Origin of the sequence: Microbispora triticiradicis, from assembly GCF_005864065.1 — a bacterium.
Taxonomy (GTDB): Bacteria; Actinomycetota; Actinomycetes; order Streptosporangiales; family Streptosporangiaceae; genus Microbispora; species Microbispora triticiradicis.
This window is the reverse complement of record NZ_VANP01000014.1, coordinates 57672-115342: the sequence shown is the minus strand read 5'-3', so window position 1 is coordinate 115342 and position 57671 is coordinate 57672. Positions and strand designations below refer to the sequence as shown.

The window sequence follows — 57671 nt, the reverse complement described above, 5'->3', positions numbered from 1 at the left end:
CTGGCCGGGCTCGCCTACATCTACCTCGGCCGCAACGCCGACGCCCAGCGGCAGGTGCGGCGCGGCGTCGACGTCGCCCGCCGGCGCCAGCGGCCGTTCCTGCTGCCGACGCTCCTGGTCATGCTCAGCGAGGCCGAGCGCCACCTCGGCCGGCTCAGGCAGGCCCGCGACGCGGCGGACGCGGCGATCGTCGAGTCGGGCCCGGGCAACCCGCTGCGGCACGCGCAGGCGGTCGCCCTCAAGTCCGCCGCCGAGGTGTGGATGCAGCCGGTGGCCAGCGGGCGGGCCAAGTCCCTGGCCCAGCAGGCGCTCGCGCGGCAGGCGCTGACCGGGACCCACGTGAACGGCAGCGCCTCGATCGCCGCGCTGACGCTCGCCAAGTGCGCCTGGCTGGACGGCGACCCGACGCACTGCGTCACCCTCCTGCTCAACGAGGGCCGGGGGCCGGACCTGCGGGTCATCCCGAGCGGCACCCGCCCCACGATGTGGGAGACGCTGTGCGCCGCCGGCCTGGACGCCGGAATGCCCCTCGACGAGTGGGCGCGCCGCGCCCAGGAGCACGCCCGGGCGGTGCCCATGCCGCACAACCTCGCCTACGCCGCCATGACCGGCGGCCATCTGCTGCGCACGCGGGCGGCGCCCGGTGAGGCCGCCCGGCGCTACCGCGAGGCGGCCGAACTGTTCGCCACGGCCGGCATGCCGATCGAGCAGAGCTACGCCCTCGGGCAGGCGGCGCGGGCGCTCGCCGAGCAGGGCCGCGCCGACCAGGCGGCCCACACCGTGCGGCTCGCCGCGGAGATCGCCCGGCGGTCGGAGGCGGTGACGCTGCTCCACTGGCTGGACAGGCAGACCGGCGGGCGCCCTGCGTCGCGCCCGGCTCCGCAGCCCTCCTCCCGTCAGGAGATGTTCGGGCGGCTGGAGGTATTCGGCCGGCTGACCCACCGCGAGCGCGAGATCGCGTTGCTGATCTGCTCGGGAATGAAAAGACGTGACATCGCCGACCGGCTCACGATCAGCACGCGGACGGTGGACGTTCACCTCACCCGCATTTACCGGAAAACCGGCGTGAGCTCCCGGATGGAGCTGGCGCTGGCCATTCAGCGGAAGGCGGCCGGACAGGAATACGCGATCGGCTTTTAGGGGCGACCGGCTTTTAGGGGCGCTTGAGCGCCGCCGCCTAGGGTCGGAAACGTAACTTTCCGTCTCGGGAGGCGAATATGGATCTACGCGCGTTGTCCGACCGGATCGCGCCGGTGCGCCACGCGGTGAGCTCCTTCCTGCTGCCGTTCCTGGCCGCGCCGCCGGAGACCGTGTCGGACCGGGTCGGGGCGCTCGCCCGGCCCGGCCGCTCGCTCATCCTGCGCGACCTCACCGAGAAGGTCGTGGAGTACCGCTCCAACAACGCCGACCCCACCGGCACGACGCCCACCGAGAAGGACTTCGCCACCGTCCGGCTGGAGATCTTCGGTCCGGACGGCGAACCGCTCGGCGAGACGTCCGGCGCGGGCCGGATGCTCTTCAAGCAGGAGCACGACGGCCACTTCGTCGCGTACTTCGGCGAGGAGATCCGGCTGCGCGACGGCAACGTCATCCGCGCCGGGGGCCTGGTCGACGACGCCAGGCTGACGGCCGGCGAGGCCGCGACGTTCCCCGCCGTCGTCGTCGCCGGGCCGCTGCGCGGAGCCATCGGCTTCCGCTGGTTCCGGCCCGTGGCGAAGGAGACCCACGACACGTACGAGTCCGCGATCGTCGTCTACCGGTAGCGAGGGGACGCCATGACCCTGACCCGGCTCCCCACCCGCCGGATCGGCCCCCTGACCGTCGGCGCCCAGGGGCTCGGCTGCCTCGGCATGTCCGAGTTCTACGGCGCGACCAGCGAGGGCGAGGCGATCTCGACCATCCGGCGCGCCCTCGACATCGGCGTCACGCTGCTCGACACCGCCGACGTGTACGGCCACGGCGCCAACGAGGAGCTGGTCGGCCGCGCCGTCGCCGGGCGCCGCGAGTCGGCCGTGCTCGCGACCAAGTTCGGCGTGGTGCGGCCCGGCCCCGGTGTCGGCGCCGGGGTGCGCGGCGACGCCCTCTATGTGCGGCGGGCGTGCGAGGACTCCCTGCGGCGGCTCGGCGTGGACCACGTCGACCTGCTCTACCTGACCCGCGTGGACACCGAGGTCGGCGTCGAGGAGACGGTCGGCGCGATGGCCGAACTGGTGGCCGCCGGGAAGATCCGCGCCATCGGGCTGTGCGAGGCCGCGCCGGAGACGATCCGCCGGGCCCACGCCGTCGCCCCCGTCTCCGCCCTGCAGACGGAGTGGTCGCTGTGGTCGCGGGACATCGAGCGGCGGATCCTGCCGGTCTGCCGGGAGCTCGGCATCACCGTGGTGCCGTACGCGCCGCTCGGGCGGGGCTTCCTCGCCGGCGCGGTCCGCTCCCGCGACCAGCTCGAGGAGGGTGACTTCCGGCGTTTCGGCCTGCCCCGGTTCTCGCCGGAGAACCTGCCGCGCAACCTGCCCCTCGCCGACCGGCTCGGCGAGCTCGCCGGGGAGCTGGGGATCACACCGGCCCAGCTCGCTCTCGCGTGGCTGCACCACCAGGGCCCGGACGTCGTCCCGATCCCCGGCGCGAAGCGGCGGGACCACCTGGAGGAGAACGCGGACGCGGTGTTCCTGAGCCTGACCCGGGCCGACCTGGCGGCGGCCGCGGCCGCCGTCCCGGCCGGCGAGGTGCACGGCGAGCGCTGGAACGAACAGAGCATGCGCTTCGTCGACCGCTGAGGCGGCCGGGGGCGACCCATGGGTCGCCCCCGGCCGCCTCAGCGGCCAGCCGTCCGTCCGGTCAGCCCGCGGGCGGGGCGCCCTGTGCCGGGGCCGCGGCCGAGGCGTCCAGGAGGGCGATGGCCCGGGACGGGCACAGGTTCTCCGCCACCTCCACGGCCCGCCGCTGGTCCTCCCCCGGCTCCGCGTCGAGCACCACCACCAGGCCGTCCTCGCCGTGGTCGAAGACGGCCGGCGCGCTGATCGCGCAGTGCCCGGCGGCCATGCAGCGGCTCCGGTCGGCGGTCACCTTCATCGCGACTCCTCTCTCTCCCCTGCCGGGGTTCACCACTCGACCGGCAAGGTGTGGACGCCCTGCATCGTGCCGCCGCTGCGCGTGGGCAGCGCCTCCAGCGGAGTGCCCAGCCGCAGGCCCGGGATCTCCTCGAACAGGACGGAGAAGGCGACCTCCAGCTCCATCCGGGCGAGGTTCTGCCCCAGGCACTGGTGGATGCCGAAACCGAACGTCAGGTGCTGACGGCCCGACGCCGCGTTGTCTCCCACGGTGCGGTGGACGTCGAACTCGTACGGCCGGGGGAAGACGGCGGGGTCGCGGTTGGTCATCGAGGAGGACACCAGGACGCCCTCTCCGGCCCTGATGACCTCCCCGTCGATCTCGATGTCCTCGGTCGCCACCCGGACGCCGGAGACGTCGGTGATCGAGACCAGCCGCAGCAGCTCGTCGATCGCGGCGGGAAGCGCCCCGGGGTCGGCCCGCAGCGCGGCGAGCTGGTCAGGGTGCTCCAGCAGCGTGACGACGCCGAGCGCGATCATCTGGGAGGTCGTGTCGTGCCCGCCGATGAGCAGGGCGAGCGCGATGCGCAGCAGGTCCTCGCGGGTGAGGTCGCCGTCCTCGGTGACCTGCCCGGCGAGCCTGCTCAGCACGCCGCTTCCGCCGGGCTCGCGCTCCTTGCGCGTGATCAGGCCGTCGAGGTAGTCCCACAGCTCGCGGCCCGCCCTCTCGGCGTCCTCGGCCGACTTCGCCTGCAGCAGGCCCACCGTCTTGGCCTCGAAGAACTCGTGGTCCTCGTACGGCACGCCGAGCAGCTCGGAGATCACCATCGAGGGGATGGGCAGTGCGTAGGCCTGCACGAGGTCCACCGGCGGGCCCGCCCGGAGCATGTCCGCCGCGAGCCGCCGGGCGAGCTCCTCCACCTGGGGGCGTACGGCGCGCACGTGCTTGAGGCTGAAGTCGGGGGCGAGCAGGCGCCGGTGCACGTCGTGGACCGGCGGGTCGAACCCGATGATGGCGATGGGCTTGAAGATGGGCGCGTCCAGCCGGGGCAGGACGGCGGGGAAGTCGTCGCGGGACCGGTCGGCCGACATGCGCGGGTCGGCGAGCAGCCGCCGGGCCTGTGCGTGGCCGGTGACCATCCAGATGGTGCGGCCGTCCCACAGCCGGACCCGGTGGAGCGGCCCCCGCCGCCCCAGGTCCTGGTATCCGGGGGACGGCTGCCAGGGACAGGCCCGGTCCTGCGGGTAGGCGAACAGTTCCTCGTTCGCGGTGGTCGGTGGAGCGTTCACGATGTGGCTCCTTCGTCCTTCCGTCTCGGTGGGTGAGCGGCCTCGGTGGGTGAGCCGGGCCCGGTGGGTGAGCTGGGCCCGGTGGGTGAGCCGGCCTCGGGGGGTGGGTGCGGGGTCAGGTGGTCGGTTCGGGCGAGCGGGCCTCCGGCAGCGGCGCGGGCCCGGGCCGGACGGCCCGGGCGCCGGCCCAGGCGCGCATGGCGGGCTCCTCGACGAACCGGGTGAGGAGCCAGGCCAGCAGCGTGGTGACCCCGAACAGGGCCGTGACGAGGAACAGCGCGGACGGCGTGTCCCAGGTCCGGTCGGCGCCCAACGCGGTGTGGGAGTAGCTCAGGACGAGGAAGTGGACCAGGTAGGAGGCGTACGAGATCGTCCCCAGCCAGATCAGGGGGCGGGAGCGGAACGGGCTGAACCGGCCCTTGAGGTCGGCGACGGCGACCGCGGCGATGAGCAGCGCGAGCGGCAGCGCGACCGGCGCGGTGAGTCCGTAGACCGTCGGCCACAGGTACATCTGCAGGCCGAAGGCGGCGACCAGGATCAGCAGCGCCGGGGCCCAGCCCAGCCGGATCCACCGGCCGGTGACGACGATCCTGGCCATCAGGATGCCGAGGACGAAGTCGAGCGCCCGGGTCGGCGGGAACGACACCAGGAACCAGTTCTGGGTGAGCGACATCTCCTGCCCGGGCAGCGCCGGCGTGCCCGGCAGGACCGCGAGGGCGACGGCGGGAAGCACGGCGATCACCGCGACGACGGCGGCCACGGCCGTCCAGAGGCGCTGGGCCGGGATCCGCCGGACGAGCCCGTAGAGGAACGGGAAGGCCAGGTAGAACAGCAGGTCGCAGGCGAGCGACCAGGTGACCACGTTGATGGAGAGGATCAGATCCGCGCGCGGGAGCCAGGTGTGCACGAGCAGCAGGCTGGGCAGCGCCTTGACCAGGTCGACGGACTGGCCGGCCCAGATCGCCAGCGCGAGGGCGGCGAACCAGGTGACCACGTGGTTGGGGTAGACCTTGACGAGCCGCCGCCGCCACATGCGGGTGCGCGACTCGCCCTCGAAGAACGACCAGGTCAGGACGAACCCGCTCAGCACGAAGAAGAACTCCACGCCGAGCCACCCGGACGTGAAGGCGTAGGTCTGGAGCGAGGACGCGACGTCCGGGTGGAAGTAGCCCAGCACGCACGCGTGGCAGACGAACACGAGGAACGCCGCGACGAATCTCATTCCGGTCAGTGAGGGGAGGGGGGAGGCTTCCTGAGCCGCCGCTGTGGTCATACGTGTTCCGCCTGTTTCCTAGTGCGTGAGCCGTGGGCCCGGCCGGGCCCGGGGCGGACGGATTCAGCCCCCGGCGGGGCCGTCGCCGATCCGGATGGCCCGCGACGGGCAGAGGTAGGCCGCCTTGCGGACCCGTTCCTCCTGCTCCGGTGCGGGGTTCGAGGTGAGGACCACGACGATGCCGTCCTCGTCCTGGTCGAACACCTCCGAGGTCGCGGCCATGCAGCGGCCGCCACTGATGCAGCGCTCCCGGTCCGCCGACACCCACATCGCGGTCACCACTCGACCGGGAGCTCGAGGACCCGCTGCACGGTCCCGGCCCCGAGGATGGGCAGCTCGGCGACGGGGGCGGCCAGCCGGATCCCGGGGAGCCGGCCGAACAGCTCCTTGAACGCGACCTCGAGCTCCAGCCGGGCGAGGTTCTGGCCGAGGCACTGATGGATGCCGAAGCCGAACGTCAGGTGGTGGCTGTCCTCGCGCAGGAGGTCGAGTTCGTCGGCACGCCGGTGCACCGCCGCGTCGCGGTTGGCCAGCGTGCCCGAAACCAGCACCCCCTCCCCCTCGCGGATGAGGTGCCCGGCGATCTCGATGTCGCCCTTGGCGACGCGGGTGGCGACGAGGTCGGTGGTGGCGATGTAGCGCAGCAGTTCCTCGACCGCGCCCGGCAGCCGGTCGGGGTCCTCGTGCAGCAGGGCGAGCTGCTCCGGGTGCTCCAGCAGGGTGATGACACCCAGTGCCAGGGAGGAGGAGGTGGTCTCGTGCGCGGCGATGAGCAGCACCAGGGCGATGGACACCAGCTCGTCGTGGCCGATGTCCCCGGTGACGACCCGCTCCCGGACGAGCGTGCCGAGCAGCCCGTCGGAGGGGTTCTTGATCTGCTCGGCGACCAGCCGGTCGATGTAGTCGAACAGCTCCTGCGCCGCCGTCGCCGACTCCTCCTCGGTGCCCAGCATCACCTTGCCGCTGGCGTCCTGGAAGAAGTCGTGGTCGTCGTACGGCACGCCGAGGTGGCGGCAGATGACCAGCGACGGCAGCGGCACCGCGAGCAGCGGCACCAGGTCGGCGGGCGGGCCGTGCTCGACGATGCGGTCGACGAACCCGGCGACGATCCGCTCGATCTCCGGGCGCATCCGGCGGACCGCCTTGAGGCTGAAGTGGGGGTTGAGATACCGGCGGTAGACGTCGTGGACCGGCGGGTCCATGGCGATCAGCGCCAGCGTGCGGGCGATCTGGGAGCGGAACCGGGGCGCCACGATGGGGAACCCGGGGTGGGTGCGCTGGGAGGACAGGTTCGGGTGGGTGAGGATCTCCCGGGACTCCCGGTAGCCGGTCACCATCCACGCCTCGCGCCCGTCGAAGAGGGTCACCTTGAGCACCGGCCCCCGCTCCCCGATCTCGCGGTAGCCCGCGGGCGGCTCGTAGGGGCAGGTGCGCTTCTGCGGGTACGGCGGAGCTTCCGTCATTTCCCTTTTTCCCTTCGGCGAGAGTTTGGGGAACCGGGCGTCACAAATTACCGCGAACAGGACGCCGCAATGGTAGGCAGGCTGCCATTCGCGGAACAAGTCGCCTTGAGCCCGGCCTTAGAACGGCTTATGCGCCGGTCGCGCCCACTTCCTTGAATTCCGCCGCCGATCGCGGCCGGAAATGCGGAACCGCGTCGAGAAGCGCTTTCGTGTACGGATGCTCGGGATGGTCGAATACCTTTTCCATTTCACCGCTCTCCACCACCCGGCCGTCCTTCATCACCACCACCCGGTGGCTCAGCCGGCGGATGACGCCGAGATCGTGGGAGATGAACACGTACGCCACCCCGAGCCGCTCCTGGACGTCGGCGAGCACGTCGAGGACCTGGGACTGGATGGACGCGTCGAGCGCGGAGACCGGCTCGTCGCAGACGATGACCCGCGGCCCGGGGGCGAGGGCCCGGGCGATGGCGAGGCGCTGGCGCTGCCCGCCGGACAGCTCCCGCGCGCGCCGGTCGAGCACGCCGGGCGCGAGCCCGACGTGTTCCAGCAGCCGCGCCACGTGCCGGTCGCGTTCCTCGCGGGGTGTCCGGCCCGCGCGCAGCGGCTCCTCCAGGATCTGCCGGGCGGTGTAGCGGGGGTCGAAGGACGACAGCGGATGCTGGTAGATCATCTGGACGGCGCGGCGGGCCGTGCGCCGCGCCTGGCCGTGCAGCCCGCTCCACGGTGCGCCGTCGAGCAGCACCCGCCCGGTGTCCGGCTCCAGCAGGCCCATCAGCAGCCGGCCGAGGGTGGTCTTGCCCGAGCCTGACTCGCCGACGACGCCCAGCGTCTGCCCGGCCTCGACCGTGACGGACACGTCGTCCACCGCGGTGAGCGTGCCCCGCCCCGGGAGGGTGTAGCGCTTGGCCAGGCCCTCGGCCCGGAGCACCTCGTCCGTCCCCCGGCCCGGCCGCCCGGCCGGCCGCGGCGCGCGGCGGCCGTGCCCGAGCGCCGCGCCCACCAGCGTCCCGGTGTAGGGATGCGACGGCGACTCCAGAACCGCCGCGGCCGGGCCCTCCTCGACGAACAGCCCGTCCTTCATCACGTACACGTAGTCGGCGATCTCCACGACCACGCCCAGGTCGTGGCTGATGAGCAGCACCGCGGTGCCGTCGCTCACCCGCTCGCGCACCAGCGCGAGCACCTGCCGCTGCACGGTCGCGTCCAGGGCCGTCGTCGGCTCGTCGGCGATCAGCAGGTCGGGCCGCGCGGCCAGCGCCGAGGCGATGAGCGCGCGCTGGCGCAGCCCGCCCGACAGCTGGTGGGGATACTGCCGGGCGCGGCTGCGCGGGGCCGGGATCTCCACTTCGCCGAGCAGCCGCTCGACCTCGGCGTCCACCTGCTTCGGGGGCACGACGCGGTGCGTGCGCAGCGGCTCGGCCACCTCCGCGCCGACCCGGCGCAGCGGGTCGAGCGACCCCAGCGCGTCCTGCAGGACGAACCCCAGGCGGCGCCCGCGCAGCGACCGCCAGGCCCGGCCCCGCACCTGGCGCAGGTCGATCCCGTCGAACGTCAGCTCGGCCGCGGCGACCCGGGCGCCCTCCCCCGCCAGGCCGGCGAGGCTGCGCGCCGTGACGCTCTTGCCCGAGCCGGACTCGCCGACGATCGCGACGACCTGGCCGCGGTCGATCCGGAACGACACGCCGCGCACCGCCTCCACCGTCCCGTGCCGGGTGGGGAAGCCCACCGCGAGGTCCCGTACGGCGACGAGGGGGCTGCCCCCTCCCTCGGTGGTCACGACCGCCTCCCCTCTGCGCGGGCGTTGAGATGGCGGCCGACGAGCGTGACGGCCAGGACCGCGAGGGTGATGGCCACCCCAGGGAACACGGCGGGCCACCAGGCGAGGGCCAGGAGTTCGCGGCTGTCGGAGAGCATGGCGCCCCACTCGGCCGTCGGCGGCCGGGGGCCGAGGCCCACGAAGCTCAGCGAGGAGCTGGCGACGATCATGGCGCCGAGGCTCACCGTCGCGAGCGCCAGCACGGGGGCGGCGGCGTTGGGCAGCACGTGGCGGACGACGACCTGCGCGCGGGACCAGCCGAACCCGTGGGCGGCCTCGACGTACTGCGCCGCGCGGAGGCGGATCACCTCGGCCCGGGCCACCCGGGCGAAGCCGGGCGTGGAGATCACCGCCAGGCCGACGGCGGCGGTGCCGCTCCCGGGGCCGAGCACGGCGACGACGAGGAAGACCAGCAGCAGGCCGGGGACGGACAGGACCACGTCGAGCGACCGGCTGAGGACCTGGTCGGCGACCCGGCCGAGCTGGGCGGCGGCGACCCCGATCACGACGCCGGCCAGGAGGGCCAGCAGGACCGCGCCGGCCCCGATCAGCAGGGACGGCCGGGCTCCGTACACGATCCGGGCGTACAGGTCGCGGCCGTTCTGGTCGGTGCCGAGCCAGTGCCCGGCGCCGGGCGGCCGCAGCGTCGCGTCCAGGTCGGCGGCGTCCGGGTCGATCCCCGTGAACAGCGACGGGACCGCCGCCATGGCGGCCAGCAGCACCAGCACGGCCGCCCAGGGCCAGAGACTTCTGGGCACCCCTACCTCCCCGAGTCCCGCGTCCTGGGATCGATCACCCAGGTGAGGATGTCGACCGCGATGGTGACCAGCACGAACGCGATCGCCGTCACCAGGACGACCGCGACGACCACGGGCATGTCCTTGTTCGCCACGGCGGACAGCGCCAGCCGCCCGATGCCCTGCCGGGAGAAGACGATCTCGATGATGACCGCGCCGCCGATCAGAGAGCCGGCGATCCAGCCGAGCAGCGTGGTGACGGGGATCAGGGCGTGGCGCAGCACGTGCCGCAGGCGCAGGGCCGTCTCGCCGAGGCCCCGGGCACGGGCGGTGACCACGAACGGCTCGTCCGCCGCGCGCAGCAGCCCCTCCCGCAGCACTCCGGCGACGACGGCCGCGGGCCCGGCGGCCAGGGCGGCGGTCGGCAGGACCAGCCCGGCCGGCGAGGAGGACCCGATGGCCGGGAACCAGTGCAGGGTGAAGGAGAAGACGGTCAGCAGCAGCAGCCCCAGCCAGAACGGCGGCAGGGCCACGACCAGCGACTCGGCCGACGCGAACAGCGAGCGCACCCAGGCCCGGCGGTTGGCGCTCACCACCCCGAGCGCGACCGACGCGACGATCGTCGCCAGCAGGGTCGTGGCCACCAGCAGAAGCGTGGAGGGGAGCTGTGCGGCGATCTCGCCCCACACCGGCCTGCGCAGCACGTACGACTCGCCGAACTCGCCCCGCACGATCCGCCCGAGGTAGGTGAGGTACTGCACCGGGATCGGGTCGTCGAGCCCGTACTCCGCCACGATCCGCTCGCGGACCTCGGGGCTCACCGAGGTCCGGGCGAGCAGGACGTCGGCCGTGCTCCCCGGCATGACCTGCAGCAGCACGAACGTCACCGTCACCGCTCCCCACAGCACACCGGCCGATGCGGCCAGGCGGACGAGGACCAGCCGTACGAGCGACCCGTGGCCCCGGCCGGAGCGGCGGTCCTCGGTCCGCGCCGCCGCCGCTCCCGCCGGGGACATCTTCAGGACGCCAGCCATATGCTGGACAGGTCGGGCGTGCCGTCGACGTTGAACCGCACGTCCCGGACACCCTCGCGGGCCGCGACGGTGGACAGCGGCGAGTAGATCGGCAGCACCGCCGCGTCGTCGGTGACCCGCCGCTGCACCTCGGCGTAGACGCCGAACTGCTCGGACTGGTCCCGGGCGTCGAGTGCCCGCTTGAAGTAGGCCTCCACCTGCGGGTTGTCGTACCTCGCCATGTTGTTGCTGATCCCGCGCTTGGGCGTCGGGATGTTGTCGGCGCCGAACAGCACCCGCAGCACGTCCGGCCCGGGTGAGGAGAAGCTCGTGTCGATCAGCTCGTAGTCGCCGTCCAGCAGGCGGTTGACGAAGGTGCCGCCGTCGAGGTTCTCCTCGACCAGCTCGACGCCGAGCTGCTTGGCCGAGGCCTGGATCTGCACGGCGAGGGTGCTCACCGACGGGTCGGACCACATGTGGCGCAGGGTGAGCCGCCTGCCGTCCTTGGTCCGGTAGCCCTGCGCGTCCCGTTGCGTCCATCCGGCCTGGTCGAGCAGCCGGTTCGCCTCGGCCGGGTCGTAGCCGTACGCGGAGGAGAGCGAGCCGTCGAAACCGGGCGTGCTGGCCGACAACGGCCCCTGCGCGCCGTCGTACACCCCGAAGTAGACGTTCTTCACGATCTGCCGCCAGTTGACGCCCGCCCGCAGGGCCTTGCGCACGTTGACGTCGCTCAGCGGGCCCTTCGCGGTGTTGGGCCAGTAGCTGTAGTTGGCGCCGGGGAACGGCGTGGTGTGCAGGGCGAAGCCCGGGGTGCCCTTCAACGTGCCGACGGAGGACGGCGCGAGGCCGGTGATCACGTCGACCTGGCCGCTCGTGAGCGCGCCGAGCCGGGCCGAGTTGTCCGGCACGACCGTGACCTCGATGCGGTCGAGCGGCGCGGGGCCTGTGCGTGGCGCCCCCTCCGGAGCCCAGCCGTACGCCGGGTTCCTGACGTAGTCGATGCCCTTCTGCGGGGTGAGCCCGCCGTCGCTCTTGAACGGCCCGGTGCCGACGACGGTGGCGCACAGCTTCGAGGCCGGGCCCTTCAGCGTGGCCGGGGACTCGATCCCGAGGTTGGGCTGGGCGAGCGCGGCGAGGAAGCCGGAGTCGGGCCGCTTCAGCCGCACCTCCACGGTCAGCGGGTCGACGGCCTTCGCCGAGTCGTAGGCCGCGACCAGGCTGCCGGCGAGCAGCGACTTGGTCTCGGGGGCGACCACGTGGTCGAGGTTGGCGACGACCGCCGCCGCGTCGAACTTCGCGCCGTCGGTGAAGGTCACGCCCTCCCGCAGCCGGAACGTGTACGTCCGCCGGTCGCCGGAGACCGTCCACTCGCGGGCGAGCCAGGGATGGAGGCCGCCTCGCGGGTCCTGGTAGACCAGGGAGTCGACCAACGGCCGGGTCAGCAGCCGAGCCGACTCCGTCGGGCTCTGGTGGGGGTCCAGGCACTCCGGTTCCTTCTCGACCGCCAGGCGCAGCGTGCCCCCGGTGCGGGGGGACACCGCTCCCGCGGCCTCCGCCTTCCCCTGGGCGGCGGGGGCCGGGTCGTCCGCTCCGGAGGAGCAGGCGGTGAGAGCCAGCATCAGCGTGGCGGCCCCCGCCATGACGGCGGAGGCGGTGGTTCCGGGCCTCGGGGCAGCACCCATCCTCGTCCCAATCGTTGCGACGTCCAGGCCGGAAGGGATCTCCGGCCACAGACACAGTGCTCGCCGGTTCTAAAGCCGTGCTGAATCGGCGGCGCCGTCGCGTGAGGGGACTACAGCGACGAGACGATCTTGGCGATCAGCTCGTAGGAGCGGATCCTGGCCTGGTGGTCGGGCACCTGGGTGAGCACGAACAGCTCGTCCGCGCGGGTGGCGCGCAGCAGGTCGCCGAGCCGGGGGGCGATCCGCTCGGGGCTGCCGACGAACTGGGGGCCGATCTTGTCCCGCAGGAACCGCTCCTCCTCCGGGGTGAACCGGTGCGCGGCCGTCTCCTCCTCCGTCGGCAGTACGGTCGCGGGGTCGACCGTGCGCATGAGGATCTGGCCGTACACGAAGGACGTGGCGAGCCGGTGCGCGCGCTCGTCGCTGTCGGCCGCGACCGCGATCACGGCCACGCAGGCGTGCGGCTCGGCGAGGGCCGCCGAGGGCCGGAACGCCCGGCGGTAGGCCTCCAGGGCCTCCGGCGCGCCCGCGCCGACGATCGCGTGCGCGTACACGTACGGCAGGCCGAGGCGGCCCGCGGCGGCGGCGCTGGACGCGCTCGACCCCACCAGCCAGATCTCGGGCGGCGTGGCCGGCTCGGGGATCGCCCGGACGCCGCCGCTGCCGCCGGCGAAGTACTCGCCCAGCTCGCGCAGCGCGCTCGGGAAGTCGAGCCCGCGCGGGTCGCCCATGCGGGCGGCGGCCTCGCCGGACCCTCCGGCGGCGCGGCCGAGCCCGAGGTCCACCCGGTCCGGGTAGAGCCCGGCCAGGACGCCGAACTGCTCGGCCACCACGTACGGCGAGTGGTTGGGCAGCAGCACCGCGCCGGAGCCGACGCGGATGGTGGAGGTCGCCGCGAGGATTGACCCGGCGAGCACGGCCGGGCTGGAGGTCGCGAGCGCCGGGGTGTTGTGGTGCTCGGCGACCCAGTAACGCCGGTAGCCCAGCGCCTCCACGGCCTGAGCCAGATCGACGGAGCGGCGCAGCGCGTCGCCCGCGGTGTCGCCACGCCAGACGGGTGCGGTGTCGTGCACGGAGACGGCGATTCCCTCGGCCAACGTCCTCTCCTTCAGGGGAGTCAAAGGGGCATATGCGGAGGATTCCTCATGTTACGTCGCCGGACAGTCAACCTGAGGTTGCCTCAGATTGTCAACGGCTCAGGGACGGCTCCGGGACCACCAGCCCCTCGGTGTGCAACGTGAGGTGGGCGGGAACGCCGGTGAGGGCCTCCAGGCCGTGGACGAACCACGCCTCCCCCGGCGACTCTCCCGGCGTCTCCCCGTCGGCGGCGAAGCCGTAGTGCGGATAGAGGTCGCGTACCTTGCCGTTCTTGGCCGTCGGCAGAAAGCGGCCGCGCACGGCGGGGAAACCGGCGTCCCTGGCGGCGTGGAGCACCGCCGACAGCACGGCCTGTTCGATCCCCCGCGCGAAGACCCGGCAGCTCAACAGGAAGTTCTCGATCAGCAGGCCGTCGGGCCGGGCCCTCAAAAAGACCGCGCCGACCAGGCCGTTGCCGCCGAAGCGGTCGGCCGAGGAGACGGTGAGCACCCGGGAGTCCGGACGCCCGGCGCGCTCCCGCACCTCCTCGGGCGACAGGCGCTCGGTGGTGAGGTTGAACTGGTTGGTCCGCAGCGTGATCTGGGAGAGGCGGGCGACCTCCTCCGGCCGCGCCGGGGCCAGCCGCACGGACACGCCCAGACCGGCCAGGAACCTCTCGGCCGAGCCCGCGGCCGCCAGGAAGTCCGACCGCGCCGCCTCCTCGTGGTAGCGGCGGGTCCGCACCCGGTCCTCCGCGGTGACCTCGGTCGTGGTGAACCACCCGTCGGCCAGCAGCGTGTCCGCGTGCGTCGCCGGGTCGCCGTCCAGGTGGACCACGACGGTCTCCGGCAGCTCCGCCGCGACCGCGGCGCACTCGTACGGGCTGTCGTCGGCGAAGACGACGCTGTCGCCGCCGAGATTGAGCTCCTCCACGAGCGTGCGCAGGTTCCCCGGCTTGGGACTCCAGTTGGCGAGGACGCGGACGAAGTCGTCCTCGCGCAGCACCATGCCGGGGTGGTCACGCAGGGCGGCGAGCACCGGCTCCCGGTCGTTCTTGCTCACCGCGGCGAGCAGCACGCCCTGGGAGCCCAGCTGTTTGACCACGTCCTGGAACCGGCGGAACGCCTCGCCGCGCGGGCCGCGGCCGACCTCGATGCCCTCCACGCCGTCGTCACCGAGGACGCCGCCCCACAACGTGCCGTCCAGGTCGAGGGCCAGCACCTTCTTCGCCCGGCCGGTCCGCGCCCTGACGAGGTGGGCGAGCTCCCGCGCGTACGCGCCGAGCAGCCCGTCGGACAGGTTCGCTCCGGCATACGTCGCGAAGCGGGAGTCGGCGAGCTCGGTCGCGGACGTCAGGAGCGGGTCGAGGTCCGTCACGACCACCCGGCCGGAGGACGCGCCCAGCTCCAGCAGCTCCGCGTTGGCCCGCCGCCAGGCGGCGCCCAGCCGGGCCCGCGAGCCGTGGTCGAGCAGCCGCGCCTGCCACAGGCGGGGCAGCGGCACCGTGTTGAGCACGAGCGTCCCCGAGCCGCCGCTCGCGGCGTACCGCGCGGCGAGTCCCCGCCACAGCGCGAGCTTCTCGCCGAGCACCCGCTCGACGTCCTCCGCCGTGAACGGCACGCCCACCTCGTCGAACACCGTGGCGTGGTCGAGCACGCAGACCACCAGGTCGGGCCGCTCGGCGTACAGCTCGCTGCCCGGGTCGCCCAGCTCGAAGACGTACGACCCGAACGCGGCCGGCCGCACGGACGGCACGTACCCGTGGCGGGCCAGCTCGCCGACGAGCGCGACGCGCAGCGCCTCCAGCGTGCCGTGCCCGGTGACGGTCACCCGCACCCGCGGCAGATCCGGATGGCGCTCCCGTACGGCGTCCAGGTCGGCCTGGGCGAGCAGCCGCGCCGCCCGGGCGGCGTCCTCGGCGGACATCGCGGCGAGGAGCGGGGCAACCTCGTCGAAGCGCTCGGCGAGCGCCCCTTCGCGGTGCAGCAGGCGCAGCCGCGCCAGCGCCGCGGCGGTGTCAGTGGTCATCGGGACTCCAGGTCGTCCGCACCGTGGGTGCCGGTGCCGCCATGTGTCGGGACCACGCCGGACGGCACGGCGACCCCCGCCGCGCTCCCGGTGACCTCGGCTCCGTTGGCCGTGGTCCCGGTGGTCGTGGTTGGTTCGGCCTCAGGTCTCGTGGCCGTGGGGGCGAGCAGTTCGTCCAGGCGGGCCGCCAGCTCGTGAGCCGTGCGGTGGTCGAGCACCAGGCCCGGGGGGACCTCCAGGCCCGTCTCGCGGGCGACGCGGCCCGCGATCTCCAGGGCGCCGAACGACGTGATGCCGGCCTGGGTGAGGTCGTCGTGCGGGCCGACCGCTCCGCCCGCGTGGCCGAGGGCGCCGTCCACCGCCGCCAGGACGATCGCCAGCAGCACGCCGTGCCGCTCCTCGGCCGGCACGCCGTCGAGCGCCACCGACGGCGTCCCGGCGTTTCCGGCTGTTCCGGCTGTTCCGTCGGGCGGTGTCCCGGCCTCCTCGGACCGCCACCGCCGCAGCGCCGTCACGACCTCACGCAGAGCGCCCGGCGGCGCGTCGACGCCGCCGACGAGGGCGGCGAACCTCTCGGGGTCGAGGTCGTCCACCGCGCTCCACAGCTCGCGTTCTCGCGGCGAGCCGCCCCGCGCGCGGGGGGAGGCGGTGATCCAGTGCCGCTCGTGCCGGAAGGGATAGGTCGGGACGGCGGCGGGGTCGGCCGCGGGCCCCTCGCCGACGACCCTGCCCCAGGCGACCGGCACGCCCCGCGCGTACGCCTGGGCGAGCCCCCGCAGGACCGAGCGGGCCTCGGCGGACGGGTCGCGCAGGAGCGGCACGGCGGCCACGTCGTCGCCCTCCTGGGCGAGGCAGTCGGCGACCATGCCGGTCGTCGTCGTGTCCGGGCCGATCTCCACGAAGGTGTCCACGCCGAGCTCGCGCAGCGCGCGGACGCCGTCGTGGAAGCGGACCGGTTCACGCACCTGGGCGGCCCAGTGCTCCGGCGCGGCCAGGTCCTCGCGCGTGACGGGCCGTCCCGTACGGGTGGAGACGAGGGCCGTCGCGGGTTCCCGCACGGTGAGCCCGCGAGCGGCCTCCACCAGGCCGGGCAGCACGGATTCCATGTGCGGCGAGTGGAACGCCTGGCTCACCGCGAGAGCCTTGGTGCGCACGCCTTTCGCCCGCCACTCGGCCGCCAGCCTGCGTACCGCGGCGGCGTCCCCGGAGATCACCGTCGAGCGAGGCCCGTTCACGGCGGCGACCGAGACGAGGCCGGTCATCCCGTCCAGCGAGGCCGCGACCTCCGGCTCCGGCGCCCGCAGCGACACCATGCCGCCGCCCTCCGGCGCCGCCTGCATGGCCAGCGCCCGCGCCACCACGAGGGACGCCGCGTCGTCGAGCGACAGCGCCCCCGCTGCGTGCGCCGCCGTGAGCTCCCCGATGGAATGGCCGAGCAGCGCGTGCGCGACCAGGCCCAGGTCCTCGGCCAGCCGGACGAGCCCGATCTGTACGGCGAACAGCGCGGGCTGGGCGTACTCGGTCCGCCGCAGCGACGCCGACTCCGGCGATCCCGCGGGGGCGAACACGACCTCCGCCACCCGCGGCCCCCGCGCGTCCCGCAGCGCACGCGCGCGGTCCAGGGCGGCGCAGGCGGCGTCGAACGCCTCCGCGTAGGCGGGGAACCGCCGGTGCAGCTCCTGGCCCATGCCAGGACGCTGGGTTCCCTGCCCGGAGAACACGAACGCCACCGTGGGGGCGGGCCGGACGGCGGTGACCGGCGAGCCGGGCGCGGCGAGCGCGTCCAGCTCACGCGCCAGTTCGGCGGCGTCCTCACCGAGCGCGACCGCCCGGTGGCGGAACGACGACCGCGCGCCGACGAGCGTCCGCGCCACCGCCGCGAGGCCGGCCGCCTCCCCACTCCACGCCGCCACCCCGCTCCGCGCCGCTTCCGGGCGCTCGCCGGGCCGGTCCTGCGCACGCAGGAGGTCGCGCAGGCGGGCGGCCTGCGCCCGCACGGCCTCGGGAGACCGGCCCGACAGCACCCAGGGGACGGCCGGGGGCGCCCCGGCGTGATCAACCGGCTCCCGCGACGGCTCCGGCTGCGGACCGGAGACCGGCGACGGCTCCGGGGCCTCCTCCACGATGAGGTGGGCGTTGGTGCCGCTGATGCCGAACGAGGAGACTCCCGCGCGGCGGGGCCGTTCGCCGCGGGGCCAGGGCCGGGGCCGGGTCAGCGGCGCCACCCCGCCCTCGGCCCAGTCGACCAGCTCGGACGGCTCCTCCGCGTGCAGCGTCGCCGGCAGCACGCCGTGCCGCAGCGCCTCGATCATCTTGATCACTCCGGCCGCTCCGGCGGCGGCCTGCGTGTGGCCCAGGTTCGACTTCACCGACCCGACCCACAGTGGCTCGCGCCGCCCGGAGGCGGCGCCGTACGCCTCGATCAGGGCGCCCGCCTCGATGGGGTCGCCGAGGGCGGTGCCGGTGCCGTGCGCCTCGACGGCGTCCACGTCCGCCGGGGACAGCCCCGCGGACCGCAGGGCGGCCTCGATGACCCTGCGCTGGGCGGGGCCGCTCGGCGCGGTGATCCCGTTGCTCGCTCCGTCGGAGTTGACCGCCGAGCCGCGGATGACGGCGAGGACCGGGTGGCCCGCGCGCCGGGCGTCGCCGAGGCGCTCCAGCACCAGCATGCCCACGCCCTCGCCGAAGCCGGTGCCGTCGGCCGTACGGGAGAACGCCTTGCAGCGGCCGTCGGCGGCGAGCCCGCCCTGGAGGGCGAACTCCACGAACACGCGGGGGGTTGCCATCACCGTCACCCCGCCGGCGAGCGCCAGGTCGCACTCGGACTCCCGCAGCGACCGGACGGCCAGGTGGATCGCGACGAGGGAGGACGAGCACGCCGTGTCGACCGTGAGGGCGGGGCCCTCGAACCCGAAGGTGTAGGACAGCCGGCCGGAGGCCATGCTGGTCGCGTTGCCCGTCATCAGATAGCCCTCGGCCTCCGGAGGCACGCCGTCGAGCGGCGGGGCGTAGTCGTCGTTTATCACCCCCGTGAACACGCCGGTCCGGCTGCCGCGCAGCGAGGCCGGGACGACGCCGGCCCGCTCCATGGCCTCCCAGGACACCTCCAGGAGCTGGCGGTGCTGGGGGTCCATCGCGACGGCCTCCCGAGGGGCGATGCCGAAGAAGGCGGCGTCGAAACCCGCCGCGTCGTCGAGGAACCCCCCTGCCTTCGCGCGGTCGCGCAGCGCCGGGTCCCAGCCGCGGTCGCCCGGCGGCTCCCCCACCGCGTCGGCGCCCTCGGCGACCACCCGCCACAGGTCCTCCGGCGAGCGCACCCCGCCGGGAAACCGGCAGGCCGTCGCGACGACGGCCACGGGCTCGGGCTCCGTCAGCGCGGCCAGTTCCCTCTTCACGCGGGTGAGCTCGGCGGTCGTCCAGCGTAGGTACTCGACCAGCCTCTCGTCAGACATGCCGCCGCCCTTCGGACCGGAGCTCGGAGTCGATGAACCGGAACAGCTCCTCCGCGGTCGCGGGGATCTCCTCCGTGGTGTCGGCGGCCACCGGAGCCGGGACCGCCGGCTCGGGGTCGTCCGGGACCAGGCGCCGGAGCAGGTACGCCGCCAGGGCGTCGGGGGTCGGCTGGTCGAAGACCACGGTGGCCGGCAGCCGCAGGCCGGTGGCTTTGCCGAGGCGGTTGCGCAGCTCGACCGCGGTCAGCGAGTCGAACCCCAGCTCCTTGAAGCTGCGCCGCTCCCCGGCGTCGTCCTCCGGTGCCCGGCCGAGGACCGCCTCGACGTTCCGCAGCACGGTCTCGGTCACCAGCACCCTGCGCCGTTCCGCGTCCGCCGCGGCGAGCAGGGCGGGCAGCCCGCCGGAGTCCCCCGAGCCCTCGTCGCTCTTGGGGGTGGCGGGCGCCGGGGCGGAGGCGCCCCGGCGGGCCAGCGCCCGCAGCGGCGCGGCGAGGTCGGGGATCGCCGCGAGCCGCGCCGGGTCGAGCCGTACGGCGGCCAGGGCGGGCGCGGCGGCGTCCAGCGCCGCGTCGAGCAGGGACAGGGCGTGCTCGGGGGCCAGCGGCAGCAGGCCGGAGCGCGCCATCCTCGCCCGGTCGGCCGCCGTGAGCGCGCCCGTCATGGCGCTGTCGGAACGCCACAGCCCCCAGGCGACGGAGGTCGCGGGGAGCCCCTGCCGGGCCCGCGCGGCGGCGAGCGCGTCGAGGAAGACGTTGGCCGCCGCGTAGGCCGCCTGCCCAGGGCTGCCGACGATCCCGGCCGCGCTGGAGAACAGCACGAACGCGGCGAGGTCGAGCTCCCGGGTGAGCTCGTGCAGGTGCCAGGCGCCGTCGGCCTTGGGCCGCAGCACCGCGTCGAGCCGTTCGGGGGTGAGGGTGGCGAGCGTGGCGTCGTCGAGGACGCCGGCCGCGTGCACGACCCCGGTGAGCGGATGCCCGGCGGGCACCGCGCCGAGCGCTCCCGCCAGCGCGGCGCGGTCGGCGACGTCGGCGGCGACGACGGTCAGGTGCGCCCCCAGCGCGCCGAGTTCGGCACGCAACGCCTCCACCCCCGGCGCCCGCTCGCCCTGCCTGCTCACCAGGAGCAGGTGCCGGATGCCGTGGGCGCGGGCCAGATGGGCCGCGACGAGGCGTCCCAACCCTCCCGTGCCGCCGGTGACCAGGACCGTCCCCTCCGGATCGAGCGGGCGGGGGACGCGCAGCGCCACCTTGCCGACGTGGCGGGCGAGGCCGAGGTGCCGTACGGCCTCGGGGGCCCGGCCGGTCTGCCAGGCCGTGACGGGAAGCGGCGTGAGCACCCCTTCGGCGAGGAGCGCGGCGATCTCGGCGAGCATAGCGGCGATCCGGTGCGGCCCGGCCTCGGCCAGGTCGAAGGCCCGGTAGAGCACGCCGTGCCGGTCGTCGATCTCGCCGGGGTCGCGCACGTCGGTCTTGCCCATCTCGACGAACCGGCCGCCCGGCGCGAGCAGCCCGAGCGAGGCGTCGACGAACTCCCGGGCCAGCGAGTTGAGCACGATGTCCACGCCGCGGCCGCCGGTCGCGGCCCGGACGGCCTCCGTGAAGGACAGGTCGCGCGAGTTCGCGACGTGCTCACGCGGCAGGCCCGCCCGTTCCAGGTGCGGCCACTTGGCGGGACTCGCGGTGCCGAAGACCGTCAGTCCCCAGTGGCGGGCGAGCTGGATCGCCGCCCCGCCGACGCCTCCCGCCGCCGAGTGCACGAGCAGCCGTTCCCCGGGCCGCGCGCCGGCCAGATCCCTCAGCGCGTAGTAGGCGGTGAGGAACACGGCGGGCACGGTGGCCGCCTGGGCGAACGTGAGCCCGGGCGGGATCGGCGCGAGCAGGCGGTGATCGGTGACGGCCGAAGGGCCGACGCCGCCGGGGACGAGCCCCATCACGCGGTCCCCGGGGGCGAGGCCGGTGACGCCGTCGCCGACCTCGGCGACGACCCCGGCGCCCTCGGTGCCGAGGTCGGCGGAGCCCGGATACATGCCGAGCACCAGCATCGCGTCGCGGAAGTTGAGCCCCGAGGCCCGTACGGCCACCCGCACCTCGCCGGGTCCCAGCGGCCGTTCCTCCACCGGCCGGCACACCAGGTCCTCGGCGACGCCGCCCTCCCCCGCCTCCAGACGCCAGGCGCCGCGGGGCCGTACGAGGTCGGGACGGCGGGTGGTGAGCCGCGGCGCCAGCGGGAGGCCGTTCCGGACGGCCGTCTGCGGCTCTCCGGTGGCCACGGCGTCGAGCACCTGGGCGAGCGGAGCGGAGCCGGCGTCCACCAGGGCGATCCGGCCGGGCTCCTCGCTCTGGGCGCTGCGGACGAGGCCCCAGACGGCGGCGCCGTGGAGCGCGTCCACCGCGTCGCCCGGGGCCGCCGCCACGGCGTCCCGGGTGCGGACGGCGAACAGCGTCCCGCCCAGCCGGGGGTCGGCGAGGCCGCGTCGGAGCGTGCCGAGCACCTCCAGCAGGGCCGCCCTGACCGCCTCCGGCACGTCGCCCTCCCCTAGGGCAGAGGGGACGTCGAGAACCAGCACGTCCGGAGCCGGTCTCCCGGCGTCCAGCGCCGCGAGCGCCGCGTCCAGGTCCGGGTGGTCGGCCTCGGCGTCCGTGCCGAGCACCCACGCGCGCTCGCGGGGCACCCCCGAGCCGGGTGACACGGGCTCCCAGACGAGCTCGTGCAACGCGTCGCCGACGGAGGCCGCGGCGAGGTCGGCCGGGTCGGCCGCGCGGAGCGTCACCGCCTCGACGGACGCGACCGGCACGCCCTCGGCGGTGGCCAGTTCGACCGCCACCGCGTCGTCGCCCGCCCGGCCGAGGCGCACCCGTACGGTTCCCGGCGCCCGGCCGTGCAGGGTGAACCCTCTCCAGGTGAAGGGCAGTCGTACGGCGCCGTCGTCGGGGAACAGCCCGGCGGGGCCGAGTGCGTGCAGCGCGGCGTCCAGCAGCGTCGGGGCGACGCGGAAACCCGCCGGGACCTCCAGGGACACCTCCGCGACGACGTCGTCCCCCGACCGCCAGGCCGACCGCAGACCGCGGAAGGCCGGTCCGTAGTGGTACCCCCTGGCCGCCAGGTCCTCGTACAGCCCGGCCACCGGCAGCGGGACGGCGCCGGCCGGCGGCCACGCGCCGCCGGGCCGTTCGCCGACCGGGCCGGCCCGGTCGTCCGGCGCCGGACTGTGGGACCCGTTCACCCGCGCGGGGACGGCGGGGGCGAGGAAGCCGGTCGCATGGGCGGTCCAGGGAGGACCGAGGGGATCGGCCGCGAAATCGGCCACGGGATCGGACGCGGCGGCGGCCGTGCCGGGCGCGGGCCGGGCGTGCAGAGCGATCTCGCGGCGGCCGTCCGGCTCGGCCGGCCCGACCGTCACCTGGATCTCCGCCGCGCCGGACGGCTCCAGGACGAGCGGCCGGGTCAGCGTCAGCTCGTCCACGCGTGGCACCCCGGCCGACTCTCCCGCGAAGGCGGCCAGCTCGGCGAGCACCGCGCCGGGCACCAGAACGGCGCCGTCCACGGCGTGGCCGGCCAGCCAGGGGTGGTCGTCGAGGCCGACCCTGCCGAGAAGCAGCACGCGGTCCTCGCCCGCCGGCCGGACCACGGTGTCCAGCAGCGGATGGCCGGTCCCGCGGGCCCTCGGCGCCGCGGCCGGTCTCGCGGGCTCCAGCCAGTGGCGGCGGCGGTCGAACGCGTAGGTCGGCAGGGTGGGGATCCGCCGGGGCGTCCGGACCCGCCGCGCGATGGGCGGATGCGCGGCCCAGTCGACCGGCACGCCGTTCACCCACGCCTCGGCGACCGAGACGAGCACCCGGCCGAGACCGCCGTCCTCTCTCCGCAGGGTTCCGACGACGGCCGTCGAGCGGTCCTCCGCAGCCGCCTCCAGGATCTCCTGGACGCCCATGCCGAGCACCGGATGCGGGCTGACCTCGATGAAGACCTCGTGCCCGGCCGCGAGGGCGGCCTCCACGGCGGACTGCAGCAACACGGGGCTGCGCAGGTTGCGGTACCAGTACGCGGGCCGCCCGAACCCCGTCTCCCCGCCGGGCTCGACCCGCCCCCCGGTCACCGTGGAGAACACGTCGGCCGTGTACTCAGGCAGCGGCGCGGGCTCGGGCAGCACCTCCAGCAGTTCGGCTTCAAGCGGCTCCACCTGCGGGGAGTGGGACGCGTAGTCCACCTCGACGAGCCGGACGCGCACTCCCCTCTCACGCAGCGCCCGCTCCAGCCGGTGCACCGCTCCGGCCTCTCCCGCGACGACGGTGGCGGCCGGCCCGTTGATCGCGGCGACCGCGATCCTCGTCCCGTCGCCCGTCGCCTCGACGGCCGCGCGGACCATGTCCGCCGAGGCGGCGACCGAGAGCATCGCGCCCTGTCCGGACAACGCCAGCAGCGCCCGGCTGCGCAGCGCCACCACCGCCGCCGACTCCTCCAGCGACAGCGCGCCGGCCGCCAGCGCGGCGGCGATCTCGCCCTGGGAGTGCCCGACGACCGCGGCGGGCCGTACGCCGAAGGACTCCCAGACGGCGGTCAAGCCGGTCATCGTGGCCCACAGGACGGGCTGCACGACGTCGACCCTCCCCAGGTCGGCGCCGCCGAGCAGGGCCTCCCGCAGGGACCGGCCGGTGACCGGGTCCAGGGCGGCGGCGCACTCGGCGATCCGCGCGGCGAAGGCGGGCGACTCCTCCAGCAGCGCGCGGGCCATGCCGTCCCACTGCGTTCCCTGCCCCGGGTAGACGAAGACCGGCCGGCGTGCCTGCCGCGCGTGTCCGGTGACGACGGTCGCGGAGGGCGTCCCGCCGGCGACGGCGGCGAGCCCCTCGATCGCCTCCTCCCTGCCGGAGGCCACCACGACCGCGCGGTGCCCGAACTCGGCCCTGGTGCGCACCAGCTCCGCCGCGACGTCGGCGAGCGGGACGCCGGGGTGCCGTTCCAGGTACTCGCCGAGCCGTCGCGCCTCACCGCGCAGCGCCCCGGCCGACTTGGCGGAAAGGACCAGCGGAACCGCGACGGCCGGCTCCTGCTCCACGCCTGAATCGGGGTCCGGGTCGAGGCCCGGGCCGAGGTCCGCCGCGGGCGGCTCCTCGACGATCACGTGGGCGTTGGTGCCGCTCATCCCGAACGCCGAGACGCCGAACCGCCGCGGCCGATCCCCGGACGGCCAGGGCACGGCCTCGGTGACCAGTTCGAGCCCGCCGCCGTCCCAGTCCACGTGGCGGGAGGGCGCGTCGACGTGCAGCGTGCGCGGCAGCGTCTCGTGCCGCAGCGCCAGGATCATCTTGATGAGGCCGCCGGCCCCGGCCGCCGCCTGGGTGTGGCCGATGTTCGACTTGAGCGAGCCCAGCCGCAGCGGCGGCCGGTCGCCCCTGGTCGCGCCGTACGTGCGGAGCAGGGCCCGCGCCTCCACCGGGTCGCCGAGGGTGGTGCCCGTGCCGTGGGCCTCGACCGCGTCCACGTCGGCGGGGGCGAGGCCGGCGGCGCGCAGCGCTTCGGCGATCACCCGCTCCTGGGCGGGGCCGTTCGGGGCGGTGAGGCCGTTGCTCGCGCCGTCCTGGTTGACCGCCGTCCCCTTCACGACGGCCAGCACCGGGTGGCCCTCGCGGCGGGCGTCCGACAGCCGCTCCACCAGCAGCAGGCCGACGCCCTCGCTGAAGCCCGTCCCGTCGGCCGCGTCGGCGAACGCGCGGCACCTGCCGTCGGGCGACAGCCCCCGCTGGCGGCTGAACTCCACGAACGTCGCGGGTGTGGCCATCAAAGTCGCCCCGCCGACCAGGGCCAGGTCGCACTCCCCGGCCCGCAGCGCCCGTACGGCGAGGTGGAGGGCGACGAGCGAGGACGAGCACGCGGTGTCGACCGTGATGGCCGGCCCCTCCAGGCCGAAGGTGTAGGCGATCCGGCCGGACGCCACGCTCCCGGCGCTGCCGGTGCCGAGGTAACCGCCGTGCTCGCGGGGGTCGTCCTGGGCCCGCGCGCCGTACTCGGTGTAGATGAGGCCGACGTAGACGCCGGTGCGCGAGCCGCGCAGCCGTGTGGGGTCGATCCCGGCGCGCTGGAACGCCTCCCACGACGTCTCCAGCAGCAGCCGCTGCTGCGGGTCGGCCGCCCGCGCCTCCCGGGGGTTCATCTCGAAGAAGTCCGCGTCGAAGTCGGCGGCGTCGTGGATGAAGCCTCCGTGGCGTGCGTAGGACGTGCCGGGCGTGTCCGGGTCGTCGTCGAACAGCGTCGCGAGGTCCCAGCCGCGGTCGGCCGGGAACTCCCCGATCGCGTCGCCGCCCGCCTCCAGCAACTCCCACAGCTCCTCGGGGGTGGTGACGCCCCCGGGGTAGCGGCAGGCCATGGACACGATCACGACGGGGTCCTCCGCGTCGTCGCGCGCCTGCGGGACGGCCGGGGCGGCGCCCGTCTCAGCGCCTGTCTCAGCCACCGTCTCGGAGCCCGCCACGGACTCGGACAGGTGGCGGGCCAGGGCCCGGGGGGTCGGGTGGTCGAACACCAGCGTGCTGGGCAGGCGCAGGCCGAGCGCGCGCCCCAGGTGGTCGCGCAGTTGCACGCCGGTCAGGGAGTCGAGCCCCAGGTCCCGGAAGGGCCGGTCGGGCCGGACCTCCCCCGCGGAGTCGTACCCGAGAAGGCCGGCGATCCCCCGGGACACCAGGTCGAGGAGGCGTTCCTCGCGTTCCCGCGCGGTCAGCCCCTTCAGTACGGCGTGGGCCCCGGCGTGACCGCCGTCGGCGGCCGCGAGCGTGGTGGCCGGTCCGCCCGCCTCCCCCGGGTGGTGCCCGGCGAGCGCGCGCTTCCGCGGCGGCCGCAGGCGCAGGGCCGGGCCCAGGGGCGGGTGCGAGTGCGCGTGCAGGTGCGGATGCGGCCTGTCCTCGTACGCGTCCGGGGCTTCCGGCCGCTCCGGCCGCCCGGCCTCCGGCGCGGGCACCGGCCGTACGCGGACCTCGTCGGCCGTCAGCACGGCCTGGCCGTCCGGCGTGGTGAGGAGCAGGGCGTAGGTGTCGGGACCGGTGCGGGTCACCCGGGCCCGTAGGGGCCCGGCGGCGGGCGTGTACGCCCGCACGCCGCTCCAGGCGAAGGGGACGACCGGCTCGGGCGGGCCGTCGTCCCCGGCCCGCAGCACGCGGTCGAGGAAGGCGGCCTGGACCGCGCCGTCCAGCGCGGCGGGGTGGATCGCGTACCCGTCCCCCTCCGTTGCCGGGCCCGTCGCGTGCCCGCCCGGCCCGGCCACCCGGGCGGCCGGATCGTCGACCGGATCAGCGGCCGGATCTGTGACCGGACTCGTGGCCGGATTCGTGGCCGAGTCGGCGAACACCTCGGCGAACACCTCGCCGTCCCGGGCCCACGCGGCACGCACCGCGCGCAGGGCCGGGCCGTAGTGGGCCCCCGCCTCGGCCAGCCGTCCGTACCCGGCCTCGACGTCGAGGGACTCCGCGCCCTCCGGCGGCCATTCGCCCGGGGGTCCGGCCGCGTCGCCGTCGCCGGGAAGAACACCGGAAAGGTCGTTGGGGAGGTCGTTGGGACTGTCGCCCGGAAGATCGCCCGGGGCCAGGGAGCCGGACGCGTGGAGCCGCCACGGACCTGCGGCGTCCCCCTCCCCCGTCCTGGCGTGGATCGCGAACGTCGCGCCGCCCGGCGCGGCCTCCACCTCGACCTGCAGACGGACGGCGGCCTCCGCCACCTCCACGGGGGCCAGGAGCGTCACGTCCTCGATCCGGGACAGGCCGACGCGCTCCCCCGCCGCCAGCGCCAGCTCGGCCAGCCCGCTCCCGGGGAGCAGCCGGCGCTCCCCCAGCCGGTGCTGCCGCGACCACCCCTCCGCCGGCAGGACGCCGGAGAACAGCACCCGCCGGCCACCGGTGTCCTCGACGGCGACGCCGAGCACGGGATGGCCCGCCGACGGGAGCCCGGACGGGCCGGGGGCGGCGGCGGGCGGCGCGGCGGTGACGGTGTCCAGCCAGAACCGCCGCTCCTGGAAGGCGTAGGTGGGAAGGTCGACCCTGCTTCCGGCGGTGAACGGGCCCCACTCCACGGGAACACCGGCGGCGAACAGCGCCCCGGCGGAGGCGAGCAGCCGGTCGAGCCCACCCTCGTCGCGGCGGAGCGTGCCCACGACGTGCGCGGCGGCCCCCGCCTCCTCGGCCGTGTCGCGCAGCGGCGCCGTCAGCACGGGATGCGGGCTCACCTCCAGGAAACACCGGTGTCCCGCCTCGACCAGGGCGGCGACGGTCTCGCGGAGGCGCACCGGCTCGCGCAGGTTGTCGTACCAGTACGCGGCGTCGAGCGCGGCGCCGTCCACCTCGCCGGCCAGTACGGTCGAGTGGAAGGGGACGTGCCCCGGCCTGGGCCGGATCCCCGCCAGCCGGGCGAGCAGCGGTTCGCGCAGCGGCTCCACGGCCGGTGAGTGGGACGCGTAGTCCACGGGCACGAGCCGCGCCCGCACGCCCTCCGCCTCACACCGGCTGACGAGCTCTCGCACCGCGCCCGCCTCTCCCGAGACGACGGTCGCGGCGGGCCCGTTCACCGCCGCCACGGCGATGCCGTCCACGTCGCCGAACCGGCGGCGCAGCTCGGCGGCGGCCAGCTCGACCGACGCCATGGCCCCGCCGCCCGCGATGTCCGCGATCGCGCGGCTGCGCCGGGCCACCAGGGCGGCCGCGTCGGCCAGGTCCAGGATGCCCGCGGCGTACGCCGCCGCGATCTCCCCCTGGGAGTGACCCACGACGGCGGCCGGTTCGACGCCGAGGGAGCGCCACGCGGCGGTCAGCGACGCCATCACGGCGAACAGTGCGGGCTGCACCACGTCGACCCGGTCCAGCAGTGCGCCGGTCGTGCCGCCGGCGGGCGCGGTCACCACCTCGACCAGGTCCCATTCGACGTGCGGGGCGAGGGCGGCGGCGCACTTGAGCATCTCCTCGCGGAACGGCTCCCAGGAGGCGAAGAGCTCGCGCGCCATGCCGGCCCACTGCGACCCCTGGCCCGGGAAGACGAACACCGGCCGCGCCGGGGCCCCCGCCTCCCCCGACGCCGCGTAGGGGGACGGGAGTCCCTCCTCCAGCGCCGCCAGCGCCCCGGTGAGTCCCGGCAGGTCGGTCCCGACCGCGACCGCGCGGTGGAGGAGATCGGCGCGGCCGGTGCGGAGCGTGTGGGCCACGTCGGCCGGGCGGGCGTCCGGATGGCCGCTCACCCACTCGCGCAGCCGGGTGAGCTGGTCACGCAGGGCCTGCTCCGTGTGGCCCGACACCGTCCAGACCACCGGCCGCCCGTCCGGGTGCTCCTGGCCTTCCGGATGTTCCCCGCCCTCCTGGTCCGCGTCCGCGGGGGGCTGTTCGATGACGACGTGGGCGTTGGTGCCGCTGATACCGAACGATGAGACTGCGGCGCGGCGGGCGCGGTCCCGCTCGGGCCAGGGGCGGGCGGCGGTGAGCGGGGCGAGGCCGCCCGCGGCCCAGTCGACGTGCGGAGTGGGGGCGTCGATGTGCAGGCTCGCCGGGAGCACGCCGTGCCGCATGGCCAGGACCATCTTGATGACCCCGCCGACGCCCGCGGCGGCCTGCGTGTGCCCGATGTTCGACTTGAGCGAGCCCAGCCACACCGGGTCGCCGGCGGGACGCGCGCCGCCGTACACCTCCATCAGCGCGTTCGCCTCGATCGGGTCGCCGAGGCCGGTGCCGGTGCCGTGCCCCTCCACGGCGTCCACCTCGCCGGGGTCGAGGCCGGCGTCGGCGAGCGCTGCCCGGACGACCCGCTGCTGGGCCGCGCCGTTCGGGGCGGACAGGCGGCTGCTCGCGCCGTCCGAGTTGACCGCACTGCCGCGCAGCACCGCGACGACCGGATGGCCCTTCCGCCGCGCCTCCGACAGCCGTTCCACGAGCACCAGGCCGACGCCCTCCGCCCAGCCGGTGCCGTCGGCCGCCGCGGCGTACGCCTTGCACCGGCCGTCCGGGGACAGCCCCCGCTGGCGGCTGAACTCGACGAAGGTCGCCGGCGTCGCCATGACCGTGGCGCCGCCCGCGACGGCCATCTCGCAGTCGCCCCGCCGTACGGCCTGCGCCGCGTAGTGCAGGGCGACGAGCGACGACGAGCACGCCGTGTCCAGCGTGACCGCCGGTCCCTGCAGGCCGAAGGTGTACGCGATGCGGCCGGAGGCGACGCTCCCGGCGCTGCCGGTGCCGACGAACCCTTCGAGGCCCTCGGGGGCGCGGGCGTGCCGGGACGCGTAGTCGGAGTACATGACCCCGACGAACACCCCGACCCGCTCGCCCGTCAGCCCGCGCGGGTTCAGCCCGGCCCGTTCGAACACCTCCCAGGTGGCCTGCAGAAGCAGCCGCTGCTGGGGATCGACGGCCGGCGCCTCGCGGGGGCTGATGCCGAACAGCTCGGGGTCGAACCCGGCGGCGTCGTGCAGGAACCCGCCCTCCGTGGCATAGCTGGTGCCCTCCCGGTCCGGGTCGGGGTCGTACAGCTCGTCGAGGGGCCAGCCGCGGTCGCGCGGGAACGGGGTGATCGCGTCGGTTCCGGACTCGACCAGCCGCCACAGATCCTCCGGGGTGCGCACCCCGCCGGGGTAGCGGCAGGCCATTGCGACGATCGCCAGCGGCTCGCGCGCGGCCTGTTCCAGCCGTTCCAGCTCCGCCCGGGCGCGCAGCAGGTCGGCCGTGGTCCGCCGGAGGTAGTCGCGCAGCCTGTCTTCATTCGCCATCGATGAACCGCTCTCCGTTGTCATCCTGAAAGGGCCGTTCGTGATCCGTCCGCGACTGTGCGGTCACTCATGCGGTCACTTGTGCGGTCACTCGCTCAGCTCCCGGTCGAGCAGCCCGAACAGCTCGTCGTCCGAGGCCGCCTCGACCCCGTCGAGGGAGCCGTCCAGGGATCCCACGGGGTCGTGGCCGTTCCCGCCGTTGCCGCCGTTCGCGCCGTTGCCTGCGTTGCCGCCGTACGCGCCCCGCGTCGCGCCGAGGGCGGTCAGCGCGCCTCGCAGCGCGCGCACGAGCCCGGCCCGCCGGCCGTCGTCCGCCATGAGGTCCGCGGCCGCCGACACCCACCCGTCCAGCGCCGCCGGGTCGAACACCTCCCGCTCCGGGCGCAGCCGCTCCAGCAGATGCGCGGTCAGCTCCCGCACGGTCGGGTGGTCGAACAGCACAGTCGCGGGGAGCCGGTCCCCGATCTCCTCGCCCAGCCGGTTGCGCAGCTCGATGGCCGTGAGCGAGTCGAGACCGAGGTCGAACAGCCCGCGGTCGTCCGGCACGCGCGCCCCGCCGGCGAGGCCCAGCACCTCCGCGACCCGGCCGGCGACGACCTCCCGCACCAGGGCCCGCGCCGCGTCCTCCGCCAGCCCGTCCAATCTCCGCGACAGCGGCAGGGCCCGTACGGCGGGCCTGGCCGGTGCCAGGTCGGCGAGCACCTCGGGCAGGTCGCCGGGCCGCCGGGCGAGCGCTCCGCGGTCGAACCGGGCCGGCACCAGCACCGCCCGGCCGGCCCCCAGCGCGTCGTCGAGCAGCCCGAGCGCCTCGTCGGTGGTCAGGGCGCGCACGCCCATCCGGGCGAGTCTGCTCTGGGCGGCCTCGCTCAGCTCCCCGGCCATGCCCCGGCCCGGCCCCGTGTCCCACAGGCCCCAGGCGAGGGACAGGCCCGCCAGCCCGGCCGCCCGCCGCCGTTCGGCGAGCGCGTCCAGGAACGCGTTGGCCGCGGCGTAGCCCGCCTGCCCCGCGTTGCCCAGCACGCCCGCGACCGACGAGAACAGCACGAAGGCCCGCAGCGGCAGCCTCGCGGTGAGCCTGTGGAGGTTCCAGGCGCCGTCGACCTTGGGACGCAGCACCCGGTCGATCCGCTCGGGGGTCGCGTTCTCCAGCACCGCGTCGTCCAGGGCGCCCGCGACGTGGAACACCGCGGTCAGGGAGCCGGCCACCTCGCCGACCAGGGCGCCGGCCGCGGCGGGATCGGCCACGTCGCAGGCGGCCGTACGGACCTCGACGCCGTCCCGGGCGGCCAGTTCGCCGGCCAGGGCGCGCAGGGCCGGGTCGGCGTCGCCGCGCCGGCTGACGAGCAGGAGACTGCGGGCGCCGTGCCGGGTGACCAGGTGGCGGGTCACCTCCGCGCCGAGCGCGCCGCCCGCGCCGGTGACCAGGACGGTGCCCGCGCCGAGGTCCGGCGGGGCGTCAGGGGCGCCGGTCACCGGGCGCAGGCGGGGGCGCAGCGTCTCGCCGTGGCGGAGGGCGAGCTGGCCGGGCTCGGCCGCCAGCACGCGGGGCAGGAGTGCCAGGGACTCGGGGTGGGCGTCGACGTCGACCACGCCGATCCGGCCGGGGAACTCCAGCCGGGCCGTGCGGACCAGCCCCCACAGCGCCGCCCCCACCAGCCCGGCACGGTCGGTGTGGCCAGCAAGGTCCGCACGGTCAGCGCGGTCGATGCGGTCGCCGGCCCGGTGGCTGTGGTCGCTGTGCTGGTAGTCGATGCGATGCTGGTCCGTGTGGTCGCCACGGTCGCTGTTGTGGTGATCGGTGTGGTCGGTGCGAGCGGCCGGGTCACCGGCGATCGCTCCCTCGGTCACCAGTTCCCGGGTCACCGCTCCCTGGGTCACCACCACGAGACGGCCGTCGGCGGGCAGCCCGAGGATGGCCTCGCGCGCTCGGCGCAGCGCCTCCCGGACCGCGCCCGCCACATCGTCCACTTCACCGGCGTCCGCTCGACCGGCGTCCGCTCGATCTGCGTCCGCTTCGCTGGGGGCGCCGCCCGTCCCGGCCGGGTATGCCAGCACCGGGAAGGACCCGTCGGCGAGTAGCCCGTCGGGGGCCAGGACAACCAGGTCCCCGGAGCCCGCGGCCGGGTCCGAGAGCGCGTCCGGCCGCGCGGCCGCCGGCTCATCCGGCGGCGCGGAGACCCACACCACCTCGTACGGCCGCGTGGCCGCCCCGGCCGCGCCCAGCAGCGCGCGCTCCTCGACCGGGCGCACCCGGGCCTCCGCCACGGACAGCACCAGGCTCCCCTGGGCGTCCACCGCGTCGAGCGCGAACGTCTCCTCGCCGGTGTGCCGGATCCGGACCAGCAGCCGTCCGGCGGGCACGGCGTGCAGCCGCACGCCCCGGAAGGCGTACGGGACGGGGATGTGCCCCTCGGGAGGGTCCTGCGCGGTGGCGATCCAGGGGTGGAAGGCGGCGTCGAGCAGCCCCGGCGTCAGGCCGGCGCCGGTCTCGACCTCCGCGTACAGCTCGTCCCCGGACCGCCACAGGGCCCGCAGCCCCTGGAAGGCCGGGCCGTAGCCGTAGCCGCGGGCGGCGAAGAGCTCGTACGCCCCCGTCACGTCCACGGGCTCGGCCGCCGGGGGCCGGCGGCCGGACCAGACGGGCGCGGCGGCGTCGCCGTCAAGCGCCGCCTCGGCGTGCTGGATCCACTCCTCGGTCCCCGCGGGACGGCCGTGCACGCGGACCCGGGCGCCGTCGACCGTGATCCTCAGGTGGACCTCCCGCTCCGCCGGGATCGTCACCGGGGAGCGCAGCTCCAGTTCCCGGACCGCGTGGCCGCCGTGCCGGTCGGCGAGCCAGGAGGTCACGTCGAGGAGTGCGGCCGCCGGGAGCACCGGGACGCCGGCCAGGAGGTGGTCGGCCAGCCAGGGCTGCCGCGCGGCCGAAAGCACCCCGGTGTAGACGGTCTGCCCGCCGTCCGGGACGGCGACGGCGGCCATGAGCAGCGGGTGATCGGGTTTCTCCGCGCCGACACCGGCCGCGGACCCGTCCTCGCCCGGTGCCGCGAGCCACAGGCGCTCGCGGCGGAACGGGTAGGTGGGGAGCGGCACGACGGTCCCGCCGCCGAGCAGCGCCCGCCAGTCCCAGGCGACCCCGGCCACGAAGGCACGGGCCACGAACGACCACAGGGCGGCCGCCTCGTCGTCCCCGCGGCCGAGCGCCGCCGCCGCGACGGCGTCCTCACCCAGGTCGCACTGCCGGACCATCGCGGTCAGCGCCGCGTCGGGGCCGATCTCCAGGAAGCGGACGGCGCCGAGCCCGCGCAGCCGCGCGACCGCGTCCGCGAACAGGACGGTTCCCCTGACCTGGTCCGCCCAGTGCTCCGCGGATCCCAGGACATCGGCGTCGGCCTCCTCGGCGGTGAGCGTCGACACGAGCGTGCGCCGCGGGGGCGCCGCGGACAGACCGGCGATCTCCGCGCGGAACGGCGCCAGCATCGGCTCCATCAGCGCGGAGTGGAAGGCGTGGCTCACGGTGAGCCGCTTCACCCGGTGCCCGAGCCCGGCGAGATGGGCGGTCAGCCGCTCCACGGGGCCGGCTTCGCCGGAGATCACCACCGAACCGGGGGCGTTGACCGCGGCCACGTCCACCCGCACGCCCGTCTCACGCGCCAGCAGCTCCACGGTCGCCCGGTCGGCCTGCACCGCCGCCATCAGCCCGCCCTCGGGCAGCTCCTGCATGAGCCGCCCGCGCGCCGCGACGAGCGCCGCCGCGTCGGGGAGGGTCAGCGCTCCGGCGACGTGCGCGGCGGCGATCTCGCCGACCGAGTGCCCGGCAAGGGCGTCGACCGGCAGGCCCCACGACTCCAGCAGCCGGAAGAGGGCCACCTCCAGGGCGAACAGCGACGCCTGGGTGTAGCGGGTCCGGTGGATGAGCCCCGGCTCGCCCTCCCCCGCGACCACGGCCGCCACGTCGACGCCGTCGGCGCGGCGCAGCTGCTCGCACACCTCGTCGAACGCCCTCGCGTAGGCCGGGAACGTCCGGTACAGCTCCGTGCCCATGCCGGTCCGCTGGCCGCCCTGACCGGCGAACAGGACGGCGGTCCGGCCGCGCACCGCCGTACCGGTGACGACGGTGGGGAAGGCGCCGGGCGGCGGCGTGGTACCCGCGATCAGGTGGTCGAGCCCGGCGATCAGCTCGGCGCGGTCCCGGCCGAGGACGACGGCCCGCCGGTCGAACGCGGTCCGGGTGACGCCGAGCGACAGGGCGACGTCGGCGATCCGCAGGCCGGGGTCGGCCGCCACGTGCCGCCTCAGGCGTGCCGCCTGCTCGCGCAGCCCTTCGTCGGTGCGCGCGCTCAGCACCCACGGCACGACCGGCGTCGCCTCGTCCGGTGCCGGGCCCTCCGCCCGGGGCTCGTCACCCATCTCCAGGATGACGTGCGCGTTGGTGCCGCTGATCCCGAACGACGAGACCGCCGCCCGGCGCGGGCCGGGAGTGCCGGGCCAGGGCACCGCCTCGGCGGGCACGGCCACCGCGCCGCCGGACCAGTCCACGTGCTCGGTCGGCCGGCTCAGGTGCAGGGTCGCGGGCACCCGCCCGTGCCGCATGGCGAGCACCATCTTCATGATCCCGGCGACTCCGGCGGCGGCCTGGGTGTGCCCGATGTTCGACTTGAGCGAGCCCATCAGCAGCGGTGCGCGCCCGTCCCGGTCCTGTCCGTACGTGCCGAGCACCGCGCCCGCCTCGATCGGGTCGCCCAGCCGGGTGCCGGTGCCGTGGGCCTCCAGCACGTCGACGTCGGCCGGCCGCAGCCCCGCGCTGCGCAGGGCGGCCCGGATGACCCGCTCCTGGGCGGGGCCGTTCGGCGCGGTGAGGCCGTTGCTCGCGCCGTCCTGGTTGACGGCGGACCCGCGGACCACGGCGAGCACGCGGTGCCCGTTGCGGCGCGCGTCGGCCAGGCGCTCCAGCACGAGCAGCCCCACCCCCTCGCCCCAGGCCGTGCCGTCCGCGTCCGCCGAGAAGGGCTTGCAGCGGCCGTCGGGGGCCAGCCCGCGCTGGCGGCTGAACTCGACGAACGTGGCCGGGCTCGCCATCACGGTCGAGCCCCCGGCGAGGGCCAGCCCGCACTCGCCCAGCCGCAGCGCCTGCACCGCCTGGTGGACGGCGACCAGGGAGGAGGAGCAGGCGGTGTCCACCGTCACGGCCGGGCCCTCCAGGCCGAGGGTGTAGGAGATGCGGCCGGAGGCGACGCTTCCCGCGCTGCCGCTCACCAGGTAGCCCTCCAGATCGCGGGCCGCGCCGCGCCGCTGGTGGACCCGCGCGCCGTAGTCGGAGTACATGACGCCGACGAACACCCCGCTCTGGGATCCGCGGAGCGTCGCCGGGTCGATCCCGGCGTCCTCGACCGCCTCCCACGCGGTCTGCAGCAGCAGCCTCTGCTGGGGGTCGACGGCCAGCGCCTCGCGGGGGCTGATCCCGAAGAACTCGGGGTCGAACTCGGCCGCGTCGTGCAGGAAGCCGCCGTGCCGGGTGATCGACGTGCCCGGGTGCTCCGGATCGGGATCGAACAGGTCGGGGTCCCAGCCGCGGTCCGTTGGGAACTCGGTGATCGCGTCCGTGCCCGAGACGAGCAGCTCCCACAGCTCGGCCGGGGTGCGCGCGCCGCCGGGGAACCGGCACGCCATGCCCACGATCGCGACGGCGTCGCCGTCCGGGTCGTACGGCTCCCGCTCCCGCGCGCCCGCGCCGGGGTGGGCGTCGCCGTCCGGCGCTCCCGGCAGGTCCGGACCGCCGGCCAGGGCGTCGAGGAGCCCGATCAGGGCGGCCGGGGTGGGGTGGTCGAAGACGACGGTGGCGGACAGGCGCACACCGAGGTCGTCGCCCAGCCGGTTGCGCAGCTCCAGGGCGGTCAGCGAGTCGACCCCGAGGTCGGTGAACGGCCGGTCCGGGTCGATCTCAGCGCCGTCGGCGTGGCCCAGGACCGCGGCGACCGCGTCGAGGACCAGCCGTGCGGTGTCCCGGCGGCCGGTCCCCGCGACGATCGGGACGGCGGCCAGAGCTGCGGCCGAGGCGGGGGCGGGCGTCGCGGCCCGCGGGCGGTGCCGGGCCGCCGCGACGGCGAGGTCGAGGTTGCCGGCCACCACGACCGGGGCGTCCGACCGTAGGGCGTCGTCGAACAGGCCGAGTCCGTCGGCCGGGGCCATGGGGCGGATGCCCGCCCGTCCGAGCCGGGCGACGTCCACGTCTCCCAGGGCACCGCTCATGCCTTCGCCGAGGTCCCACAGGCCCCAGTGAACGGTCACGGCGGGCCGGCCGGCCCGCCGCCGTCGCCGCGCCACCGCGTCGAGGGCGGCGTTCGCGGCGGCGTACGCGCCCTGCCCGGCGGTGCCGAGGACGCCCGCCACGGAACCGAACAGCGCGAACGCGTCGAGGTCCGCGTCGCGGGTGGCCTCGTCGAGGTTGCGGGCGCCGGTGAGCTTCGCGTCGAGCGCCCGCCGCAGGGCCGCCCCGGTGAGCCGTTCCAGGGTGGCGTCCTCGGCGACGCCCGCCGCGTGGACGACGCCCGTCAGCGGAGCGTCCAGGCCGCCGAGCAGGGCGGTGAGGGCCTCCGCGTCCGCCGGGTCGCAGGCCCGCACGGCGACCGCGGCGCCGAGGGCGGCCAGCTCCGCCTGGGCCGCGCCGGAATCTGGATGGCGCTCACCCCGGCGGCTCACCAGCAGCAGGTTCCGTACGCCGTGATGGGTGACGAGATGGGCGGCGATCCGCCGGCCGAGTGCGCCGAGCCCGCCGGTGACGAGCACCGTGCCGCCCGCGGCGCTGCGCGGCCACAGCGGTCCGGAGGACGACGGCGCCGCGGGTGCGGGGCCGAGACGCGGCACCAGCGGCGCTCCCGACCGGATCGCGGCCTCGGGGAACGCCGCACCCGCAGCCGCGAGCAGCTCCGGATCCTCCGGCCCGTCCTCCGGGCCGATGTCGAGCAGGGCGAACCGGCCGGGGTGCTCGGCCCGGGCCGCCCTGACCAGGCCCCACAGGGCGGCCGTGGACGGCCGGGCGGCCTCGGCGTCGTCCACAGCGAGACCCCGGGTCAGCACCACCAGGCGCCCGCCGTCACCGGCCGCCCACCGCCGCAGGACCTCGCGGGCCTCGTCCAGCGCGGCGTACGGGTCGTCGTCGCGGTCGAGCCCGTGCAGCAGCGCGAGCGACGGAGGCCGTTCGAGAAGGTCCGCCACGGCGGCGACGCCGGCGAGGACGGCGCCCGCCGCCGGCTCGGGCCGGGGCCTCGCCTCCCAGTGCAGGCCGTACACGGCGGCGGCGGACGGGAGCGGCCGCAGCCGCAGCCGCTCCACGGTCAGGACCTCCCGGCCGTCGTCGCCGATGAGGTCGGCCCGGTAGGCGTCGGGAGCGAGCGGGGTGAACCGGGCGCGGATCCGGGTGAGGTGCGGCGGCCGTCCTCCGGACGCGGGCGCCGCGGGCGCCCGGACGCCGCTCAGCGCGTACGGCACGCGACGCGGGCCGTCGATCCCGTCCAGCGACAGGGCGTGCAGGGCCGCGTCCAGCAGGGCGGGCCGGACCGCGTGACGCGCGGCGTCGCCGCGGAGCGACGGCGGCGACGCCACCTCGGCGTACAGGTCGTCGCCGTCCCGCCAGGCGGACAGCAGCCCCTGGAACGCCGGGCCGTACTCGTACCCGTGCTCGGCGAGCAGACGGTAGGTGGCCTCGGGCGTTCCGGGGTCGACGCGATGGCCGGGACCGGACCCGACGGGGGCACCGGGCGCGACCTCCTCCCGCGTGAGCGTGGCGGTGGCGTTGACGGTCCACTCCGCCGCCTCTAGCGCCCGGCTGCGCACGGTGAGCTCACCGTCCGGGGACAGGGCCGCCTGGAGCCGGACCTCCCCCCGGCCGTCCAGTTCGAGCGGCGCGCGCATCACGAACTCACCCAGCGTCGGCAGGCCGGCCTCCCCGCCCACCGCCAATGCCAGGTCGGCCAGGGCCATGGCCGGGACCAGCACGCGGCCGCCGATCCGGTGGTCGGCCAGCCACGGCTGGCGGCGGGTGGACAGCACGCCGGTGAACAGCCGGCTCCCGCCGGGCAGCTCGGCCGTCCCGGCCAGCAGCGGATGCGGCGGGGCGTCCAGCCCGAACGCCGCCGGAGGGCCGTCGTCCGCGGCGGGCAGCAGCCAGTAGCGCCTGGTCTCGAAGGGGTACGTCGGCAGGTCCGTGAGCCGGCCGCCCGCGACGAGCGGCCCGAAGTCGACCGGCACGCCGGCCACGTGCAGCCGGGCGAGCGCGGCCCGCACCGCCGCCGCATCCGGGCGGCCCGTCCGGAGCAGCGGCACGGCGACCACCTCAGCGGTGACCACCTTCGCTGCGACGACCTCCCCGGCTTCGCCCTTCGAGGCGTCTCCCCCCGCGGCCTCTCCCTTCGCGGCGTCTCCCCCCGCTGTGCCGCCTCTCGCGGTGTCTCTCTGCGCGGCGTCCCTCTGCGCGGTGCACGTCTCCTGGGCGTGCGCGGCGAGCGACCCGTCGGGGCCCAGCTCGGCGAAGCGGGTCGCGCCCGCCTCCCGTGCCGCGCGGACCGCGTCGGCGAACCGCACGGTGCCGCGCAACTGCGCCACCCAGTAGTCCGGGCCGGACATCTCACGCTCGCCCGCGAGCGCCCCGGTCGCCGTCGAGACGATGGGCAGCCGGGCCGGTGCGAACGTCAGCCCGGTGACCACCTGGCGGAATTCCTCCAGCACGCCGTCCATGTGCGCCGAGTGGAAGGCGTGACTCACCTTCAGCCGGGTGGCCTTGCGGCCCTCGTCCTTCCATCGGGCGACGAGCCGGTCGATCTCGTCCGCGTCACCCGACAGCACGACCGACGCCGGGCCGTTGACCGCGGCCACCTCGACGGTCCCGCCCGCCGAGGCGGCCAGCCCGGCCGCCTCCTCCGGGGTGGCGGCGAACGCGGCCATCGCGCCGTCGTCCCGGGCGGCCTGCATCAGGCGGCCCCGGGCCGCGACCAGCGCGCAGGCGGAGGGGAGGTCGAGCACGCCCGCCACGTGCGCGGCGGCGAGCTCCCCGACCGAGTGGCCGATCAGGAAGTCGGGCCGCAGGGCGTACGACTCGGCGAGCCGGTAGAGCGCGACCTCCACGGCGAACAGCGCCGGCTGAGCGTAAAGAGTCTGTCCCAGGCGCTCCGGGTCGGCGATCAGGTCGCGCAGTCCCGTGCCGATGTGGGGCTCCAGCAACGCGGAGATCTCGTCGAAGGCGGCGGCGTACACCGTGGAGGTCTCCAGCAGGCCCGCGCCCATCCCGGCCCGCTGCGCGCCCTGCCCGGAGAACAGGAACGCGAGCCGCTGGTCCGGCAGGGCGCGTCCGGTGACGACGGCCGGGTGGCGCACGCCGTCGCGGAGGGCGGCCAGAGCCCGCACCGGGTCCCCGAGCGCGGTGTCCACCACGGCCCGGCGCTCCAGCCGCGACCGGCGAGTGAGGGTGAACGCGACGTCTCTCGGCGCGGCGGACCTGCCTGCGAGGACGTCGTGCAGGAGGCCCGCCTGCGCGCGCAGCGCGGTCTCCGTCTTCGCCGACAGGACGAACGGCACGCTCTCCTCCGTCGAGGTGCCCGCAGTCGTCGTGGTGACGGACGTCGTGCTGGCGGTCGTCGTGGTGGCGTCCTGGTCGGGGGAGGGGTCGTCGGCGGTGGTGGGTGGCTGTCCGAGTGTGGTGGTGGGTGATTGTCCGAGGGTGTCGGCGGGTGGCTGTCTGAGGGCGGTGGCGGGTGGCTGTCCGAGGGTGTCGGCGGGTGATTGTCCGAGGGCGGTGGTGGGTGGTTGCTGGAGGATGACGTGGGCGTTGGTGCCGCTGATCCCGAAGGACGACACCCCCGCCCGGCGCGGCCGTTCCCCCTGCGGCCAGGCCACAGGTGCGGTCAGCAACGCCAGCCCCGAACCCTCCCAGTCCACATGCGGCGTCGGCTCGTCCACATGCAACGTCGCCGGCAACACCCCATGCCGCAACGCCATCACCATCTTGATGACCCCGCCCACCCCCGCCGCCGCCTGAGCATGACCGATGTTCGACTTCAACGACCCCACCCACAACGGCGCCACCCGACCACGCCCATAAGCCGCACCCAACGCCCGCGCCTCGATCGGATCCCCCAACCGCGTCCCCGTCCCATGCGCCTCCACCACATCCACATCACCCGGACCCAGCCCCGCCTCCGCCAGCGCCCGCCCGATCACCTGCTCCTGCGCCCGCCCGTTCGGCGCCGTCAACCCATTACTCGCCCCATCGGAATTCACCGCCGACCCCGCCACCACCGCCAACACCCGATGCCCCGCCCGCCGCGCCGCCGACAACCGCTCCACCACCACCACACCCACACCCTCAGCCCACCCCGTCCCATCAGCCGACGCCGAAAACGCCCGGCACCGCCCATCAGCCGACAACCCCCGCTGCCGCGAAAACTCCACGAACATCCCCGGCGACGCCATCACCGCCGCCCCACCCGCCAACGCCAGCCCGCACTCCCCCGACCGCACCGCACGCACCGCCAGATCCAACGCCACCAACGACGACGAACACGCCGTATCCACCGTCAACGCCGGACCCCGCGACCCCAGCACATACGCGATCCGCCCCGACGCCACGCTCGACTCGTTGCCGGCCAGCAGCAGGCCCTCCAGCTCCTCGGGCACGACGCGCAGACGGCTGCCGTAGTCGTCGTACATGGCCCCGATGAACACGCCGGTGTCACTGTCCCTGAGCGACAGCGGGTCGATGCCGGCCCGCTCCAGCGCCTCCCACGACACCTGCAGCAGCAACCGCTGCTGCGGATCGGTGGCCAGCGCCTCCCGCGGACTCATCCCGAAGAACGCCGGATCGAACTCCCCCGCGTCGTGCAGGAAACCGCCCCGGCGCGTGTACGCGGTGCCCCGGTGGTCGGGGTCCGGGTGATAGAGGGCGTCGAGGTCCCAGCCCCGGTCGTCGGGGAAGTCACCCGTGACGTCCGCGCCACTGGCCACCACCTCCCACAGATCCTCCGGCGAGGCCACCCCGCCCGGGAACCGGCACCCCATCCCCACGATCACCACCGGGTCGTCGTCCGCAGCCCGCACCGCGACCGCGGTGGCCGCCCTCTCCTCCACCGTGATGAGGCCGAGCAGGTGCCCGGCGAGCGCGGCGACGGTCGGGAACTCGAACACGATCGTGGCCGGGAGCGTCAGCCCGGTCAGGGCGTTCAGCCGGTTGCGCAGCTCGACCGAGGTGAGCGAGTCGAAGCCGAGTTCCTTCAATGGCCGGTCACCGGGCACCTCGGCCGGATCGTCGTGTCCGAGGACGGACGCGGCCTGCTCGCGCACGAGCCGGGTGACCAGGTTCAGGCGCTCGTGCGGACGTCCGGACAGCACCCGCCGCGCCCAGGCACCTTCGGCCGCCCGCCGCACACGAGACGGAAAGACCACGAGGCTGGAGAACAGGGCGGGCAACCGCCCCGCCGCCGCCTCCTCACGCAGCACGGCGTCGTCGAGGGGCGACACCACGGTGTACGGCTCGCGCACCCGGTCGAGAACGTCGAGGGCGACGGCCGTGGAGAGCGTGCCCACGCCGTACCGGGCGAGCCGGGCGCGGCCGGCGTCGTCGAGGTGGCCGGTCATGGCGCTGGCCTCCTCCCACACGCCCCAGGCGACGGAGGTCGCGGGCAGCCCGAGACCGGCCCGGTGCTCGGCGAGGGCGTCGAGGAACGCGTTGGCCGCGGCGTAGTTCGCCTGCCCGGGCACTCCGAGGGCGGCCACGGCGGAGGAGAACAGCACGAAGCGCTCCAGGGGGAGCTCCGCTGTCAGCTCGTGCAGATGCCAGGCGGCGTCCAGCTTCGGCCGCAGCACCGCGGCGAGCGCGCGGGCGTCCAGCTCCGTGAGGGTGGCGTCGGCCAGCACGCCCGCCGTGTGCACCACGCCGCGCAGCGGGCGGCCGGCGGGGACGGCGTCCAGCACCTCCGCCAAGGCGTCCCGGTCAGCGACGTCGCAGGCCACCAGGGTGACCTCCGCGCCCGCCTCGCGCAGGTCGCGGGCGAGGGCCTCCGCGCCGGGGGCGTCCGGCCCGGATCGGCTCACGAGCAGCAGGTGGGGCGGCCGAGCCGCCGCCGCCAGCCTGCGGGCCACGAGCGCTCCCAGGGTTCCCGTGCCGCCGGTGATGAGCACGGTGCCGTTCGTAGTGAGCTCAGTGCCGTTCGTAGTGAGCCCGGCGCCAGCCGTAGCGACCTCAGTGCCGCCCGTGCCGAGCCCGGGGCCGTCTGAGATGAGCTCAGCGCCCGGGTCGGCGCCGTCCTCGTGCCGGGGCTCGGTCACGGGCGCGGCCAGGTCACGGACGGCGAGCCTCGGCGCCAGCAGGACCCCGTCGCGTACGGCCACCTCGCGTTCGCCGTGCCCGGCGGCGAGCAGCGCCACGGGCGCCGGGCCGTCCACCACGGCGAGCGCGAACCGGCCGGGGTGCTCGGCGGCGGCGGTGCGCACCAGCCCGCGCAGCGGCGCGGAGGCGAGGTCCCGCCCGTCGGCCACGACCGTGAGCCTGATGCCGTCGAGCGCGGGATCGGCGGCCCATTGCTGCAGCAGGGTGAGGACGGCGGCCGTGCGGGCGTGCGCCCGCCCGGCGAGGCCGGCGGAGGAGCCTTCGGGGACGGCGGCGGGTCGCGGTCCGCCCACCGGTACGAGCACCACCTCGGCCCGGGTGAGCGCTGCGGCGTCCGCACCGGTGACGACCTCCACGTCGTCGGGATCGCCAAGGTCGCGGAGGTTCCCGAGCTCCAGCAGGTCTCCGGTGGCGCCGAAGCCCTCCAGCACCCCGACACGGCGCGGCGCCGGGCCGAGATCGGTCACCGGCTCCCAGACGAGGCCGTACGCCTCGGCGGCGGGCCGGACGCCCGCGAGGTCCTCACGGGCGGCCGGCCGGAAGGCCAGCGACTCGATCGTCCCGATCGTCTGCCCGTCCTCGTCCGCGAACAGGTAGCGGAACCGGGAGCCTCCGAGCGGCTCGACGCGGGCCCGCACGGTGCGCCCGGCCCGGCCGGTGAGGCGCAGGCCCTCGAACGCGAACGGCAGGAGGGGCGCGCCGACGTCCGGGTCGGTGAGCCCGGCGAGCCCCGCCACCACCGGGTGGAGGGCCGCGTCCAGGAGCGCGGGATGCAGCGGGAAGTCCTGCGCGGAGCCGGACGGGTCCGCGTCCGAGGGGGAGGACAGCTCCGCGTAGACCGTGTCGCCGTCGCGCCATACGGCGCTGAGGCCCTGGAAGGCCGGGCCGTAGTCGTAGCCGAGCCGGTACAGGCGGTCGTAGACGTCCGACACGTCGACCGCTTCGGTCCCGGCGGGCGGCCAGGCCGGGAGTTCGCCGCCGGGCGTGGCCTGCGGGTCGCGGAGCGCCGGCGTGTCTCCGGCCTCGGCGAGGGTGCCCGAAGCGTGCCGGGTCCACGGTCGGTCGTCACCGGCCCGTGCGTGCACCTCGACGCCGCGCCGTCCGTCCGCGCCGGGGGCGGCGACGAGCACCTGCACCTGCGCGGGCCGGTCGGCGTCCAGCGTGAGGGGAGCCTCTACGGTCAGCTCGCGCACCTCGGGGGTGCCGGTGAGTCGGCCGGCGTGCGCGGCCAGTTCGGCGAACGCCGTGCCGGGAAGCAGGGCGGTGCCCAAAACCCGGTGGTCGGCGAGCCAGCCCTGCGCGGCCAGGTCGATCTGCCCGGTCAGCACCGCCCCGCCGTCCGCGAGCGTGACCATCGCGCCGAGCAGGGGATGCCGGGCTGCGGCGAGACCGAGCCGGGACGCCTGGGCGGGTCCGGCGGAGGGTGTGAGCCAGTAGCGCTCGCCGCTGAACCGGTAGGTGGGCAGATCCACCGGCGTCCCCTCGCGCGGCCAGGCGACGGGGACGCCGGCGAGGTGCGCCACGGCCAGGGCTCGGCGGAAGGCGCCTGGCCCGCCCTCGCCGCGCCGGAGCGTGCCCGCGGCGAGGCACGTGATCCCCCGCTCGGCGAACGTCTCCTCCACGGCCACGGTGAGCACCGGATGCGGGCTGATCTCGACGAACCTCCGGTGGCCGCTGTCGGCCAGGCCGCCGAGGGCGGCGTCGAAGCGGACGGTCTCCCGGAGGTTGCGGAACCAGTAGCCGGCGTCCAGGGTGGTCGTGTCCAGCACGTCGCCGGTCACCGCGGAGTGGAAGGCGATCTCGGCGGGCCGGGGTCGCAGCCCCGCGAACGTCCGCAGCAGTTCCTCGCGCAGCGGCTCGACGTACCGGGTGTGGGAGGCGTAGTCCACCGGGATGCGGCGGGCGCGCACGCCGTCGTCCTCGCACCGGGCGAGCAGCTCGGCGAGCGCCGCGGCGTCCCCGGCGACGACGGTGGAGCGCGGTCCGTTGCGCACGGCGACCTCGACGGCGCCCTCCCAGCGAGCCGCGAGCTCGGCCGCCTCGGCCGCGCCGAGCGCCACCGACACCATGCCGCCGTCCCCGGCGATCCGGGCGATGGCCTTGCTGCGCAGGGTGACCAGCCGCGACGCGTCGGAGAGGGACAGCGCGCCCGCGACATAAGCGGCGGCGATCTCGCCCTGGGAGTGCCCGACGACCGCGTCCGGCGTCACCCCCGCGGCGCGCCACATCGCGGCGAGCGACACCATGACCGCGAACAGCACCGGCTGCACGACGTCGACGCGGTCGAGCGAGGGCGCGCCCTGCGCGCCCCGCAGGACATCGTGCAGGGACCAGTCGGTGTGCTCGGCGAAGGCCTCGGCGCAGGCGTCGATCCCGGCCCGGAAGACCGGGTCGGCGTCCAGGAGCGCGCGGGCCATCTCGGGCCACTGCGACCCCTGACCGGGGAAGACGAAGACCGTGCGCCCGCCGATCCGCTCGCCCGTCACGACCGCGTCGTGGACCTCGCCCCGGGAGAGGGCGCGCAGGGCGGCCGCGTGGTCCCCCAGGACGGCCGCGCCGTACGGGAGCCGCGCCCGCGACGTGAGCGTGGCGGACACGTCCCGGAGGTGGAGTTCCGGGTGGTCGTGCAGGTGCCCGGCGAGCGCGGCGGCCTGCCGTCGCAGCGCCGCCGCGTCCGTTCCCGACAGCAGCAGCGGCACGCCCTCCTCCGCCGGGGGGTCCGCAGTCGCCGAGGTGCCCGGGATCGTTGTGGTGGGGGACTGCGCGTCGGCGTCCTGGCCGGTGGAAAGGGAGGGGGAGGGGTCGTCGCCGGTGGCAGGTGGCTGTCCGAGTGTGGTGGTGGGTGATTGTCCGAGGGCGGTGGTGGGTGATTGTCCGAGGGCGGTGGCGGGTGATTGTCCGAGGGCGGTGGCGGGTGATTGTCCGAGTGTGGTGGTGGGTGATTGTCTGAGGGCGGTGGTGGGTGGCTGTCCGAGGGCGGTGGCGGGTGATTGTCCGAGGGCGGTGGTGGGTGGTTGCTGGAGGATGACGTGGGCGTTGGTGCCGCTGATCCCGAAGGACGACACCCCCGCCCGGCGCGGCCGTTCCCCCTGCGGCCAGGCCACAGGTGCGGTCAGCAACGCCAGCCCCGAACCCTCCCAGTCCACATGCGGCGTCGGCTCGTCCACATGCAACGTCGCCGGCAACACCCCATGCCGCAACGCCATCACCATCTTGATGACCCCGCCCACCCCCGCCGCCGCCTGAGCATGACCGATGTTCGACTTCAACGACCCCACCCACAACGGCGCCACCCGACCACGCCCATAAGCCGCACCCAACGCCCGCGCCTCGATCGGATCCCCCAACCGCGTCCCCGTCCCATGCGCCTCCACCACATCCACATCACCCGGACCCAGCCCCGCCTCCGCCAGCGCCCGCCCGATCACCTGCTCCTGCGCCCGCCCGTTCGGCGCCGTCAACCCATTACTCGCCCCATCGGAATTCACCGCCGACCCCGCCACCACCGCCAACACCCGATGCCCCGCCCGCCGCGCCGCCGACAACCGCTCCACCACCACCACACCCACACCCTCAGCCCACCCCGTCCCATCAGCCGACGCCGAAAACGCCCGGCACCGCCCATCAGCCGACAACCCCCGCTGCCGCGAAAACTCCACGAACATCCCCGGCGACGCCATCACCGCCGCCCCACCCGCCAACGCCAGCCCGCACTCCCCCGACCGCACCGCACGCACCGCCAGATCCAACGCCACCAACGACGACGAACACGCCGTATCCACCGTCAACGCCGGACCCCGCGACCCCAGCACATACGCGATCCGCCCCGACGCCACGCTGACGCTGCCCCCGGTGAGGAGGTAGCCGTCGGTCCCGCCGCCGCCCTCGTGCAGCCGGGGCGTGTAGTCTGACGCGGTCGCGCCGACGAACACGCCGGTGCGGGTCTCCTTCAGCGACAGCGGGTCGATGCCGGCCCGCTCCAGCGCCTCCCACGACACCTGCAGCAGCAACCGCTGCTGCGGATCGGTGGCCAGCGCCTCCCGAGGGCTCATCCCGAAGAACGCCGGATCGAACTCCCCCGCGTCACGGAGGAAACCGCCCCGGCGCGTGTAGGAGGCGCCGGGCCGTTCCGGGTCGGGATCGAAGAGGGCGTCGAGGTCCCAGCCCCGGTCGTCGGGGAAGTCACCCGTGACGTCCGCGCCACTGGCCACCACCTCCCACAGGTCCTCCGGCGAGGCCACCCCGCCCGGGAACCGGCACCCCATCCCCACGATCACCACCGGGTCGTCGTCCGCCGCCACGACGTCCCTTCCGGCCTCGTGCGCAGCGTCCTGTTCGGCTTCCCCGGCGAGGTGGCGGGCGATGGAGGCGGGAGTGGGATGACTGAACAGCGCGGCGGCGGGCAGGTCGGCGCCGAAGGCGGCGCTCAGGCGGTCGCGCAGCTCGACCAGGCCGAGCGAGTCGAGGCCGAGGTCCTTGAACGTCGCCTCGGGGTCGACGCGCCCGGGGTCGGCGAAGCCGAGGACGGCCGCCACCTCCTCGATCACCCGCCCCTCCCCCCTCGCCGTACGGACGGCGTGGGCGGGCGGCACCGGGGCCGCGACCGGGGCCGTGACCGGGGGCACGGCAGGGGACACAGCGGGCGGAGGGGTCCCGTCCGCGGCGGCCGGCGCCAGCCAGTGGGGCTCGCGCTGGAAGGGGTAGGTGGGCAGCGGGACGCGGGGGCTTCCCGGCGCGAAGACGGCGTCCCAGTCGAGCCGCACCCCGGCGGTGAACAGCCGCCCGACGGCGAGGTCCAGGTCGTCGTCCTTGCCGAGGACCGGCACGAACGTCGCCACCTGGCCCAGCGCCTCCCGCCCGGCCGCGCTGAGGGCCGTCCCCGGCCCCGCCTCCACGAAGATTCCGGCGCCCAGCGCCCGCAGCCGGTCCAGGCCGTCGGCGAAGCGGACCGTACGGCGGGCGTGCTCCACCCAGTAGTCCACCCAGTAATCCACCAAGAGGCCCGCACGGGAGCCGGCGTCGGCGGGGCCGGCGAGCTCCCCGGTCACGGTCGACACGAACGGAACGCGGGCCGGGCCGAACGCGAGCCCCGCGAGCACCGAACGGAACTCGTCGAGCACGGGGTCCATCAAGGGCGAGTGGAAGGCGTGGCTCACCTGGAGCCTCCGGGTCCGGTGGCCGCGCGCGACGGCGACGGCATCGACGGCGTCGAGCGCCGGGTCCTCCCCCGCGACGACCACGGACCGGGGACCGTTCACCGCGGCGACGACCACGAGGCCGTCCACCTCCGCGATCAGCCCTCGCACCTCCTCCTCGGGCGCGCCGACGGCGAGCATGCCGCCGCCGGAGGGCAGCGACTCCATTAGCCGCCCCCGTGCCGTGATCAGCTCGGCGGCGGACGACAGGTCGAGCACGCCCGCGACGTGCGCGGCGGCCACCTCGCCGATGGAGTGGCCGGCGACGAAGGACGGCTCGACTCCGAGCGACTCCAGCAGGCGGAAGGTCGCCACCTCGACCGCGAAGATCGCGGGCTGGGTGAAGGCCGTGCGGTCGAGCAGCCGGGCGTCCTCGCCGTCCGGCTCCGCCCAGACGACCTCCTCCAGAGGACGCGGCAGCCGCTCGTTCAACGCCGCGGCGGCCTCGTCGAACGCCGCCCGCCAGACGGGGTGATCCTGGTGGACCCGGCGGCCCATGCCCGGCCGCTGACTGCCCTGGCCGGGGAACAGCACCGCGACGGGAGCGGAGGTGGCCTTGCCCGTGACGAGCCCGGCGGCGGGGCGGCCCTCGGCGAGCGCCGCCAGCCCCGCTGCCACGTCCCCAGTGACGGCCGCCCGGTGCTCGAAGGCGGTTCGCGTGGTGGCCAGGCTCCGGGCGAGGCCGGCGGCCCGAGCCGCTCCGGAAGGATCCTGTCCGCCGGACGTGCCGCCCCCGGCGGCGAGGTCGAGCAGCCGGGCGGCCTGGTCCCGCAGGGCGGCGCCGGTGCGCGCGCTCAACACGAGAGGGGTGCGCGCCGGTGCGGCCTCCGGCGTGCCGGGCGCGGCCGAAGGCGCCACGGACACGGCCGAAGGCGCCACGGGGACGGCCGGAGGCGCCGCGGGCGGCTCGGCCACCACGACGTGGCAGTTGGTGCCGCCCATGCCGAACGAACTGACGCCCGCGACGAGCCGCGCGCCGTCCCGGGGCCACTCCCCTCCCGCGACCCGTACGGACAGGCCCCAGCCGTCGAAGTCGATCTCCGGGTTCGGCTCGGCGTAGTTGAGGCTCGCGGGCAGCCGCCGCCGGGCGACGCTGAGCACGGTCTTGATCAGACCGGCGATCCCGGCGGCGCCCTCCAGGTGCCCGATGTTCGTCTTCACCGATCCGACCTGCAGGGCCGGCCCGTCGCCGGGGCGGGCGAGACCCAGGGCCCGCGCCTCCACCGGGTCGCCGACCCGGGTTCCGGTGCCGTGCAGTTCGACGTACTGCAGGTCGGAGGGCGTGACGCCGGCGGCCGCCCAGGCGTGCCTGAGCACCTCGGCCTGGGCGCCGGCGCTGGGGGTGGTGAGCCCGTCGGTGCCGCCGTCGTTGTTGACCGCGCCGCCGAGCAGCACGGCGTAGACGGAGTCGCCGTCCTCGATCGCGGCGTCCAGCGGCTTGAGCAGCACCAGCCCGGCTCCCTCGCCCCGCACGTAGCCGTTGGCCCGGCGGTCGAAGGTGTGGCACCGGCCGTCGGGCGACAGCCCGCCGAACCGGGCGACCGCCGCGGTGCCGGCCGGGTCGACGATGAGGTTGACGCCGCCCGCGAGCGCCAGGCGCGATTCGCCGCGCCGCACGCTCTCCGCCGCGAGGTGCACGGCCACCAGCGACGACGACTGCGCGGTGTCGACCGCGATGCTCGGCCCGCGCAGGCCGAAGGCGTACGACACGCGGTTGGCGATGATCCCGCGAGTGGTGCCGGTGAGAGTGTGCCGCCCGATCGCGGAGGGGCGCGACAGCGCGGCGTACTCGTCGGCGATGGACCCGACGAACACACCCGCCGGGGTGTCGCGCAGGGTCTCGGGCAGCACGCCGGCGTCCTCCAGCGCCTCCCAGGCCAGTTCCAGGACGAGCCGCTGCTGGGGGTCCATGGCGGCGGCCTCGCGAGGGGAGATCCCGAAGAACTCCGCGTCGAACCCGGCGATGTCGTCGAGGTAGGCGCCGTACCGGGCGCCGGGGTTCTCCCGGGCCAGGGCGTCCAGGAGCGGGGACGGCGCGCGGCCCTCCGGCACCTCGCGGACGGCCGAGCGGCCCTCCTCCAGCAGCCGCCACAGGGCGTCCGGGTGCGGCGCGCCGGGCAGGCGGCACGCGACTCCGACGACCGCGACGGGCCGGGACACCTGCGGGTCGGGGCTGATCACGTCGTGCCTCACTCTCGGTCGTGGTGAGCAGGGTGAGCGCGGTCGGGCGCGGACGGCGCGGGAGGGGAGGCGGGTCAGGCCCGTACGGCGAGCCCGCTCCGCACCGCCGCCGCGACGTCCTCCAGCCGCGGGGTCAGGTAGAAGTGGCCGCCGGGCAGGACCGTGAGGCGGAACCCGCCGTCGGTGTGGTCCCGCCACCGGGCGGCCTGGTCGACGGTCACCCGCGGATCGCGGTCGCCGACCAGCGCGGTGACCGGGCAGCGGACCCGCGCCCCGGGATCGGGCAGGTAGGCGCGCAGCGCCCGGTAGTCGGCGCGCAGCGGGGGCAGCACGAGCTCCCGCAGGTCCGCGCTCTCCAGCACCTGCCGGGAGGTGCCGCCGAGGAACAGGGCCTCCTCCAGCAGCGCGGCGTCGCTGCGGAGGATCACCGGATCCACCCGGGTGAGGGCGGGCGCCCGCCCGCCGGAGACGAACAGCCGCTCGGGCGCGGCGCCGGCGCCCCGCTCGCCGAGCAGCGCGGCCTCGAACGCCACCAGCGAGCCCATGCTGTGCCCGAAGAAGGCGAGGGGGCCGTCGTCCGGTTCCCGGGCGAGCACGTCCGCCACCCTGCGGGCCAGCTCGCGCACGTCCTCGACGGGCGGCTCGCGCCGCCGGTCGAGGCGCCCGGGGTACTGCACGGCCAGCACGCGCACCTGCGGGGCGAGCGCCCGCGCGAGCGGGATGAAGAAGCCGGCCGAGCCTCCGGCGTGCGGGAACACGACCAGGCGGGGGGCGCCGGGCGCGGCGTGAGCGAACTCGCGCAGCCAGTCGCCCCGCACCCGCGCTCCGGCGAGCGGGGCGTTCACGCGGCCGCTCCCGCCCGGGCGGCCTCCAGGGCGGCGGCCAGCGACGCGGTCACCTCCGGGTCGGCGCCGGGCCGCATCCGCTGCACCGCGAGCAGGCTCCACACGCGGGTCTCCGCGAGGTGGGAGGGGGCGCCGTGCACGTCGTCGTGCTCCATCAGCCGCAGGTCGCGCACCGAGCGCTTCAGCCGTTCGGTGTCGCCGGGAGGGATGATCTCGTCCCGCTTCGCCGTCACCGCGGCGAGGGGCACGGTGAGCGCGCGCAGGTCGGCGTCGTCGAGCGCCCAGTCGCGCACGTGCGCGAAGACCGCCTCCGGCGGCACACCCGCCAGGTGGGCCAGAGTGTCACGGGTGACCTTCGGCACCCGGGCCTGCCAGGCGGCGTCGGTGAAGAAGTCGTGGACGGGCGGGCCGTTGGCGACCACGCCCCGCACGCGGGGGTCGCGCAGCGCGGCGGTGATCGCGGCATGGCCGCTGAAACTCAGCGCGAGCAGGTAGGTCTCGCGCACCTCGGCCCGTCCCTCCAGGGCGTCGAGGATGGCCGGAAAGAGCCGCCACGCGTCCGGGCCGTACCGGAGCGGGCTCTCGCCGACGCCGGGCAGGTCGGCCACGACCCCGGCCATGCCGAAGGCCGCGATCTGCGGCAGCACCGGCCCCCACTGCTCCTTCGGGCTCACGATGCCGCCGGTCATGACGAGCAGCGGCCGGGGCTCCTCGGCGGAGAGGCCCGCGGCCCACACCCGCACCGGGACTCCGTCCACGTCCACGACGACGGGCTCCAGGCCCGGCACCCCACTCCGCCACCGGTCGAAGGCGTCGAGGCAGCGGGCGAGCGCGCGCTTGCGGCCCGGGCCGTCCACGTACGGGAAGCGGCCCATCGTGTAGTACTGGCAGGCCAGGGCCGTCTCACCGGCGGCGTCCCACTCGTCCCCGGCGCGGATCCACTCGTACGGCCACGAGCCCGGCTCGTCGCCCGCGTCCGCGGTGATGCGGTCGAGCAGGGCGCCGTAGTGGTCGGCCGGCAGGTTCTGCGAGATCGCGTGCGCCACGACGAAGCGCTTGAGCTCGGTCAGGTCGTTCATTCCTCGTACGCCTCCAGCGCTTCCTTGATCTCGGTGAGCACGTCGGCGGCCTCGGCGCCGTCGATCACGCGGTGGTCGAAGGCCAGCGAGAGCCGCATGACGGGGGCGACCACCACGGCGCCGTCCCTGACGACCGGGCGGTCGGCGATCCGGCCCACGCCGAGGGTCACGGTGGTGCCGCCGACCGAGTGGAAGCCGTCGACGGCGCGGTGGCCGAGCGAGGTGACGCTGAACGTGCCGGTGACGGCGGGCCGCCGGTCGAGCAGCCCCGCCATCTCGCGGAACCGGTCGAGCGCCTCCTGCCAGGCCAGTCTCCGGAGCGCGCGGATGCCGGCGAACTCCTCGGCCGTGCCGGGATCGGCGGCGGCCGCCCGGTCCAGGTGCGCCTGTACGTCGGCCAGGGACGCGGACTCCAGCGCGGGGATCACGGTGGCGAGTACGACGCGGCGGCCCTCCCAGGTCTTGTCGAGGGTGACCTTGGCCGCCACGGTGTCGAAGGAGGCGACGACCGGGTCCAGCCGGCCGTGTATGGCGGAGTTGGCCTCGGGGTGTTTGGCCAGGACCCCGGCGGCCGCGTGCACGACGTAGGAGACGACCGAACGGCGCTCCCCCGCCCGGTGCGCCCGCGCCCGTCCCGCGACGATCGCGGTGGCGTCCACCTCGGTGTCGAGAAAGACCGGGGAGAAGTCGCGGATCTGGTCGAGGAAGAACAGGGTGTGCCTGCGCTGGGAGGGGAACGGGCGGCCGGTCATCGGTTCACCAGCTCGTAGACCGACTCCAGGCTCGCGGCCTCGAGGAAGTCGGGCAGCGACAGCGGCCGGCGCACCCGCTTCTCCAGCAGGACGAGCATCGTCAGCAGGTGCAGCGAGTCCCATCCGGGCACCTCGTCGAGGGCCCGGGCGAGGTCGTCGCCGCCGACGGCCAGGCCGATCTCGTCCTGGAGCAGGTCCACGAACTCCTCCCTGCTGATCGCGGCCATCAGGCACGCTCCAGGGCCAGGCCCGACTTGATCCACTTGCTCGACTCGATGGCCACCGCGATCGCCCGCGACGGCCGCGTCATCCGCGGCAGCAGGCGGTCGAGCTGGAAGAACACCAGGGCGTTGCCGTTGTTGCCGGTCTCCGCGACGCAGGAGACCTCCTCGGCCGCGGGGAAGGCGAGCCGCGCGGTGATCTTCCCGGTCATCGCGACGGACAGCTGCGGGGGCAACAGGTAGTCGACCTCCGCGCGGTCCCAGCCGAGGTCGTCCAGCAACTCGTCGGCCGTCTCCTCGGCGAGAACGGGAACGAACTCCTCGATGGCCTTGTAGTCCTCGCTGGCCGGGGCCTCGGACGTGTCACGGTCGGCCAGGCCGTACCAGCGCAGGATCTGGCCGGGCGCGCGGTCGAGGCCGGACAGCCGGGTGAGCACCGACCGGAGCACCGGCGCCTCCGGAGGGCCCGCGGTGCTCAGCACGGCGGCCCCGGCCCCGTCGCCGAACAGCACGTAGTTGACCAGCTCGTCGGGCGGCAGTGCCGTCAGGTCGGCCTTGACGTCGTAGTGCTTGGCGATGACGTCGCCGCCGACGACGAGCGCGGTGCGGTAGCGGCCGGTGGCCAGCAGCGAGGCCGCGACGTCGAACGTCTGCACGGCGCCGGAGCAGCCCGACTGGAGCTGGAACGCCGGCACGCCGTCGATGCGGAGCCGCTCGGCGACGACGTTCACCGTCGCAGGCATCAGCGTGTCGGGAGTGGCGGTGCCCAGCACCACCACGTCGATCTCCTCCGCGGAGATCCCGGCCCGGGTGAGGGCCTGGACGGCGGCGCGCTCGCCGAGGTCGGCCAGGCTGTCCCGCCGTTCGCCGGTGGACAGGTCGACCGCGAGATGACGCGTCCTTGTGCCGATGAACGTGTCGACCCACTGCCGCCACACCTGGTCCATGCCGAACGCCCCGGCCAGGGCGGCGGTGTCGATGGGAGGTCCCGGCAACGCCGTTCCCACCGACAGAAGTCGTACCGGTGTCTCCGCCATACGCTCCTCCAACGAGCCGCGTCCGCGTCACCGCGCCCTGCGCGCAGCGGATCGGGACGCGAGCCCCGGCACTGCTGATGACGGTTCAGACGCTAAGAGCAACCCCTAAAGCAGCCCTAAGCCCCCGATAACGGGCAGGAACCGCCGACAAGATCACCAAGGGAGGAAAGCCGCACATCCCGTTGGGCCAGATTGCCAATAACTAAAGCGTCTTAGGAAATCTTCCGCTACGACTAGACGCTACAGTTAACATGTGTAAACTTCTGCTACAGAGCTTCATCTCCCGCGGGTCGCCGCGGGAGAGGTACGAGCAGTGGAGGGGGCTCGATGACGGTTTCGCTCCGGCGTCAGCGCGTGCGTGACGCCACGTTGCGTGAGCTGATCTCCGTGAGCCGCGGCATCCTGACGGACCAGGGGGCCGAGGCTCTGACGATCCGGGCGGTCGCCCGCGAGATGGGCATGACCCCTCCCGGGGTCTATCGCTACTTCGACAGCCACCGCACCCTGCTGGACGCGGTCGTCGTGGCCGTTCTGGAAGAGCTGACCGAGCACATCGTCAGCGCCGTCGATCACGTCGACGCGGCCGACACGGCGGGCCGGCTCATCGCCGCCAGCAGGGCGCTGCGGAACTGGGCCGTCGGACACGGCGCGGAGTTCCACCTCTCCTGGTTCGTGTCCTCGCCGGACGAGGGCGCGTCGGTCGGCCGGGCACGACGTCAGGTGGGCAGGCTCTTCGCGGACGTCTTCTCCGGCGTCTGGCGCGACTACGGGCCCGCACCCCTGCCGCCCGAACAGCTCTCCCCGGCGACCGAGAGGCCGGCCCGGCGGCTCCTCGAACAACTGGAGACGGAACTCCCCTCTCCCTCGGCCGCGGTCGCGTTCACCCGGTGCTGGCTACGGCTGTACGGCATGGTCAGCGTCGAGTCGCTCGGCCTGACCCGGGCCATCGGCGACGACGCGGGCGAGCTGTTCGAGGCGGAACTCGCCGATCTCGCGCGGACGCTCGGTCTTCCCGCGACCGCGCTGGGCACCGGCCGGTGACCGGTCTCCGCGGCACTTCCTCCCCTCGGGCCGTACGCGGCCCCGACCCCCGACCGGCAACCTCTGCCACAGGAGAGCCATGACCCCCCTGCAGCTCAGCCAGGAGACCCGGTGGATCGCGGGCGTCGTCCTGCTGACCATCGTGACCATCGAGTTCGGCGGATGGTTCCTCTCCAAAATCGTCCGCGGCCAGGTGTCGATGACCCCCTTCCAGCAGGCCTTCGCCCGTGCCGGGCACGCGCACGCGGGGGTGCTGGTGACCCTCGGGCTCGTGTGCCTGCTCTTCGTCGACGCCACCGGTCTGAGCGGTGTCCCGGTGTGGATCGCCCGGCTCGGCGTACCGGCCGCCGCCGTGCTGATGTCCGCCGGCTTCTTCCTGTCCTCGCTGGGACAGGGAACCACCCGCCCGAACCGGTTGATCGCCCTGCTCTGGATCGGCGCGCTGTGCCTGGCCGCCGGGGTGCTCTCCCTCGGAATCGGCCTGCTGACGAGCTGAGCGTCTCCGCCACTCACGGGAGCAGCAGGCCCCAGTAGAGGGCCCACGGGAGGAAGGCGACGCCGCCGGCGAGCAGGAGGCCGAGGCGGACCCGCTCACTCCTCGTCCCGGCCCTCCGCCACGCCCGGACCGTCCGTACGGCGGCGACCACCGTGGTCAGCGCCAGGGCCTGCAGGGCCAGCCAGACGATCGGGCGGCCGAGCAGCACGGGTCCCGGCGCGGCCAGCTTGCCCCCGGTCATGAGCAGGTAGAACAGGAAGGCGAACGACCCGAGCAAGGCGATCAGCCCGGCCGCGCTGAGCACGCGCGGCGCGGCCGGCAGGGCCGTACGGGACCGCCCGCGCAGCCGTCGGACGAGGGCGGTCAACGGGTAGGCGGCGAAGACGGCGATCAGCAGCAGCGTCACGGCCGCCTGCACCAGGGCCGACTCCCACGGCGCCGGACGGTCCACCGGCACGGTCGGCGTCGCCTGCTCGGGTGCGGGGCCCGAGATGCTCGCCAGCGGCGGCCGTCCCGAGACGGCCTCGCGGACCCAGGAGCCGACCAGGTCGGCGTACCCGGGAGCGAGGGCGGGCAGCCGGGTGACGCCGCCGTCGGGCGTGAGGTGGGCGGCGTGGTCGGCCCCGGGGAAGAACCGGAACGTGTAGCGCCGGTTGCCGCCCTTCTCCAGCGCCCGCGCGAAGATCGGCGGGGTCTCCTTCGGCGGGGTCAGCAGGTCATGGACTCCCCAGATCGCGAGCACCGGCTGCCGCACCGCGGCGAGGACCGGCTCGGGGTCGTACCAGGGCTCGGGGAACATGCCGCCGTCGGCGATGGTCCGGTAGAGGTTCGGCTCGGCCCGGTCCACCAGCGACCCCGCCACCCCCGCCTTGCGCAGGCCCGCGGCGACGGCCCAGGTCTGCTGCCGCAGCGGTGTGAGCGCGTTGGCGCCGACGACCACGACGAACGCGACGTCCCGCGAGCGGGAGGCCGCCAGGGGCGCGACCCAGCCGCCCTCGCTGAGCCCCCAGACGCCCACCTTCGCCGGGTCCACGCCGGGCTGCGACCGCAGCGTGGCCACCGCGCCCAGCGCGTCGTCCGCGAGCGTCGAGTAGGACCGGTGGAAGAGCGAGTAGCCCTCCGACCTCTTGTCGTAGACCAACACGGACATGCCCCTGCGGGCGAACTCCACGGCCTCGCCCATGAGCTTGGCGCGTGGCGTGCCGGTGCCGGCCCCGTGGACGAGCACCACGCCTGGCCGCCCCGGCGACGCCTTCACGGGCGACAGCACGGTGCCGTGCAGAGTGAGGCCTCCGCCGCCCGCGAAACTCACCTCCCTTCCGGTCAGGTCGGCGGGAACGGCGACCACCTCCCCGGCGGCGGAGGGCGGTGGAGCGGCGGCGGCCACTGCGGGGGCCACTGCGGGGGCGGCCGTCAGGGTGAGAGCGAGGCCAAGGGCCAGGGCGATTCGACGCATACTGCCGAAATTAGTCTGCAGAGAACTCTCGGCAAAGACATCTCTGCAGATATCGTTCTGGAGGACTAGGGTGATCCTCATGAAGGACGAGGAGCCGTTCCTGCTCGACGACCCGGGCCGTCTCAAGGCTCTGGCCCACCCCATGCGGCGCCTCATCCTGCGCCACCTCGACATCCACGGGCCCGCGACCTCCACGACGATCGGCGAGCTGCTCGGCGCGAAGACCGGCACGACCAGCTACCACCTGCGCCAGCTGGAGAAGTACGGCTTCATCGAGGAGATCCCCGAGAGATCGACCGGCCGGGAGCGGTGGTGGCGCAGGGCCGAGACCCCGCGCGACATGCGCGCCCCGGCCCCCGGACAGCTCGCGCCCGAGGACCGCCCGGTGCTGGAGGAGTTCCACCGCGTCGGCTTCGAGGAGGACCGGGCACTCATGGAGCGCTTCCCCGAGGCGTACCGGCGCGACCCGGACTGGGCCAAGGGTTCGCGCGGTCTCGGCCGGATGACCAAGGAGGAGTTCGCCGAGTTCTTCGACGCCTACATCGCGCTGCTGCTCAAGTACAGCCACCGGGCACAGGACGCGCCGCCGGGGGCGCGGCCCATGTACGTCCGGATGTTCGCCTTCCCCGCCGACGAATCCTGATTCGCGCTCGTGGCAGCCTCGGCGCACAAGGCCGGCTACGGGAGCGGGCGGATGAGGCCGTCCTCCAGGTACGCGGTATGCCCGGCGTCCGCCGCCGAGACCACCGCGTTCATCCTCCGCGCCAGGCCTGGCGGCAGGAGCTTGCCGAGGTCCGCCGGAGGAACGAACACGTATTCGTCGAGCTCCTCGGGCTGCAGGCGGAGCGCCGCGATCTGGGGATCAGTGAGCACGCCCGCGTCGAAGACGAACATCAGCCCGGCGTCCCACGGCGGTGCCGGTGGCACCCAGTCGACACATGCGAGCCGACCCACCGGCGGCGCGATGCCCAACTCCTCCCGCAGCTCACGGAGCAAAGCACTGACGGGGGACTCCCCCGCCTCGACGATCCCGCCGGGGATGTCCCACTCGTCCTTGTAGACCGGGTGCACGAGAAGCACCCGTCCCTCGTTGTCTCGAAGCAAAGCGCCTGCCGCGGCACGAAGGCGCGGTACGGAGGCGACGTAGGCCAGGTATGACGCGGAGTCACTCATGACGGCTCCGACACTACGAGCCGCGCACGTCCCGGCGCCGGTGTATTCCCAAACCTCAAGCGGAGGCGGTTCACCCACCACCGGCCGGGATCTCACGCTGGACTCGGCTGCCGTGGCCCGGCGTCACCCGACGCGGGTGGAGTCCATGATCCAGTTGGTCTCCCAGGTCTGGCCGGCGTCGTAGGAGAAGGCCTGCTCCCAGTGGCACGAGTCGGGCG

27 protein-coding genes and 1 pseudogene (2 of these 28 cut by a window edge) are annotated in these 57671 nt (G+C 75.3%); 6 read left to right on the top strand and 22 right to left on the bottom strand.

What is annotated here, in order from left to right; translation table 11 throughout:
* From FED44_RS28740 to FED44_RS28730, 3 genes are all read left to right on the top strand, one after another.
* Positions 1 to 1140 carry the end of a LuxR family transcriptional regulator gene (locus FED44_RS28740; protein ID WP_133306130.1) on the top strand. It extends 1662 nt beyond the left edge of the window, so only the last 1140 of its 2802 coding nucleotides appear in the window; its start codon lies off the left edge, out of view; its stop codon occupies positions 1138 to 1140.
* A 77-nt stretch (positions 1141 to 1217) separates the two neighbouring features.
* Complete coding sequence (locus FED44_RS28735) at positions 1218 to 1763, top strand: allene oxide cyclase barrel-like domain-containing protein (RefSeq protein WP_165900865.1); 546 nt, start codon at positions 1218 to 1220, stop codon at positions 1761 to 1763.
* A gap of 12 nt (positions 1764 to 1775) precedes the next feature.
* Positions 1776 to 2774: an aldo/keto reductase gene (locus FED44_RS28730; protein WP_138462671.1), complete on the top strand. Its 999-nt coding sequence runs from the start codon at positions 1776 to 1778 to the stop codon at positions 2772 to 2774.
* A gap of 61 nt (positions 2775 to 2835) precedes the next feature.
* Here the strand turns inward: FED44_RS28730 and FED44_RS28725 are convergent, their stop codons facing one another.
* The 19 genes and pseudogenes from FED44_RS28725 to FED44_RS28560 all read right to left on the bottom strand — a co-directional run bounded on the left by FED44_RS28725 (position 2836) and on the right by FED44_RS28560 (position 53287).
* Positions 2836 to 3069, bottom strand: a complete 234-nt coding sequence (locus tag FED44_RS28725; protein WP_117409458.1) for a ferredoxin — start codon at positions 3067 to 3069, stop codon at positions 2836 to 2838.
* Between the two features lie 29 nt (positions 3070 to 3098).
* A complete protein-coding gene (locus FED44_RS28720; protein ID WP_244302353.1) occupies positions 3099 to 4337 on the bottom strand; it encodes a cytochrome P450 in 1239 nt (412 codons plus the stop codon).
* A 115-nt stretch (positions 4338 to 4452) separates the two neighbouring features.
* On the bottom strand, positions 4453 to 5559 hold the full coding sequence (locus FED44_RS28715; protein ID WP_208759236.1) for an acyltransferase family protein: 1107 nt from the start codon (positions 5557 to 5559) through the stop codon (positions 4453 to 4455).
* 114 nt (positions 5560 to 5673) lie between these two features.
* Positions 5674 to 5880 carry a ferredoxin gene (locus FED44_RS28710; protein ID WP_138462709.1) on the bottom strand — a complete coding sequence of 69 codons (207 nt, stop codon included), beginning with the start codon at positions 5878 to 5880 and terminating at the stop codon, positions 5674 to 5676.
* Positions 5881 to 5885: 5 nt separating this feature from the next.
* A complete protein-coding gene (locus FED44_RS28705; RefSeq protein ID WP_138462669.1) occupies positions 5886 to 7073 on the bottom strand; it encodes a cytochrome P450 in 1188 nt (395 codons plus the stop codon).
* Positions 7074 to 7200: 127 nt separating this feature from the next.
* Positions 7201 to 8853 (bottom strand): dipeptide ABC transporter ATP-binding protein, encoded by a 1653-nt coding sequence (locus FED44_RS28700; protein ID WP_138462668.1) that lies wholly within the window; start codon positions 8851 to 8853, stop codon positions 7201 to 7203.
* Entirely contained in the window at positions 8850 to 9650 is an 801-nt protein-coding gene (locus tag FED44_RS28695) for an ABC transporter permease (protein ID WP_208759235.1), read from the bottom strand. Before FED44_RS28695 ends, FED44_RS28700 begins: the two co-directional genes overlap by 4 nt.
* A gap of 2 nt (positions 9651 to 9652) precedes the next feature.
* Positions 9653 to 10645, bottom strand: coding sequence for an ABC transporter permease (locus tag FED44_RS28690; RefSeq protein ID WP_208759234.1), 993 nt, complete (start codon positions 10643 to 10645; stop codon positions 9653 to 9655).
* A 2-nt stretch (positions 10646 to 10647) separates the two neighbouring features.
* Positions 10648 to 12324, bottom strand: a complete 1677-nt coding sequence (locus FED44_RS28685; protein ID WP_208759233.1) for an ABC transporter substrate-binding protein — start codon at positions 12322 to 12324, stop codon at positions 10648 to 10650.
* Between the two features lie 110 nt (positions 12325 to 12434).
* Positions 12435 to 13421: an MsnO8 family LLM class oxidoreductase gene (locus FED44_RS28680; RefSeq protein ID WP_208759232.1), complete on the bottom strand. Its 987-nt coding sequence runs from the start codon at positions 13419 to 13421 to the stop codon at positions 12435 to 12437.
* A gap of 91 nt (positions 13422 to 13512) precedes the next feature.
* Positions 13513 to 15429 carry an HAD-IIIC family phosphatase gene (locus FED44_RS28675; protein WP_138462666.1) on the bottom strand — a complete coding sequence of 639 codons (1917 nt, stop codon included), beginning with the start codon at positions 15427 to 15429 and terminating at the stop codon, positions 13513 to 13515.
* Positions 15426 to 18881, bottom strand: coding sequence for a type I polyketide synthase (locus FED44_RS28670; protein WP_154956578.1), 3456 nt, complete (start codon positions 18879 to 18881; stop codon positions 15426 to 15428). Before FED44_RS28670 ends, FED44_RS28675 begins: the two co-directional genes overlap by 4 nt.
* Positions 18874 to 29568 (bottom strand): annotated as a pseudogene (locus FED44_RS28665) (type I polyketide synthase); the annotation flags it as partial. The gene FED44_RS28670 and the pseudogene FED44_RS28665, both read right to left, overlap by 8 nt.
* 123 nt (positions 29569 to 29691) lie before the next feature.
* Complete coding sequence (locus tag FED44_RS37770) at positions 29692 to 49353, bottom strand: type I polyketide synthase (protein WP_244302352.1); 19662 nt, start codon at positions 49351 to 49353, stop codon at positions 29692 to 29694.
* Between the two features lie 74 nt (positions 49354 to 49427).
* On the bottom strand, positions 49428 to 50198 hold the full coding sequence (locus tag FED44_RS28580; RefSeq protein ID WP_138462664.1) for a thioesterase II family protein: 771 nt from the start codon (positions 50196 to 50198) through the stop codon (positions 49428 to 49430).
* Positions 50195 to 51277, bottom strand: coding sequence for an alpha/beta hydrolase (locus tag FED44_RS28575; RefSeq protein WP_138462663.1), 1083 nt, complete (start codon positions 51275 to 51277; stop codon positions 50195 to 50197). The genes FED44_RS28580 and FED44_RS28575 overlap by 4 nt, the downstream gene beginning before the upstream one ends.
* On the bottom strand, positions 51274 to 52029 hold the full coding sequence (locus FED44_RS38250) for a 2-oxo acid dehydrogenase subunit E2 (RefSeq protein ID WP_138462662.1): 756 nt from the start codon (positions 52027 to 52029) through the stop codon (positions 51274 to 51276). Before FED44_RS38250 ends, FED44_RS28575 begins: the two co-directional genes overlap by 4 nt.
* The gene (locus FED44_RS28565) at positions 52026 to 52256 is read right to left on the bottom strand and encodes an acyl carrier protein (protein WP_138462661.1); all 231 of its coding nucleotides are present in this window, start codon (positions 52254 to 52256) and stop codon (positions 52026 to 52028) included. The genes FED44_RS38250 and FED44_RS28565 overlap by 4 nt, the downstream gene beginning before the upstream one ends.
* Positions 52256 to 53287: a 3-oxoacyl-ACP synthase III family protein gene (locus tag FED44_RS28560; protein WP_138462660.1), complete on the bottom strand. Its 1032-nt coding sequence runs from the start codon at positions 53285 to 53287 to the stop codon at positions 52256 to 52258. The genes FED44_RS28565 and FED44_RS28560 overlap by 1 nt, the downstream gene beginning before the upstream one ends.
* 327 nt (positions 53288 to 53614) lie before the next feature.
* Here FED44_RS28560 and FED44_RS28555 point away from each other — a divergent pair, with 327 nt between their 5' ends.
* Positions 53615 to 54328, top strand: a complete 714-nt coding sequence (locus tag FED44_RS28555) for a TetR/AcrR family transcriptional regulator (RefSeq protein WP_138462659.1) — start codon at positions 53615 to 53617, stop codon at positions 54326 to 54328.
* Positions 54329 to 54407: 79 nt separating this feature from the next.
* On the top strand, positions 54408 to 54824 hold the full coding sequence (locus tag FED44_RS28550; protein ID WP_111700706.1) for a hypothetical protein: 417 nt from the start codon (positions 54408 to 54410) through the stop codon (positions 54822 to 54824).
* Between the two features lie 13 nt (positions 54825 to 54837).
* On the opposite strand, the gene FED44_RS28545 is transcribed toward FED44_RS28550, so the two are convergent.
* Complete coding sequence (locus tag FED44_RS28545; RefSeq protein ID WP_138462658.1) at positions 54838 to 56280, bottom strand: alpha/beta hydrolase family protein; 1443 nt, start codon at positions 56278 to 56280, stop codon at positions 54838 to 54840.
* A 79-nt stretch (positions 56281 to 56359) separates the two neighbouring features.
* Here FED44_RS28545 and FED44_RS28540 point away from each other — a divergent pair, with 79 nt between their 5' ends.
* The gene (locus FED44_RS28540) at positions 56360 to 56923 is read left to right on the top strand and encodes an ArsR/SmtB family transcription factor (protein WP_111700743.1); all 564 of its coding nucleotides are present in this window, start codon (positions 56360 to 56362) and stop codon (positions 56921 to 56923) included.
* A 35-nt stretch (positions 56924 to 56958) separates the two neighbouring features.
* Here FED44_RS28540 and FED44_RS28535 read toward each other — a convergent pair whose 3' ends face one another.
* Both FED44_RS28535 and FED44_RS28530 read right to left on the bottom strand, forming a co-directional pair.
* Complete coding sequence (locus tag FED44_RS28535; RefSeq protein WP_111700708.1) at positions 56959 to 57453, bottom strand: NUDIX domain-containing protein; 495 nt, start codon at positions 57451 to 57453, stop codon at positions 56959 to 56961.
* Positions 57454 to 57576: 123 nt separating this feature from the next.
* Positions 57577 to 57671 carry the end of a hypothetical protein gene (locus FED44_RS28530; RefSeq protein WP_111700709.1) on the bottom strand. Its footprint extends 358 nt past the window's final position, so the window shows 95 of its 453 coding nt (coding positions 359-453); its start codon lies off the right edge, out of view — the gene reads right to left on this strand; its stop codon occupies positions 57577 to 57579.

Excerpts from the sequence above, each read along its gene's own strand:
- FED44_RS28730 (WP_138462671.1), top strand. The coding sequence starts at position 1,776 with ATGACCCTGACCCGGCTCCCCACCCGCCGGATCGGCCCCCTGACCGTC.
- FED44_RS28725 (WP_117409458.1), bottom strand. The coding sequence starts at position 3,069 with ATGAAGGTGACCGCCGACCGGAGCCGCTGCATGGCCGCCGGGCACTGC.
- FED44_RS28550 (WP_111700706.1), top strand. The coding sequence starts at position 54,408 with ATGACCCCCCTGCAGCTCAGCCAGGAGACCCGGTGGATCGCGGGCGTC.
- FED44_RS28555 (WP_138462659.1), top strand. The coding sequence starts at position 53,615 with ATGACGGTTTCGCTCCGGCGTCAGCGCGTGCGTGACGCCACGTTGCGT.
- FED44_RS28565 (WP_138462661.1), bottom strand. The coding sequence starts at position 52,256 with ATGGCCGCGATCAGCAGGGAGGAGTTCGTGGACCTGCTCCAGGACGAG.
- FED44_RS28545 (WP_138462658.1), bottom strand. The coding sequence starts at position 56,280 with ATGCGTCGAATCGCCCTGGCCCTTGGCCTCGCTCTCACCCTGACGGCC.
- FED44_RS28685 (WP_208759233.1), bottom strand. The coding sequence starts at position 12,324 with ATGGGTGCTGCCCCGAGGCCCGGAACCACCGCCTCCGCCGTCATGGCG.
- FED44_RS28560 (WP_138462660.1), bottom strand. The coding sequence starts at position 53,287 with ATGGCGGAGACACCGGTACGACTTCTGTCGGTGGGAACGGCGTTGCCG.
- FED44_RS28540 (WP_111700743.1), top strand. The coding sequence starts at position 56,360 with ATGAAGGACGAGGAGCCGTTCCTGCTCGACGACCCGGGCCGTCTCAAG.
- FED44_RS28735 (WP_165900865.1), top strand. The coding sequence starts at position 1,218 with ATGGATCTACGCGCGTTGTCCGACCGGATCGCGCCGGTGCGCCACGCG.
- FED44_RS28575 (WP_138462663.1), bottom strand. The coding sequence starts at position 51,277 with ATGAACGACCTGACCGAGCTCAAGCGCTTCGTCGTGGCGCACGCGATC.
- FED44_RS38250 (WP_138462662.1), bottom strand. The coding sequence starts at position 52,029 with ATGACCGGCCGCCCGTTCCCCTCCCAGCGCAGGCACACCCTGTTCTTC.
- FED44_RS28705 (WP_138462669.1), bottom strand. The coding sequence starts at position 7,073 with ATGACGGAAGCTCCGCCGTACCCGCAGAAGCGCACCTGCCCCTACGAG.
- FED44_RS28535 (WP_111700708.1), bottom strand. The coding sequence starts at position 57,453 with ATGAGTGACTCCGCGTCATACCTGGCCTACGTCGCCTCCGTACCGCGC.
- FED44_RS28690 (WP_208759234.1), bottom strand. The coding sequence starts at position 10,645 with ATGTCCCCGGCGGGAGCGGCGGCGGCGCGGACCGAGGACCGCCGCTCC.
- FED44_RS28715 (WP_208759236.1), bottom strand. The coding sequence starts at position 5,559 with ATGAGATTCGTCGCGGCGTTCCTCGTGTTCGTCTGCCACGCGTGCGTG.
- FED44_RS28675 (WP_138462666.1), bottom strand. The coding sequence starts at position 15,429 with ATGACCACTGACACCGCCGCGGCGCTGGCGCGGCTGCGCCTGCTGCAC.
- FED44_RS28670 (WP_154956578.1), bottom strand. The coding sequence starts at position 18,881 with ATGTCTGACGAGAGGCTGGTCGAGTACCTACGCTGGACGACCGCCGAG.
- FED44_RS28710 (WP_138462709.1), bottom strand. The coding sequence starts at position 5,880 with ATGTGGGTGTCGGCGGACCGGGAGCGCTGCATCAGTGGCGGCCGCTGC.